The organism is Streptomyces sp. NPDC006140 (assembly GCF_040628815.1).
Lineage (GTDB): Bacteria > Actinomycetota > Actinomycetes > Streptomycetales > Streptomycetaceae > Streptomyces.
The window spans coordinates 272,903-330,573 of sequence record NZ_JBEXTS010000012.1 but is presented as its reverse complement, the minus strand read 5'-3'; the positions used below and the strand labels follow the sequence as shown (position 1 = coordinate 330,573).

Here is a 57,671-nt window from a genome sequence, read left to right as displayed (position 1 = left end):
TGGGGGCGCTGGGCGCGGGCTGCGGCGGGGCGGAAGTCAGCTCCGGCACGGTCTCGACAGAGGCCGAGTCGGGGTCGGGCTCGTCGGTGCGGTGCATCTCGACTTCCGGCGCGGGCACCTCGTCCACAGCCTGTGTGGGAGAGATCGGGTCAGCCGGGGTGTGGACCAGCAGGGTTCCGCCCAGGAAGGCCAGGGCGGGCCAGCCGGCGACGAGGATGCGTAGCCAGGCGGGCACGTGCTCCAGGTTGAGGAGTCCGGCGGTGGCGATGTTCGCGCCGAGCGAGGCGGTCAGGGCGATGACGAACCAGGTCCAGGCGGAGCGGTCGCGGCGGGCTGTGCGCAGTCGGCGCCAGGCGGCGACCAGCAGCAGATCAACCGAGACCGGGTAGGCCCAGGCTTTCCAGCCGGTCTGTCCGGCCGCTTCGGCCAAGTCGTGCAGGTGGGCGAAGGACAGCGCACCGGCGATAACGGCCTGAACGAGGACGGCATCCGGGCGGATCGAGCGGGGCATGAGGGCACCTCCCTTCGGGGGTTGGGCCAGGGGCGGGCGGGGAGCGGTGTCCGGCCGCCCGGCCCGGCGGGTCAGTCGGGTGCCTGGCCGGAGCCGAGGCAGTTGAGGCAGAGGCCGGACTGTTCGCCGACGACACGGCGTTTGCGGCCCACGCGGACGGTGCGGGTGACTTCACCGGTGCCGTGGCAGACCGGGCAGTCGTTCGCTTCGGTCTCGCGGGTGTCGGTGTCGGTGGCCATCGGTGGTGCCCTCCTTCCGGCTTTTCGGCATGGCGGGGGTAGGGACCTGGCGCGATGCGGTCGCGCCGACCGTGGCGGTACGGGTGTTACTCGGTGACCGGTCGGGGCTTGACGAGCGATGGACCGGCCGCCGGCGCCTCAGCAGGCACGTGCGGGCGGAACGGTTCGAGGAACGGCAGGTCCGGCACCAGGTGGGCGAAGTCCCGGCAGATGGCGACGACCTCTTCCCGCAAGGTGTCCGGGGTGCGGATCTTCGACCAGCCGCCGGAGGCGTCCGCCGCGACAGCCGTGCCGGGGCGGTTCATCGGGATCAGGCTCGCGGCCGGAACGGCGTCCGGGGCCACGTCCGCCAGGCCCATTTCGGCGGTCTGCTTGTCGTTGACGCGGTGCACCACACGGCCGGTGAGCTGAGCCCGCAGCATGGTGGCGCCCTTGCCCAGGTCCGAGCCGAAGCGCTGCCCGCAGATCTCCAGGTAGATGCCGATCGCCCGGGCCATCTGCGCCAGCCGGATCAGCGCGGTGACAATCCGTTCCCGGCGCTCCTCATCCTTCTTGGAGGAGATCAGGAACAGTTCCGCCACCTCGTCGACCAGGACCACGACCGGCACCGGCCGCGCGCCGGCGGGCAGTTCCCACAGATCGGAGACACCGTGCCGGCTGAGAAGGTCGAAGCGGTCTTCCATCTCCGCAACCAGGACACCGAGCAGCGAGGCGGCATCATCAGGGCTGGTGACCAGCGCCGACAGGCGAGGCGCGAACGCGGACTGTTCCACCCCGCGCTTGCAGTCGATGCCGACCAGGGCCACCGGCAGTTGCGCAAGCCCCTTGATCAGGTTGCGCTGATACATGGACTTGCCGGAGTGGTTGGCGCCCAGGGTGAGCGCCATGGGCGCCTTGCGGTAGTCCCGCTCGAACGCGGTCCCGTCTTCCCGCACGGCGACCGGCACCACCATGTCGTGCGGGCGGGCCTTGCGGGGCATCCGCACCCGGCGCAGCACGTCGTAGCCGGTCATCCGCAGCTCGACGAAACCGGGCTTCGTCTCCACCACGGTCACCGAGTGGACTCCCCAGGCGTGCCGCAGCCGTTCCGAGGAAGCCATCACGTCGGCGGGCTCCAGGCCGGCGGGAAGCCGCAGAGTCACCCGCAGCCCCGTCGACGTACCACGTATGCGGCGGATCTTCGGCGGGACCGGCTGCACCTCACGGCGGGCCACGTTGCGGGTCATGAACGCCCGCAGGCCCGACGGGTGCACCGTCAGCCCGCACACGTCCATCGTCGAGCGGTACGACAGGGTGAAGCGGCCCCAGGCCACCGGCATCCCCACCAGCGACCAGTACACGCGAGGGGCGCGTACCTTCGCGTAGCCGAGACCGCCGGCACCCGCTAAGGCTCCCGTGGCCTCCAGCCACATCGTCCAGTCGGTCATGGTCAGACCGCCGGGGTGATCGCGACCGCGCGGAACGAGATCCCGTGCCGCTTCTGGCCGTTGAACTCGTTCTCCCAGTCCCGCGCCTTCAGGCCGATGACCTTCACCGGCGTCCCCGGCACCAGCCCCTCCGGGAGACCCGTCTCCGGCACGGTCACCTGGTAGAGGTTCCCCTCTCCCTCGTCCGAGACCAGCAGGCCCACGGTCGACAGGCTCGCGTTGGTCTCCCGGTCCACGGCCCGCTCACCGGTCTTCTTGTTGACCATCTTCGGTTCCGGTGCGGTTGCCACGAACACAACAGCGGTCGACGTGTCGATCTTGAACGACGGCATGAAGACTCCTTGTGTCTCACAGCTTTGGAGCAGCCCAAAGAAGGCCTTCCTTCCCGCTGTCCTAGGACTGCGGTGGGCATGGCATGACTGTGGCACGCAGTCCCAGGACTGTCAACAGTCCTGGGACTGTGGTTGACTGGTTGTGTCGAGAGGAGTCAGGCAATGACGCCCAAGTGGCGGGAGCTGGCGGACAAGCTGGCTGAGCAGATCAAGAGGGGCGAGTACGCGCCCGGCCAGCAGCTCCCGCAGATCAGGGAGCTGGTCGCAGCAGGCGAGGGCTCGAAGTCCACGGTTCATCAGGCCTACAAGGCTCTTGAGGCCGAGGGACTGGTGACCTCATCTCGCGGTCACGGAACTGTGGTGCGGGAGCGAGTGCCTCTCAAGCGCCTCGGCATTGCCAGGTACGACAAGGCCAAGTGGCGGGACGGTGACGAGGTTGCCTTCATCGCGGACCGCGTGGCTTCCGGACGGGGATACCGCCGGAATGAGCAGACGCAGACGGTCAGTCGCGTCGTAGCGCCACCGGAGGTAGCAGCCGCACATGGCCTGCCGGAAGGCGCCGAGGTTTACGCCCGCGCGCGACTGGTCAAGGAAGGCGACCAGCCGACGCACACGCTGACCAGCTACTACCGACCCGAGCACGTTGAAGGCACCCGCCTCGTCGATCCCACGCCGGGACCCGCCGGCCGAGGCGGCGGATTTCGCGTGCTGTACGACGCGGGTTACGAGATCGATCACATGAAGGAGCGACTGTTTGCCCGTGCTGCCACACCGGACGAGGTGAAGCAGCTCCAGCTACCTCCCGGCGAACCGGTCGTCGAGTTGCATCGGACGACCTACACGGCCACAGGCACAGTTGTGGAATTCGCCATTGGGGTACACGCGGCGTCGCGCTTCGCGTGGGAGTACGACTTCAAGGTGCCCGACTCGGCGAAGGACAGGGAAGAGCCGCAGTGATCTCAGCACAGGATTGGGCAGACGCCCGACGCGTGTGGGACTACCACCAGATGGGTCACTCGGTCCGGCCGTGCTCGGTTGCCATCGGGCTTGGCAGCCACGACTTGGGCGTAGCCGATACGGCAGCGGACCTGTACAAGCGCGGTATGGCCCCCCTGCTCCTGTTCACCGGTGCCACCAGCCCCACGACACGGGAACGCATGCCCCGCGGTGAAGCCGTCCACTACCAGGAACGGGCACTGGAACTCGGTGTCCCTAGCACGGCCATTCTGGTGGAGCCACGCGCCCGCAACACGGGTGAGAACATCCGCTTCTCGCGAGAGCTGTTGGAAGAGGCCGGTATCGAGGTGTCCTCGGTGCTTCTGATCAGCAAGCCGTACGAGGAGCGGCGGGCGTACGCCACCGCGCGGAAGCTCTGGCCCGGAGTCGAGATTGTCAGCGCCTCCAGTCCGATGACGCTGGACGAGTACGTCGACTCCATCGGTGACGCCCGCTTGGTGATCGCCATGCTGGTCGGTGCGGTTCAGCGGCTGATGATCTACCCGGAGCAGGGATTCATGATCAGCCAGCCACTACCTGCTGACGTGCGTGAGGCGTACGAGCGCCTTTGCCAGGCCGGATTCACGAGCCGACTCCTGACCGCCGACACATCTTCATCCTGACCAGGCGGCAGCGAAGCTGTTACAGGTTTCTCTACCTCATCAAGCCCCGGCTGCGCTCCGCTCCGCCGGGCGCGCTTCCCGGCTCCGCTCCGGGCGCCGCTCCTGCCTTCGGCCCGCTCCGCCCGCGCTGCGCCGACGCGCGCCCACGCGTGGATTGGGCCGGTAGCCATGAGTCGATCACCGCACGCAACGCCTGCGGTTAGAACGATGCCTCCGGCGGGGGATCGGCCGGCACCGGGATGGAGGGGGCGCCGTTCCCGACTGCGGGCCCGTAGTGGCGTGCGCGGGAGGCTCCCATCCCGTACGCCATCGACCCAGGCAGAGCCGAGCAGACGCGGCCCATGGCGTCCAGGTCGTTCGTACAGTGGCGCGCTCCACCTGGACGCCATGAACCACGCCTGCTCCACGGTGTGTGGGTCGACGGCGTACGGGATGGGAGCTGGGGAGGCTGGTGGGTGAAGGAGGATGGTGAGCTGGACGGTCGAGCTGACATCCGCTGCTGACATCAACACCGGCGGACAATGGCAGACAGCTACGGCTCAGTACGACTATCGTCACTGGTCAGTGACCTGCCTCACCCGCACCTACGCCGCCGTTATGAGAATGGGATGATGTCGTTTATGAAGGGACGAGTCCTTGTCGTCGACGACGACACCGCACTGGCCGAGATGCTCGGCATTGTGCTGCGTGGTGAGGGTTTCGAGCCGTCTTTCGTTGCCGACGGCGACAAGGCGCTGGCCGCCTTCCGCGAGTCCAAGCCCGATCTGGTGCTGCTGGACCTGATGCTGCCCGGCCGGGACGGTATCGAGGTGTGCCGGCTGATCAGGGCGGAGTCCGGGGTGCCGATCGTGATGCTCACGGCGAAGAGCGACACCGTCGATGTCGTCGTGGGCCTGGAGTCGGGCGCGGACGACTACATCGTGAAGCCGTTCAAGCCGAAGGAGCTGGTGGCCCGGATCCGGGCGCGGCTCAGGAGGTCGGAGGAGCCCGCTCCGGAGCAGCTCGCCATCGGTGACCTGGTCATCGACGTGGCCGGGCACTCCGTGAAGCGGGACGGGCAGTCGATCGCGCTGACGCCGTTGGAGTTCGACCTGCTGGTCGCGCTCGCGCGCAAGCCGTGGCAGGTGTTCACGCGCGAGGTGCTGCTGGAGCAGGTGTGGGGTTACCGGCACGCGGCGGACACGCGGCTGGTGAACGTGCACGTGCAGCGGCTGCGCTCCAAGGTCGAGAAGGACCCGGAGAAGCCGGAGATCGTGGTGACGGTCCGTGGTGTCGGGTACAAGGCAGGGCCGAGCTGACATGTCCGGCGACAGTGCCGCTTCGGCGCCCGGCCGGTCCGGGGCCCGCCCGGGGCGGCCTGTCGGGCGGAGGAAACCCGGCTCGCGCTGGGCGCGGTTCCTGGAGAGCGGGCTGCTGCAGGGCGGGGTCCAGGGCAGTCCGGTCATCCGGCTGTTCATGCGGTGGGTGCGCCGGCCGTTGCTGCCCGTCATGCGGTTGTGGCGGCGCAACATCCAGCTCAAGGTCGTCGTCACCACGCTGCTGATGTCGTTGGGCGTGGTCCTGCTGCTGGGCTTCGTGGTCATCGGGCAGGTGCGCAACGGCCTGCTCGACGCCAAGGTGAAGGCGTCCCAGAGCCAGGCCACGGGCGGGTTCGCGGTGGCCAAGCAGCGGGCCGAAGAGGCGGGGAGCGGCGCCGGTGACGACATCGCCACGGCGGACGGGCGTCCCGCGCAGAACGTCAGCGAGTGGATGAGCGACCTCGTCTCCTCGCTGTCCAGCGGCGGCCAGGGCGCCTTCGACGTGGTGACGCTCCCTGCCTCCGACGCGGACGGCGCGGGCGGCCGTGGGCAGCGTGCCTCCGGCGAGGTGGACTGGAGCAGGAGCGTGCCCGCCGACCTGCGCGAGCGGATCGGCAGCAGCACGACGGCCGCGCAGAGCTACACCCGCATCACGTACAACAACCCGGCCAAGGACTCCCAGCCGGGCCTGATCGTCGGCCAGCAGGTGGACGACCCCAACGGCGACCCGTACCAGCTCTACTACCTCTTCCCGCTCACGCAGGAGGAGAAGTCGCTGAGCCTGGTCAAGGGCACGCTGGCGACGGCGGGGCTGTTCGTCGTCGTGCTGCTCGGGGCCATCGCCTGGCTCGTGGTGCGGCAGGTCGTCACGCCGGTGCGGATGGCGGCGGGGATCGCGGAGCGGCTGTCGGCCGGGCGGCTGCAGGAGCGGATGAAGGTCACCGGCGAGGACGACATCGCGCGGCTCGGCGAGGCCTTCAACAAGATGGCGCAGAACCTCCAGCTGAAGATCAGCCAGCTGGAGGACCTGTCGCGGATGCAGCGCCGGTTCGTGTCGGACGTGTCGCACGAGCTGCGTACGCCGCTGACGACCGTGCGGATGGCCGCGGACGTGATCCATGAGGCGCGGGAGGACTTCGACCCGGTGACCGCGCGGTCGGCGGAGCTGCTCGCGGACCAGCTGGACCGGTTCGAGTCGCTGCTCGCGGACCTGCTGGAGATCAGCCGTTTCGACGCGGGCGCCGCGGCACTGGAGGCGGAGCCGATAGACCTCAGGGACGTCGTACGGCGGGTGGTCAGCGGGGCCGAGCCGCTCGCGGAGCGCAAGGGCACGCGGATCCGCGTCCTCGGCGACCAGCAGCCCGTCGTCGCCGAGGCCGACGCCCGGCGCGTGGAGCGCGTGCTGCGCAACCTCGTGGTCAACGCCGTCGAGCACGGCGAGGGCAACGACGTGGTCGTCAAGCTCGCCGCGGCGGGCGGCGCGGTCGCGGTCGCGGTGCGGGACTACGGGGTCGGGCTCAAGCCGGGCGAGGCGACCCGGGTGTTCAGCCGCTTCTGGCGGGCCGACCCGGCACGCGCGCGTACCACGGGCGGTACGGGGCTGGGGCTGTCCATCGCCCTGGAGGACGCGCGGCTGCACGGTGGCTGGCTGCAGGCGTGGGGCGAGCCGGGCGGCGGTTCGCAGTTCCGGCTGACGCTGCCCAGGACCGCTGACGAGCCGCTGCGGGGCTCCCCGATACCGCTGGAGCCCAAGGACTCCCGGCGCAACAGAGGGCTCGACGACGCGGGGCTGCCGTGTGGCGGCGGGGACGGCGAGAAGCGGGCGACCGTGCCGGCGCAGCCGGCGAACGGGCCGGTGCCCCCGCGGGCCAAGCAGGACCCCATACCGCCGCGGGCGGCTGCCGCGGCGGCCGATCCGACGGCCCTGCCCGGCAACGGCGCGCGCGTGGTGCCACGGCCCGCCTCGGGGGCGCGACGGCAGGACGAAGCGGGATCAGCGGAGCCGTCGACGCGGGACAGCGATGTGAGTGGTCCGGCAGGGGCCACCGGTGTCGGCGAGGTAAGCGACCCGGCCGGTGCCGGACGGGGACCGGCCGTGAGCGACCCGGATGGTGCCGAACGGGGACCGGTCGTGAACGGGCCCCGGGAAGCGGACGGGGACGAGGGAGCCGCAGCCCCGGGCCGCGAGACCGAGGCGGGGGACGCGAAGAGGCAAGGGGAGGCATCTCGTGGGCGCTGACCGCGAAGGGCGCGGCAGGCGTACGCCCGCGCGCGTGATGGCGTACGCCGCCGGTGGCGTCCTGCTGCTGGCAGGGTGTGCCTCGATGCCCGACAGCGGGGACCTGCGGAGTGTGGAGTCCACACCGCGTCAGGAGAGCCAGGTGCGGGTGTTCGCCGTCCCGCCCGGTGAGGACGCGGCGCCCTCGGAGATCGTGCAGGGCTTCCTGGAGGCGCTGACCAGCGATGATCCGGACTACAAGACGGCACGCCAGTACCTGACCGGCGAGGCCGCGAAGACCTGGCGGCCGGAGCTGTCCACCACCGTGCTGACGGAGGGGCCGGGCGCCAAGCCCGAGGGGACGGGCGGCCGGGAGGACACCGGCGACATCACGTACCGGCTGACCGGCACCAAGGTCGCCACCGTGGACGCGCAGCAGGCGTATGCGCCCGCCACCGGGGAGTACGGCAGGACCGTGCACCTGACGCAGGACGACAAGAGCGGGCAGTGGCGGATCGACGTGCTGCCGCAGGGCGTCGTCATGGGCGAGTCGGACTTCCAGCGCAACTACATGTCCGTCAACAAGTACTACCTCGCTTCGAACACCGTGGCGGCCGGGGAGGACTCGCAGCCCACGGCGGTCGCCGATCCCGTCTATGTGCGGCGGCGCGTGGATCCCATGACGCAGACCGTGCGTTCCCTGCTCAACGGGCCCACGCGGTGGCTCGGGCCCGTGGTCCGGTCGAGCTTCCCGACCGGCACGGCGCTGGCGAAGGACGCGGGCGCGCTGACGCCCGACGACCGGAACAGGCTGACGGTCCCCCTCAACGACAAGGCCGCGGGCATCGGCACCAACCGGTGCCAGGAGATGGCGGCCCAGATGCTGTTCACGCTGCGGAACCTCAGCCCCGCGGTGGACGAGGTGGAGCTGCGGGCCGACGGTACGGAGCTGTGCGCGCTCTCGCAGGGGGCGGCCGAGGCGACGGCCTTCCGCAGCTCGGTGCGGCCACCCGACTACCTGTACTTCGTCGACGGCAAGGACCGGCTCGTACGGATCCCCGCGGGCAACACCGGCACCAAGCCGGACCCGGCGCCGGGGGCGCTCGGCGAGGGCGACACGGCGCTGCGCTCGGTCGCGGTCTCGCGCGACGAGCACACCGCGGCCGGCGTCAGCCTCGACGGCAGATCGCTGTACGTGGGGTCGCTGGTCTCGGGCGGTTCGCTGGGCGAGCCGGTGCTGCGCAGCCACGGCCGGACCGAGTCCGACCGGCTGACCACTCCCAGCTGGGACGCGGACGACGGCCTGTGGGTGGCCGACCGGGACCCGGACGACCCCCGGCTGCTCCTGCTGGAGGACGGCAAGGGCGAGCCGCTGGAGGTGCGCACGCCGCACCTGGACGGCCGGATCCAGGCCGTGCGGGTAGCCGCCGACGGGGTGCGGATCGCGCTCGTCGTGGAGAAGGGCGGCAAGAAGACGCTGCTCATCGGGTTGATCGAGCGGGATGAGAAGCCGGGCGGGAAGCCGGCCGTCAGGGTGGTCGAACTGCGCTCCGCGACTCCGGAGTTGGAGGAGGTCACGGCCATGTCGTGGGCCGGGGACAGCCGGCTCGTGGTGGTCGGACGCGAGCACGGGGGCGTGGAGCAGATGCGGTACGTCCAGGTCGACGGTTCCACGCCGGACGTACCGGCGCCCGCGGCCCTGACCGGCGTCAAGGAGGTCACGGCCGCCGAGGACGACCAGCTGCCGCTGGTGGCGTACTCGGTGGACGGGATCGTCCGGCTGCCGTCGGGTGAGCAGTGGCAGAAGGTGACGGAGGGGACGGCGCCGGTCTATCCGGGGTGAGGCGGGGGCGTCCGGTGCCCCGGATCGGCCTCCGCAGGGGGCTATCACTCGGCCATCACTCGTGTGAGGGACGAGCAGCTCGCCGAGCGGTGACTTGTCCACAGGTGGGTTTTCCACAGGGGTGGCCGGGGCGGGTCCGTGTCGGCAGAGTGGTGTCCATGCGGGGGTGGTGGCAGGACCTCACCGACCTGGTGCTGCCGGGCGAGTGCGGGGGCTGCGGGAGGCCTCGTGCGGTGCTCTGCGCGGAGTGCCGTGCGGTGCTGAGCGGAGCCGCGGTGTGTCGTGTGCGGCCGGTGCCGGAGCCGCCCGGGCTGCCCGTGGTCCACGCGGCGGCTCGGTACGCGGACGAGGTCCGGGCGACGCTGCTGGCCCACAAGGAGCGGGGTGCCCTGGCGCTCGCGGGCCCGCTCGGGGTGGCCCTGGCCGGAGCGGTGCGGGCGGGCCTTCAGGAGGCCTGGGCCTCGGAGGGGGCCGGGCTGGTGCGGTCGTGGGAGAGCGGGGCTCCCGTGCTGCTCGTGCCCGTGCCGTCCGGGCGGCGGGCCGTGCGGGCCCGGGGGCATGATCCCGCGCGGCGGATCGCGCTCGCCGCGGCGGGCCGGCTGCGGCGGAGCGGGATCCCGGCCCGGGTGCTCGGCGTGCTGCGGCAGAAGCGGGCCGTGGCCGACCAGTCACGGCTCAACTCCCGCCAGCGGCTGGGCAATCTCGCGGGCGCGCTCGCGGTGGCGCCCGGTGCTGCCCGGCTGCTCTCCGCGGGCCCGGTCGTCCTCGTGGACGACGTGATGACCACCGGGGCGTCCCTGGCGGAGGCCGCGCGGGCGGTGCGGGCGGCGGGGCCGGTTTCGAACGCTGGGGGGACCGCGGCCGTGTACGAGGGAGAGACCTGGGAAAGCAGAGAGGAACAGAACGTCGGATCAACGCGAGAGAGGACGGGCCGGCGGCCCGGCCGGCAGGGAATCGCGGGCGCGGGCGGCGCCGGCGGAGTCGTTGACGTGGTGTGCGCGGCAGTGGTCGCGGCGTCACCGGAAGCTTTCCAAATAAACCGGAACTGACTGAGATCTTGCGTCGTTGCAGGTAACGAGAGGGCTTATTCACCTGAACGGAGGTACGCCGCGGTAGAGGGTGACGACATCCGTCCGGGCGAGATATGTTCGGTTGAGAGGGAAAGCCGCAGGCCACACCTCTCAAATCCGATTGCCGTGCTGCGGGTTTTTCTTCATCACTCGCGCCGGTGGAGTGGAGATCTCGCCCCCGGGGGAGGAGGTGGAAGTCACCGAGTCCGAGGTTCCGGGGTTCACCGGAGCCTGGTGCAAAAAGGGAGATGCTCCGCAGCGAGGCGGAGCGATCCGGGAACGGAGTTCTGCGTGGACATCGTCGTCAAGGGCCGCAAGACCGAGGTGCCCGAGCGGTTCCGGAAGCACGTGGCCGAGAAGCTGAAGCTGGAGAAGATCCAGAAGCTCGATGGCAAGGTGATCAGCCTCGACGTCGAGGTGTCCAAGGAGCCCAATCCGCGGCAGGCCGACCGCTGTGACCGAGTGGAGATCACCCTCCGCTCCCGCGGTCCGGTGATCCGGGCGGAGGCAGCGGCGAGCGATCCCTACGCGGCGCTCGACCTGGCGGCGGAAAAGCTGGAAGCCCGGCTGCGCAGGCAGCACGACAAGCGGTTCTCGCGCCGTGGCGCGCGCCGGATCCCCGCCGCCGAGGTCGCCGACCACGTCCCGGGTGTGGCGACGCTCAACGGGAACGGCCTGGTGACGGCCTCCGAGGAGGAGCCGGAAGCCGTGCCCACGAAGAAGATCGGCTCGCTGGAAGTGCAGGGTGACGGCCCCATCGTCGTCCGCGAGAAGACCCACGTCGCAGCCCCCATGACCCTCGACCAGGCTCTCTACGAGATGGAGCTGGTCGGGCACGACTTCTACCTGTTCGTCGACTCCGAGACCAAGGAACCGAGTGTCGTCTACCGACGGCACGCCTATGACTACGGCGTGATCCACCTCAGCACGGACACGATGGTCACACAGGCGCACTCCCCCGACGCGGGTGGTGCGCTCGGCGGCTGACCGTGCCGGGTGACAGCGGAGCAGGTGCCCCTGGAGCGCGTGTGCGCCCCCAGGGGCACCCCTGTGCGACCGCTTCGCGCACCGCTCCGTCACCCCGGCGCCGCCCGGGCATGAAATCATGATGGCCACAGCCCAACCGGTGGGTCGTTGCTCTGGGTTGGCGATGGCTCAGGACCACAGGCCACAGCCTTCAGGGGGAGGAACGATGGCGGACAGCTTCGGACCGATGCGTGACGGGGATGCCGACGACGGCGTCGTCGGCATGGGCCCGGACACGGAGACTCCACGCAAGGAACCGATCAGAGTCCTCGTCGTGGACGACCACGCCCTCTTCCGCCGTGGCCTGGAGATCGTGCTCGCCGCCGAGGAGGACATCCAGGTCATCGGAGAGGCGGGCGACGGCGCCGAGGCGGTCGAGAAGGCCGCCGATCTGCTGCCCGACATCGTGCTGATGGACGTACGGATGCCGAAGCGGGGCGGTATCGAGGCGTGTACCTCCATCAAGGAGGTGGCACCCAGCGCCAAGATCATCATGCTGACGATCAGCGACGAGGAAGCCGATCTCTACGACGCCATCAAGGCGGGCGCGACCGGTTATCTCCTCAAGGAGATCTCCACGGACGAGGTGGCCACGGCCATTCGCGCCGTCGCCGACGGGCAGTCGCAGATCAGCCCGTCCATGGCGTCGAAACTGCTCACCGAGTTCAAGTCGATGATCCAGCGCACGGACGAGCGCCGGCTGGTGCCCGCGCCGCGTCTGACCGACCGCGAACTGGAAGTCCTCAAGCTCGTCGCCACGGGAATGAACAACCGTGACATCGCCAAGGAGTTGTTCATCTCCGAGAACACCGTGAAGAACCACGTGCGCAACATCCTGGAGAAGCTGCAGCTGCACTCCAGGATGGAGGCGGTGGTGTACGCGATGCGGGAGAAGATCCTCGAGATCCGCTAGGGCTCGCTCTCAGCCGAATCCGCTAGGGCTCGCTCTCAGCCGAGAATGCGGGCGAGTTCCTTGACCAGGGGTTCGCGCAGGTCCGGGGCGTCGACGCGTTCCACGCGTACGTCCGTGCAGTCGACCCAGGTCGCCGCCTCGGCCAGGGCCTGGGCGACGGACGGGACCGCCTTCGGGCCGTCGAGCGTGACCTGCTTGGCCACCAGCGTGCGGCCCTCACGGGCGGGATCCACCCGGCCGACGAGCCGTCCGCCGGCCAGGACCGGCATCGCGAAGTAGCCGTACACCCGCTTCTGCTTGGGGACGTAGGCCTCCAGGCGGTGGGTGAAGCCGAAGATCCGCTCCGTGCGCGCCCGCTCCCAGATCAGGGAGTCGAAAGGCGACAGCAGCGTCGTACGGTGACGGCCGCGCGGGGGTGTCTCCAGGGCCGCGGGATCGGCCCAGGCCGGCTTGGACCAGCCCTCGACCGTGACCGGCACCAGGCCCGAGTCGGCGATCACCGCGTCGACCTGCTCGCCCTTGAGGCGGTGGTAGTCGGCGATGTCCGCGCGGGTGCCGACGCCGAGGGACTGGCCCGCCAGCCGGACCAGGCGGCGCAGGCACTCGGTGTCGTCCAGCTCGTCGTGGAGCAGGGCGTCCGGGATCGCGCGCTCGGCGAGGTCGTAGATCCGCTTCCAGCCGCGGCGCTCCACGCACACCACCTCGCCGTACATCAGGGCGCGTTCGACGGCGACCTTGGAGCCGGACCAGTCCCACCAGTCGTTCGTCTTCTTCGCGCCGCCCAACTCGGTGGCCGTCAGGGGGCCTTCGGAGCGGAGCTGCTCGATGACCTTGTCGTAGGCGCCGTCCGGGAGTTCGTGGTTCCAGTGCGGGCGGTTGCGGTAGGCGCGGCGGCGGAAGGCGAAGTGGGGCCACTCCTCGATGGGGAGGATGCAGGCCGCGTGGGACCAGTACTCGAAGGAGTGCGTGTCCTTCCAGTAGGCGTTCTCCACCGTCTTCCGGCCTACCGCGCCCAGGCGGGCGTACGGGACGAGTTCGTGGGAGCGGGCCAGGACCGAGATCGTGTCGAGCTGTATCGCGCCCAGGTGGCGGAGGACGCCGCGGACGCCGGAGCGGCGGTCGGGGGCGCCGAGGAAGCCTTGGGCGCGGAGCGCGATCCTGCGGGCGTCGTCTGCGGAGAGCTCTGTTGCGGGGCGCGGGGTGGTCATGGTCGGCACGATAGGGGGTGGGACTGACAGTGGGGGTGCCTGCGGGGTTGGGGTCATGGTGCTGGGCGTGACGGCTGGGGCGGGTGGGTCCGCAACCCGACGGAGCGGGGTGCCTCCCCCAAGCTCTCGGCTTCGCTCGAGCAGGGGGACCCCCACCGCCCACCCGTGCCGCCCCAGCGGCACGACTGCCCGCAGCTGAGCAGCTAGGGAGCGGGCAAGTACGGGGCCGTCGACGGGAGGTTCAAGTCCGACGGGAGCAAGGAGCCGATCCAGGTGTCGTGGCGTACGCCCTTGTTGTTGGTCGCCGAGCGCAGCGTGCCCTCGATCGTGAAGCCGGCTCGTTCCGCCACCGCGCGCGAGGCCCGGTTGCCCACCGTCGCGCGCCATTCGATGCGGTCGATCGCCGCGTGGACGAAGGCCCAGCGGCAGGCGGTGAGGGCGGCTTCCGTGATGTAGCCGTGGGATCGGTGCCGCTTCGCCGTCCAGAAGCCGATCTCGCCCATGCCCAGGGCACGCATGGTGATGCCGAGCATGCCCGCCAGTTCTCCGGAGTGGAGAAAGACGCCGAAGGTGAACATGGAGCCGTCCGCCCAGCCGTCGGGAGCCAGCTGCTCCGTGAAGCTCTGGGCGTGCTCGCGCAGATAGGGCGAGGGGATCGTCGTCCAGCGCTGGATGTCGGGGTCCTGACAGGCCTCGTACACCGCGTCGGTGTCCTGGGGGCCGACCGTGCGCAGCAGGAGGCGGTCCGTGGTGAGGGTGACGGGGTCCATCGGCCGATTCTGCTCGGAGGCGGCCGGTGGTGCCATCTGTTTGCCCTAGGTGAGCGAGTGATCACGCCTGGTGCAATTCGATGGGGGAATGCGGCACTATCCGTGGGGCCGGGGCGTTGTCCCCTTTGAAGCACACGTGAATCAGAATTGAAGCAGCGGACGGTCGCCGTCACGGCAGGCCCTCCCGGCGCGGTGGGGTCCTCGCATACGATGGCCGTTGCTCAGTAAGTCAAGTGGTAACCGACCGTCCCAGGCCCGACCGGCAAGGAGACCAACCCCCGTGTCCGTCCTCTCGAAGATCATGCGTGCAGGCGAAGGCAAGATCCTGCGCAAGCTGCACCGCATCGCGGACCAGGTCAACTCCATCGAAGAGGACTTCGTCGACCTCTCCGACGCCGAGCTGCGGGCCCTCACCGATGAGTACAAGCAGCGGTACGCCGACGGTGAGAGCCTGGACGACCTGCTGCCCGAGGCCTTCGCCACCGTCCGCGAGGCCGCCAAGCGCGTCCTGGGCCAGCGGCACTACGACGTGCAGATGATGGGCGGCGCCGCCCTGCACATGGGGTACGTGGCCGAGATGAAGACCGGTGAGGGCAAGACCCTCGTCGGTACGCTGCCGGCGTACCTGAACGCGCTGTCCGGCGAGGGCGTCCACATCATCACGGTCAACGACTACCTGGCCGAGCGCGACTCCGAAATGATGGGCCGCGTCCACCGCTTCCTGGGCCTGAGCGTCGGCTGCATCCTCGCCAACATGACGCCGGCTCAGCGCCGCGAGCAGTACGCCTGCGACATCACCTACGGCACGAACAACGAGTTCGGCTTCGACTACCTGCGCGACAACATGGCGTGGTCCAAGGACGAGCTCGTCCAGCGCGGCCACAACTTCGCCATCGTCGACGAGGTCGACTCCATCCTCATCGACGAGGCCCGTACGCCGCTGATCATCTCCGGGCCGGCCGACCAGGCCACCAAGTGGTACGGGGACTTCGCCAAGCTGGTGAAGCGCCTCAAGCGCGGCGAGGCCGGCCAGCCCCTCAAGGGCATCGAGGAGACCGGCGACTACGACGTCGACGAGAAGAAGCGCACGGTCGCCATCCACGAGTCCGGTGTCGCCAAGGTCGAGGACTGGCTGGGCATCGACAACCTCTACGAGTCGGTGAACACCCCGCTCGTGGGCTATCTGAACAACGCCATCAAGGCGAAGGAACTGTTCAAGAAGGACAAGGACTACGTCATCATCGACGACGAGGTCATGATCGTCGACGAGCACACCGGACGTATCCTCGCCGGCCGCCGTTACAACGAGGGCATGCACCAGGCGATCGAGGCGAAGGAAGGGGTGCCGATCAAGGACGAGAACCAGACGCTCGCCACGATCACCCTCCAGAACTTCTTCCGCCTGTACAAGCGCCACGACCACAACGGCAAGGAACAGCCCGGTCTGTGCGGCATGACCGGTACGGCCATGACCGAGGCCGCCGAGTTCCACCAGATCTACAAGCTCGGTGTGGTGCCGATCCCGACCAACCGGCCGATGATCCGCAAGGACCAGTCCGACCTGATCTACCGGACCGAGGTCGCCAAGTTCGAGGCCGTCGTCGACGACATCGAGGAGAAGCACCGCAAGGGGCAGCCGATCCTCGTCGGCACCACCTCCGTCGAGAAGTCCGAGTACCTCTCGCAGCAGCTGAGCAAGCGCGGCATCCAGCACGAGGTGCTCAACGCCAAGCAGCACGACCGGGAGGCGACGATCGTCGCCCAGGCCGGCCGCAAGGGCGCGGTCACGGTGGCCACGAACATGGCCGGCCGTGGTACGGACATCAAGCTCGGCGGCAACCCCGAGGACCTCGCCGAGGCCGAGCTGCGCCAGCGCGGTCTCGACCCCGAGGAGCACATCGAGGAGTGGGCGCACGCCCTGCCCGAGGCGCTGGAGCGGGCCGAGAAGGCCGTCAAGGCCGAGAAGGAAGAGGTCGAGAAGCTCGGCGGGCTCTACGTGCTGGGCACCGAGCGGCACGAGTCGCGGCGCATCGACAACCAGCTGCGCGGTCGTTCCGGCCGTCAGGGCGACCCGGGCGAGTCCCGCTTCTACCTCTCCCTCGGTGACGACCTGATGCGGCTGTTCAAGGCCCAGATGGTCGAGCGCGTGATGTCCATGGCGAACGTGCCGGACGACGTGCCGATCGAGAACAAGATGGTCACGCGCGCGATCGCCTCCGCCCAGTCGCAGGTCGAGCAGCAGAACTTCGAGACCCGTAAGAACGTCCTGAAGTACGACGAGGTCCTCAACCGCCAGCGCGAGGTCATCTACGGCGAGCGGCGCCGCGTCCTGGAGGGCGAGGACCTGCACGAGCAGATCCAGCACTTCATGGACGACACCATCGACGCCTACGTCCAGGCCGAGACCGCCGAGGGCTTCCCGGAGGACTGGGACCTCGACCGCCTGTGGGGCGCCTTCAAGCAGCTCTACCCGTGCAACGTCACGGTCGAGGAGCTGGAGGAGGCGGCCGGTGACCGGGCCGGGCTGACCGCCGAGTTCATCGGCGACTCCATCAAGGACGACATCCACGAGCAGTACCAGGCCCGTGAGGCGCAGCTCGGCTCCGAGATCATGCGTGAGCTGGAGCGCCGGGTCGTGCTGTCGGTCCTCGACCGCAAGTGGCGCGAGCACCTCTACGAGATGGACTACCTCCAGGAGGGCATCGGCCTGCGCGCGATGGCGCAGAAGGACCCGCTGGTCGAGTACCAGCGCGAGGGCTTCGACATGTTCACCGCCATGATGGAGGGCATCAAGGAGGAGTCCGTCGGCTACCTGTTCAACCTGGAGGTCCAGGTCGAGCAGCAGGTCGAGGAGGTCCCCGTCGAGGACGCCAAGCCCGTGGCCGACCTGGAGAAGCAGGACTCGGTGCCGGCGCAGGCGGGTGCCCGGCCGGAGATCCGCGCCAAGGGCCTCGACGTCCCGCAGCGGCGCAACCTCCACTTCTCCGCGCCGACGGTCGACGGCGAGGGCGGCACCATCGAGGGCGACTTCACCGAGGACGGCGAGCCGGTGCGTTCCGAGGCCGACGGCCTCACGCGCGCGGAGCGCCGCAAGCAGGCGAAGAGCCGGGGGCGCCGCAAGAAGTGAGTGACGGTGGCTGAGGCACCGTAGCGGCTTGAAGGGCCGGACACCCGAGGGTGTCCGGCCCTTCGGCGTGAGGGGGCCCGGGCGGCGACCCCCGGGGCGGGCCGGAGGGTCAGTCGGCCTCGGCGCGGGGTGGACGGGGGCCGCCCAGTTCCACCGCCGTGCAGCGCCAGCGGAGGTCCTGGCCGAGTTCCAGGCGGAATGCCATGGCGCGCAGTTGGTCGCCGGCGCCGATGCGCGCGAAGGCCTCGATGGCGCCGGGACGGGGTTCGAAGTAGCCGATGTCCCGGACGACGGGGCGGGCGCCGCGTGTGCGCAGGGGGCCGCGCTCGGCCAGCCAGGCCAGTTCGTCGTAGGCGCGGCCGCGGGTGTGGCGGAGCATCGAGTGGACGGGGCGGTGGCCGCTCAGGACGGCGAGGAGGAGGTCGGCGAACAGGTCGGTGGGCAGGGGGTGGGGGATCGCGGCGGTTCGGCGGGCGCCGTGGGTGGGGCGGCCGGGGGTGGGCTCTGAGGTGACCGGGGTGGCAGGGGCGGCCGGGGTGGTGGCTGTGGTGGGCGCCGGAGCGGTGCCTGTCGCCGGCCTGCGGGGTGCCGTGCGGGAGCGCGTGAGGGTCGGTGGGCGGGTGTCGGCGGGGCGGGTGTGAGGGCGCTGGGACCGGGCGGTCGCCGGGGGCCGACCGCCGGCAGCGGCCCGGGAGCGGCCGGGGCCGTCGCCGGGGGTGCGGGGCGGGGCGGCGCTGCCGGAGGTTCGGGGCCGGGGGCTGCCTGCCGGGGCCAGCGGGGTGGTGGGACGTGGGCTTGTGCTTCCGGCGGCTCGGAGCGCGGTGCGGCCGCCGTCTGGCGCGGGTGCGGTGGTGGTACGCGGGGTGGGCGGTGCGGTGGTGTGTGGGTTCGTGCTTCCGGCGGTCCGGGGTGAGGTGTGGCCGTCCGGGGCCGCTGGGGTGGTCGTCCGCGGGGAGGCGTTTCCGGCGGCTTGCGGTGGGGTGGTGCCGGTGCCGGTGCCGGTGCCTCGTGGGCTGGGGGTGCCAGGGGTGTGCTGGTCTCGGCGGGACGGCGGGCGGGTGGTCGGGCGGTGCTGTGCCCTGGTCATGACCTTGTGCATGGGGGGGTCCCCGTTCCGTGGGCCCGGTTGATACCGGGGAGTAACTTCGGGTTGCTGATCTTGTACGGGGCCGACGGGGGCAGGGGCAAGGAAGCGGGCCGCGGGTCCTGGGCGCCGGAATGTTCACCTATCCGGGTGGTATAGGGGCCGTGGGCCCTGTCAGTGCCGGGGTGCGCCGGGTGAATTCCGGGCCTGAGGTGGACGCGTTCGGCGTCACCGGCCGGGACTCGAAAGGGGACGCGCCGCACGTATCCTGAAGGCCGTCCGGAGCTCTTGACCATGGATACCGACCAAGCAGTCCGACCTTGAAACCGACCACGAAAGCGGCCAGCCATGCGTGTCTACGTGCCCCTGACCCTCCCCGCTCTCGCCGAGGCGTACAAGACGGGTGAGCTGGGAGCCGGGCCGTTCGTCGCGTACGCCGTGACGCCCGGGCTGCGGGAGTGGTACCTCTCCGACGACATCGAGGAACTCGAGTACGCGGCGCTGAGCCGGGCCGCACTGGCCTCGCTGCGGCTGCTGGCGGCCGACCCGGGGGCGCCGCGGCGCCGGGTCGTGGTCGCCGTCGACGTCGCCGACCGGGCCGCGAGCACCGACCCCGACCGGGGGCTCGACCCGGCGGCGCTCGGGGAGGTGCGGGTCGCGGGTGCGGTGCCGCTCGCCAAGGCGGCGTCGGTGCACGTCGACGCGGCGGACGCGGAGGCCGATGTGACGGCGGCCGCGGACGCGCTGCCGGCGGCGGACGGCGGGGACGACGACGCGCAGTTCGTCGTGGACGGCGCGGAGGACCACGAGCTGCTGTGGTTCGCCACCCAGGAGATTCCGAATCTGGTGGGGCGCGGGGACTGAGCGGCGCTCCTGGCGGGGGGCGCGTGGAGGTGCCGTTCTCTTGATTGTCAGTGGGGGCGGGTACGTTTTCGGGCATGGGGATGAAGACGGGCGCGCACATTGTCTGGGACTGGAACGGCACGCTGTTCCATGACATCGACGCGATCATCGGGGCGACGAACGCGGCATTCGGCGAGCTGGGGCTGGAGCCGCTGACGCTGGAGCAGTACCGGGAGCTGTACTGCGTGCCGGTGCCCAAGTTCTACGAGCGGCTGATGGGCAGACTGCCCACCGAGGCCGAGTGGGAGCTGATGGACGGCATCTTCCACCGGTACTACGCGGAGCACCGGGTGACGTGCGGGCTGACGGTGGGGGCCGAGGACCTGCTGGCCGGGTGGCGGTCGGCGGGGCGCAGTCAGTCGATCCTGAGCATGTACGTGCACGAGGAGCTCGTGCCGTTGGTGCGGGGGTTCGGGATCGAGCGGCACTTCATACGGGTGGACGGGCGCACCGGGCCGTCGGGCGGCAGCAAGGCCGAGCACATGGTGCGGCATCTCGGGTCGCTGAGTGGAGTGGATCCTGAGCGCACGGTGGTGATCGGGGACGCCGCGGACGATGCGGTGGCCGCGCTGCATGTGGGGGCGCGGGCTGTGCTGTACACCGGGGGATCGCACAGTCGGGCGAGTCTTGAGGCGGTGGGGGTGCCGGTCGTGGACACGCTGGAGGAAGCGGTCGAGGAGGCGGAGCGGCTCGCGGCCTGACCGGAACTGTTCGTTTCGGGGCACTCGGCGTTCTTGCTGAGGCCAGGGCGGTGCGCAGCTCGGCGCGACGAGGTACCTCCCCCAAGCTCTCGGCTTCGCTCGAGCAGGGGGACCCCCACGCCCACCCGTGCCGCCCTTGGCGGCGCGACTGCCCGCAGTTCGATGCGCGCACTGTGCAGAACGTCAAACTTGCAGGGCTGGTTTTGTACACATACGGCTCATGACGGGGGCCCTGTAAGGAGCGATAGCCTTGGTGGCGTGATCAGCGCGATAGTTCGCGGGGACGCCGATGTCCCTGCCCTGCGCCCGGAGAGCACGGACGACATCCGTGTCCGGGCGGCGGTCGCTGGTCTTCGCGGGCGGGACGGGGCATCGAGGACTCCCGGGACGCCGAGCACCACCCGGACCCAGGCGTCGCAGAGAGCAGCGTCACACCGGTGGAGCAGCTCAAGAATGGCTCAGACACCCCCGCTCATCTCGCCTTGCGGCATAGCGTCGGAACAGACCGGATACCCCGTGTCACGACGTGACGTCGCAAGCGCAGAGGCCGTACTTCCTTCTACGTCACGCAACGGCGCGCGACAGGAGCCAGAGGACAATGCAGACCAAGCTGGACGAAGCCAAGGCCGAGTTGCTCGAGAGGGCCGCTCGGGTAGCTGAGAACAGCCCGGTCGGGGGGCACCTACCGACCGGGTCGACGGGCGAGGAGACCCCAGACGCCCAGGAAGCTCCGGACCGCGAGTCCCTGCTCACGTTCCTCCAGCGTTACTACCTGCACACGGCCCCGGAGGACCTCACCGACCGCGACCCGGTCGACGTCTTCGGAGCCGCCGTATCGCACTACCGGCTGGCCGAGAACCGCCCCCAGGGCACGGCCAACGTGCGGGTGCACACGCCCACCGTGGAGGAGAACGGGTGGACGTGCAGCCACTCCGTCGTGGAGGTCGTCACCGACGACATGCCCTTCCTCGTCGACTCCGTCACCAATGAACTGACGCGGCAGGGGCGTGGCATCCACGTCGTCATCCACCCGCAGTTCGTCGTCCGGCGCGACGTGACCGGCAAGCTCATCGAGGTGCTGCCCACGCCCGCGACCGGCGCCGGGAGCCTCCCGCACGACGCGCACGTCGAGTCCTGGATCCACGTCGAGATCGACCGCGAGACCGACCGGGCCGATCTGAAGCAGATCACCGCCGACCTGCTGCGCGTGCTGTCCGACGCCCGCGAGGCCGTCGAGGACTGGGGCAAGATGCGGGACGCGGCCATCCGGCTGGCGGAGGGGCTGCCGGACGAGTCCATCCCCGGCGACCTGCCCGGACCGCAGGTCGAGGAGGCCCGCGAGCTGCTGCGCTGGCTGGCCGACGACCACTTCACCTTCCTCGGTTACCGCGAGTATCAGCTGCGCGACGACGACTCGCTGGCCGCTGTGCCCGGCACCGGCCTCGGCATCCTGCGCGCCGACCCGCACCACGCCGCCGAGGAGAGCCACCCGGTCAGCCCGTCCTTCGAGCGGCTGCCCGCCGACGCCCGCGCCAAGGCACGCGAGCACAAGCTGCTCGTCCTGACCAAGGCGAACAGCCGGGCGACCGTGCACCGGCCGTCGTACCTGGACTACATCGGCGTGAAGAAGTTCGACGCCGAGGGCAACGTCGTGGGCGAGCGGCGGTTCCTCGGGCTGTTCTCGTCCGCCGCGTACACCGAGTCCGTGCGGCGCGTCCCCGTCATCCGGCGCAAGGTCGAGGAGGTCCTCGAACAGGCCGGGTTCTCGCCCAACAGCCACGACGGGCGCGACCTGCTGCAGATCCTGGAGACGTACCCGCGCGACGAGCTGTTCCAGACCCCGGCCGACGAGCTGCGGTCCATCGTCACGTCCGTCCTCTACCTCCAGGAACGCCGGCGCCTGCGCCTCTACCTGCGCCAGGACGAGTACGGGCGCTACTACTCCGCCCTCGTCTACCTCCCGCGCGACCGCTACACCACGGCCGTCCGCCTGCGGATCATCGAGATCCTCAAGGAGGAGCTCGGCGGCATCAGCGTCGACTTCACGGCCTGGAACACCGAGTCGATCCTCTCCCGGCTGCACTTCGTGGTCCGCGTCCCGCAGGGCACCGAGCTGCCGGAGCTGTCCGACGCCGACAAGGAGCGCATCGAGGCCCGGCTGGTGGAGGCCGCCCGCTCCTGGGAGGACGCCTTCGCCGAGGCGCTCAACGCCGAACTCGGCGAGGAGCGCGCGGCCGAACTGATGCGCCGCTACGCGCACGCCTTCCCCGAGGGCTACAAGGCCGACCACAACCCGCGCGCCGCGGTCGCCGACCTCATCCACCTGGAGCAGCTGAACGCCGAGGAGGGCAAGGACTTCGCGCTCAGCCTCTACGAGCCGGTGGGCGCCGCCCCCGAGGAGCGCCGCTTCAAGATCTACCGCACGGGCGACGCGATCTCCCTGTCGGCGGTGCTGCCGGTCCTCAACCGGCTCGGCGTCGAGGTCGTCGACGAACGGCCGTACGAGCTGCGCTGCTCGGACCGCAGTGTGGCCTGGATCTACGACTTCGGGCTGCGCATGCCCCGCGCCAAGGGCGGCGGCGTGGACTACCTGGGCGACGACGCCCGCGAGCGGTTCCAGGACGCCTTCGCGGCCACCTGGACGGGCAAGGCGGAGAACGACGGCTTCAACGCCCTGGTGCTGAGCGCCGGGCTGAGCTGGCGGCAGGCGATGGTGCTGCGGGCGTACGCGAAGTACCTGCGCCAGGCGGCGTCGACGTTCAGCCAGGACTACATGGAGGACACCCTCCGCAACAACGTCCACACCACCCGGCTGCTCGTCTCCCTGTTCGAGGCGCGGATGTCGCCGGACCGGCAGCGCGCGGGACACGAGATCGTGGACGCGCTGCTGGAGGAGGTCGACGCGGCCCTCGACCAGGTGGCCTCGCTCGACGAGGACCGGATCCTCAGGTCGTTCCTCACGGTCATCAAGGCGACCCTGCGGACGAACTTCTTCCAGGAGGCCGCGGGCGGCAAGCCGCACGAGTACGTCTCCATGAAGTTCGACCCGCAGGCCATCCCGGACCTGCCCGCGCCGCGCCCCGCGTTCGAGATCTGGGTGTACTCGCCCCGGGTCGAGGGTGTGCACCTGCGCTTCGGCAAGGTCGCACGCGGCGGCCTGCGCTGGTCCGACCGGCGGGAGGACTTCCGCACGGAGATCCTCGGCCTGGTCAAGGCGCAGATGGTGAAGAACACCGTCATCGTGCCGGTCGGCGCGAAGGGCGGCTTCGTCGCCAAGCAGCTGCCGGACCCGAGCGTCGACCGCGACGCGTGGATGGCCGAGGGCATCGCCAGCTACAAGACGTTCATCTCGGCGCTGCTCGACATCACCGACAACATGGTCGCGGGCGAGGTCGTGCCCCCGGCCGACGTCGTCCGGCACGACGAGGACGACACCTACCTCGTCGTCGCCGCCGACAAGGGCACCGCGACCTTCTCCGACATCGCCAACGGGGTCGCCGAGAAGTACAACTTCTGGCTCGGCGACGCCTTCGCCTCCGGCGGCTCCGCCGGCTACGACCACAAGGGCATGGGCATCACCGCCCGCGGCGCCTGGGAGTCCGTCAAGCGGCACTTCCGGGAGCTGGGCGTGGACACCCAGACCGAGGACTTCACGGTCGTCGGCATCGGCGACATGTCCGGTGACGTGTTCGGCAACGGCATGCTGCTCTCCGAGCACATCCGCCTGGTCGCCGCCTTCGACCACCGGCACATCTTCATCGACCCGAACCCGGACGCCGCCACCTCCTACGCCGAGCGCCGCCGCCTCTTCGAGCTGCCCCGCTCCAGCTGGGAGGACTACAACAAGGAGCTGCTGTCCGCCGGCGGCGGGATCTTCCCGCGCACGGCCAAGGCGATCCCCGTCAACGCGCACATCCGCGAGGCCCTCGGCATCGAGGCCAAGGTCACCAAGCTGACCCCGGCCGACCTGATGAAGGCCATCCTCCAGGCGCCGGTGGACCTGCTGTGGAACGGCGGCATCGGCACGTACGTCAAGTCCTCGGCCGAGTCCAACGCGGACGTCGGCGACAAGGCCAACGACGCCATCCGCGTCGACGGCCAGGACCTGCGCGTCAAGGTCGTCGGCGAGGGCGGCAACCTCGGCCTCACCCAGCTCGGCCGGATCGAGTTCGCGCTGCACGGCGGCCGGATCAACACCGACGCCATCGACAACAGCGCGGGCGTGGACACCTCCGACCACGAGGTGAACATCAAGATCCTGCTCAACGGCCTGGTCACCGACGGCGACATGACCGTCAAGCAGCGCAACAAGCTGCTCGCCGACATGACCGACGAGGTCGGCCACCTGGTGCTGCGCAACAACTACGCGCAGAACACGGCGATCGCCAACGCCCTCGCCCAGTCCAAGGACATGCTCCACGCCCAGCAGCGCTTCATGAAGCACCTGGTCAGGGAGGGCCACCTCGACCGGGCGCTGGAGTTCCTGCCCACCGACCGGCAGATCCGCGAGCGGCTCAGCAACGGGCAGGGCCTGACCGGGCCCGAGACGGCCGTCCTGCTGGCGTACACGAAGATCACGGTCGCCGAGGAGTTGCTGCACACCTCGCTGCCGGACGACCCGTACCTCAAGGGCCTGCTGCACGCGTACTTCCCGACCGAGCTGCGCGAGCAGTTCCCGGACCGGCTCGACGGCCACCCGCTGCGCCGTGAGATCACCACGACGGTGCTGGTCAACGACACGGTCAACACGGGCGGTACGACGTATCTGCACCGGCTGCGCGAGGAGACGGGCGCGTCGCTGGAGGAGATCGTGCGGGCGCAGACCGCGGCCCGGGCGATCTTCCGCCAGTCCCCGGTGTGGGACGGGGTCGAGGCGCTCGACAACAAGGTCGAGGCCGAGGTCCAGACCCGCATCCGGCTGCACTCCCGGCGTCTGGTGGAGCGCGGCACGCGCTGGCTGCTCAACAACCGGCCGCAGCCGCTGGAGCTCGCCGAGACGGTCGACTTCTTCGCCGACCGGGTCGAGCAGGTCTGGGGGGAGCTGCCGAAGCTGCTGCGCGGCGCCGACCTGGAGTGGTACCAGAAGATCCACGACGAGCTGACGGGCGCCGGCGTGCCGGACGAGCTCGCCACCCGGGTGGCCGGGTTCTCCTCCGCCTTCCCGACGCTCGACATCGTCTCGGTCGCGGACCGCATGGGCCGGGAGCCGCTGGACGTCGCGGAGGTCTACTACGACCTGGCCGACCGGCTGCGCATCACCCAGCTGATGGACCGCATCATCGAGCTGCCCCGCGCGGACCGCTGGCAGTCCATGGCCCGCGCGGCGATCCGCGAGGACCTGTACGCGGCGCACGCGGCGCTGACCGCCGACGTGCTGGCGGTGGGCAACGGCACCTCGACGCCCGAGCAGCGCTACCAGGCGTGGGAGCAGAAGAACGCGGCGATCCTCGGCCGGGCCCGGACGACGCTGGAGGAGATCCAGAGCTCGGACGCGTTCGACCTCGCCAACCTGTCGGTGGCGATGCGCACGATGAGGACGCTGCTGCGGACGCATTCGTAGGGCGTACGGCGTGGCGAGCGCCCCGGGCCGGCCACCGGCCCGGGGCGCTCGTTCTTGGCCCGCCTTAGGGCGATTCGAGTGGAGGACTTACCGAATCCGGCTAAGGCTTGTGGCGTGACTGTGAACCTGTCCGAGGAGCGAGCGGCCGCTCCCGCCCTCCCCGTCAAGCGCGTCGTCCTCGAAGTGGTGAACTTCGCGGTGGTCGGCGGCAGCGGCGTCGCGGTGAACTTCCTGGTGTTCAACGTGCTCCTGCACGGGCTGCACTGGGCCGCCATGGTGGCGACCGTGCTGGCCAGCCTGGTCGCCATGGGCACCAACTACCTCGGTTTCCGGTACTTCACCTACCGCGACAGGGCGTCGCGGACGAGGCGCCAGATCGCGCTGTTCTTCGTCTTCAGCGGCATCGGCGTCGCCATGGAGAGCGGACTGTTCTTCGCCGGGTACCACGGGCTGGGGCTGGCCGGGCCCGTCGAGTCGAACCTGGTCAAGGCCGTTTCCATCGTTCTGGCGTCGGCCTTCCGGTTCCTCGTCTACCGCACCTGGGTGTTCCAGCACGATGCGCGCCGCGCCTAGGGCCCTTCTGATGGAACTCCGCGGCGTCGCGACGCCCGGCACGCCCGCTCGCCGCACGGAGCGGAGGGCCAGGTGGCTCCGCCACATGACCCTCCGCCCCGCACGCCGATCGCACGCACCGAACGCCGCTCCTTCTCCCACGGAGATCCATCAGAAGGGCCCTGGACCGGCGGTCGTCGCCGCGCAGGCCGCCGCCGCGGTGGCCGTCCTGCTGCTGCTCCTCGTGATCGTCCGGCTGCCGTGGGCCGGGGACCTCGGGATGCACGCGGCGACCGTGCAGCGGCTGCGGCACGACCTCGTCGAACCGGGCAATCCGCTCGTCGACGCGGACACGCCGAGTCCGTACTACTCGCCGTGGATGCTGGTGCTGGGGTGCGTCGCGCGGGTGAGCCGGCTGTCGGTCTTCGTGGTGCTGCGGCTCGGGGCGCTGGCCGGGCTCGGGCTGCTGGTGAGCGGGGTGTGGCGGTACGTGCGGACCCTCGACGGCCATCGGGCCGCGCCTGCCCTGGCCCTGCTGAGCCTGCTCTTCCTGTGGGGGACGGCCCTGTTCAACTGGAGCGGCTTCTACGGGCTCAACTCGCTCGCGCTGACGGTGTCGTACCCGAGTGTTTTCGCGCTGGGCCTGGCGTTCCACCTCTGGGCGTGGCTGGGGCGGGCGGTGCGCCGGGACGCCGGGTGGGGGACATGGCTGGGGCTGGGGGCGCTGTGGGCGGTGATTCTGCTGTGTCACCAGTTCTCGGGCGTGGTGGCCTCGCTGGGGGCGGCCGCGACGCTGCTCGCCGCGCGGCCCGGGCGGGGCACGTGGCTGCGGCTCGGGGGCGGGGCCGCGGTGGGGCTTGGCGTGCTGCTGCTCTGGCCGTACTACGACTTCTTCGCCCTGTCCGGGGCGGGGGACGGGCTGGAGGCGGTGCACCGGCCGCTGTACGCGGACCTGCTCGGGCGGTACTGGCTGGTGCTGCTCGGGGTGGTGGCCCTCGGGGTGCGGTGGCGGCGGGACCGGTGGGATCCGCTGGTGCTGTTCTTCGGGCTGGGGGTGGTCGTCGTCGCAGCGGGCGGGCTGAGCGGGCACTACTCGTGGGGCCGGGCGTTGCCGGCGGCGCTGATCCCGGCGCAGCTCGCGGCGGCGCTGGAGGCGGTGGCGGCCGGGCGGCGGGCGGTGCGGGCGGGGTGGGCGTGCGCGCTGGGCGCGGCGCTGACGGTGGGGGCGTGGACGCAGGCCGGGACGGTCGGGTACGTGGTGCCGCGGGGGGATCTGCCGGAGGCAGTCGCGGAGAAGTACCGGCAGCCGTGGGCGGGGTACCACTGGATCACGCCGTGGGTGAAGTACGGGGACGTGGTGATGGCCCGGGCGGGGCGGCCGGCTCGGCAGATCCCGGCGTACGGGGCGTACACCGTGGCGCCCGGGTATCCCGACTTCTTCCTGCCGGACGAGGGGCGGCGGGAGGAGGCTGTGCGGCGGTACTTCGCGGAGGGGGCGTCGGGGAGGGAGCGGGGGGAGATTCTGCGGGCGTATGGGGTGCGGTGGGTTGTGGCGGGGGAGTGGGCGGGGGCACGGGGTGGCGGGTTGCGGGAGGTGGCTCGGGGGCCTGGGGGGCAGGTGCTCTATGCGGTGGTGGGGTGACTGGTGCGGTGGGGTTGTTGGGTTGAGGTTGGGGCTGGGGGCGGTGTTCTCATCCGGGGGAGGAGCCGGGCGCGTCTGTGCTGGGGGCGGGTGGGTCCGCAGCCCGGCGGAGCGGGGTGCCGCTGCGCCCACCCGTACCGCCTGGGGGTCCCCCTGCTCGAAGAGCTTGGGGGAGGCACGATTGCCCGCAACTCAGCTGATCTCACGGGGGCGCAGCTCGGCAGGCCTTCGCGCCGGGCTACTTGAGCGCGCTCGCCAGCAAGCGGGCTGCCCGCTTCACCCGAGGTCGGGCCAGGCGGCGTACCGCCGGGTGGAGCAGAGTCGCCGTCACACCCGTCGGTTCCCAGCGGGCCTGGAGGCGGCCGGGGCCATGGCCCTCGGGTTCCAGGGTGAGGCGGTGGTGGGGGATGCCCGTGGTCAGGGTGGGGAACGTCAGGGGGGCCAGGAGGAGGCCCGTGTTGGTCAGGCCCTGGTGGTGCAGGCGGAGCAGGGGGTGACGGACTCCGGTGAAGCCCTGGAGGGGGAGGGAGACGGCCGCCAGGTCCAGGTGGGCGTGGCCCTCGAAGATGCCCGGGCGGACGGGGTCAAGGCGGAAGTCGACGCGGAGGCGGCGGCCGCCCGGGGCGATGAGGAGCGTCGCCCGCTGAGGGCCGACGGGGAGGCGCAGGGCCGGGTCGTACGTGCGGATGGTGAGGTCGACCGAGGCGCCGGGGCCTCGGGTGATCTCCGTGATCTCGTGGCGGAACTGGGCGCTCGGGAAGGGCCGGGTCTCCAGTTCCAGGTCCGAGATGTCCAGTTCGCGGCGGGACCAGGCGGAGGAGGGGATCCGGTCGCCCCAGTAGGCGCGGCCCTCCGCGTCCGTCGTCACCCGCCTCGGCGCGACTCCGTGGCCCAGACCCCGGGCGGCCAGCCGGGCTTCGCGCAGGCGGCGGTCGCGGATCAGCTGGATCACCACGCGCTCGGCGCGCGGGAGGCGGGTGAACGCGCCCGGGGTGAGCGTGTCGAGGTAGGGGGTGACGATGTCCGCGAAGGACGTCAGCCAGGCGTCGTCCCGGTAGGGCAGGTCACCGGCGTACATCCGGAAGTCGTGCTTGAGGAACTTGTGGTCCTTGTCCTCGCGCAGCGACTCGTGCCCGCTCTCGGCGAGGAACGTGTCGATGAGGTGCTGGACGTGGATCCGGTCCCGGACGTTGGCGAGTTTGTGCCGCTGGTTGGATATCGAGGCCGCGTCGGAGGCCGCGTAGGGGGCCACGTACCAGCGGTACACCGGCTCCGGGATGATCGTGAAGCGCTTGGCCAGGCAGTATGCCTGCGCCGAGAACAGCTGGTCCTCGTAGTGGATGCCCTCGGGGAAGCGCAGGCCGTGCCGGTCGAGGAAGGCGCGGGCGTACATCTTGCTCGTCGACAGGTGCTCGAAGAGCAGGCGTGGGTCGGCCTCGATGCCGTCGAGGGTGCGGCGCTCGGCGACCAGGTGCGGCATCCACGTCGAGCGGCGGCCGCTGTCCGCCCGGATCCGCTGCACGGCGCCCATCGCGAAGTCGATCTCGCGCTCGCGGTGCGCGGCGAGCAGCAGTTCGACGGCGTCGTCGGGGAGTTCGTCGTCGCTGTCGAGGAACATCAGGTACGGCGCCCGGGCGATCTCCAGGGCGCGGTTGCGCGGGGCGCTGCAGCCGCCGCTGTTGCGCTCCAGGCGGAGGTGGCGGATACGGGGGTCCTCGGCCGCCAGCCGCTGGGCCACCGCCGGGGTGGCGTCCGTGGAGTGGTCGTCGCTGATGATGATCTCGATGTTCGCGTGGGTCTGCCGGCGCACCGAGGCGACCGCGCGCGTGAGGCGTTCGGCGTCGTTGTAGACGATGACCGTCACGGTGACGTCGGGGGTGCTCATGCGGTCGCCTCCTGCGGGGTCGGGGCCGGGGTGCGCTCCTCGATCGGCAGGACCGGCGGCAGTTCGCTCTCGTCCTGGCCGAGGAAGACCCGGCGGACGACGCGCTCGGCGGCGCGGCCGTCGTCGTACTCGCAGAACCGGCGCCGGAAGACGGCCCGGGCCTTCGCCGCGCCCTCGTCGCGCCAGGCGTCGGTGGTGAGGATCTCCGTCAGCTCCTCCTGGGTGCGGGCCACCGGGCCCGGGGCCTCGGCCATCAGGTCGAAGTAGACGCCGCGGGTGGTGCGGTACGTCTCCCAGTCGTCGGCGTGGATCACGAGCGGCCGGTCGAGGTTGGCGTAGTCGAACATGATCGAGGAGTAGTCCGTGACCAGGGCGTCCGCCGCCAGGCACAGCTCCTCGACCGGGTCGTAGGAGGAGACGTCGATGATCCGGCCCGTGCGGCGCAGGTTGGTGAGCGGGGAGGCGGCGCCGCCGTAGAAGTAGTGGCCGCGGACGAGGAGGACCGTTTCCTCGCCGAGCCGGTCGGCGAGGGCGGCGAGGTCCAGGCGCGGGGTCCAGCCGGCCTCGTAGTCGCGGTGGGTGGGCGCGTAGAGGACGGCCCGGCGGCCGGGGGCGATGCCGAGGCGGTCGCGGATCGCGCGGATGTCGGCGGCGCCGGCCGTGTAGTACACGTCGTTGCGCGGATAGCCGTGGTCCAGGGAGACGTAGCGCGAGGGGTAGGCGCGCTCCCACATGCGGGTGGTGTGGCTGTTGGCGGAGACGCTGAAGTCCCACTTGTCGATGCGCTCCAGCAGGGCCTGGAAGTCCAGGCCCTGCGCGGCCGCCGGGTAGGCCAGCTGGTCGATGCCCATGCGCTTCAGCGGTGTGCCGTGGTGGGTCTGGACGTGGACCGCGTCGGGGCGCTTGACCACCGCGTTGGGGAAGTTGACGTTGTTGACCAGGTACTTGGCGGTCGCCAGCACCTCCCAGTAGCGGCGGCTGCCGGGCACGACGTGGTCGGTGCCGGGCGGCAGCAGGGCCGCGTTCTCCTCGGTCACCACCCACACGGCGTGGATCTGCGGGGCGAGTTCGGCGAGCTTCGCGGCGATCGCGGCCGGATTGCAGGCGACCCCGCGGTTCCAGTACGCCGAGAACACCGCCAGGTTGGGGTTGACCGGGCGGCCGAGCGCCCTGCGGTACTGGTGGTCGCGGAGCTTGGCGCCGACCTGGCGCTTGCGGGTCCGTACGGCCGACCTGGCGGTGCGGCGCGTGCGGTTGACGGCCTGGAAGGCCCGGTACTTGGCGTACGCGCCCTCTTCGAGCAGGGAGCGGCGGACGCCTTCGAGGCCGGCCGGGCGCCGGTAGCCCTCGGGGCGGCGGCGCAGGGCGGCCAGGGACGCCCGGCGGAAGAACTCCCGCGCGACCTCGTCCGGCATGCCGCCCCGGGCGAAGGTGCGCAGGCAGTCGCGGACCATGACGTCGTAGAGGACGGTGTGGGCGGCGCGGCGGTCGCGGGCGAGGTCGAGGAGGGACTCGTAGCGCTCGACGAGGCCGTAGCGCTGCTCGGGCGTGACCGGGGGCAGGCTGGCGGGGCGCAGCCTGCGGTCCTCGTAGGCGACGTGTGGCAGGCAGGCGACGCGGTCGGCGAGCAGCAGGGCGGCCAGGGCGGCGTACGGCTCGTCGTCGGTGGTGAGCCGCGGCTCGTGCGCCCGCCAGAAGTCCGCGCGCAGGACGCGGGTGCCGAGCAGCGGGGTCAGCCGCAGCAGGGGCGCGCAGTCGTCCAGGGCGACGTCGGCCCGGCCCGCGCGGGCGAGCAGCGAGCCGTCCGGGGAGGGCATGCCGGAGGTGTGCCAGGTGCTGCGCACATGGTCGAGGAGGAGGACGTTCACCTCGCCCGGCAGCTCCGCCACCCGCTCGGCGACCGTGCGCGGGGCGCCGGCGGGCAGGCCGTCCTTGGCGTGGACGAAGTGCAGCCACCGGCCGGAGGCCCGGGCCGCGCCCGCCGCCCGGGCGGCGGCGTCGCCCGTGCCGTCCGGCAGCGGCAGGACCTGGACGTCCGGGGTGTGCCGCTCGGCGGTCTCCCGGGCCCAGTCGCCGACCGCGGCCACGATCACCTCGGCGTCCGGGAGGGGGTGGGCGGCGAGGGAGTCGAGGAGTTCCGTCAGGTGGTCCTGCACGTTCGGCCCGTGGACGACGACGCTGAGCTCGGTCATCACGGGGACTCCTTCTCGCGGCTGCACCTATGCGGTCATGGTGCCATCAATGAGACAAAAGGGCCGACCGAGTGCGCCTCACGAGGGAACCGCCGCCTTGGGCTTGGGCTTCGGCGACTTGTCGCCGGTGAACGCCTCGTACTCCTTCAGGACGTCCTCCGTCGGCCCGTCCATGCGCAGCTCCCCGCGCTCCAGCCACAGCACGCGGTCGCAGGTGTCGCGGATCGACTTGTTGTTGTGGCTGACCAGGAAGACCGTGCCCGCGTGCTTGCGCAGCTCGCGGATGCGGTCCTCGGAGCGCTTCTGGAAGGAGCGGTCGCCGGTGGCCAGCGCCTCGTCGATCAGCAGGACGTCGTGGTCCTTGGCGGCGGCGATGGAGAACCGCAGCCGGGCCGCCATGCCGGAGGAGTACGTGCGCATCGGCAGCGTGATGAAGTCGCCCTTCTCGTTGATGCCCGAGAAGTCGACGATCTCCTGGTAGCGCTCCCTGATCTGCTCCCGGGACATGCCCATGGCGAGACCGCCGAGGTGGACGTTGCGCTCGCCGGTGAGGTCGTTCATCAGGGCGGCGTTGACGCCGAGGAGGGAGGGCTGGCCGTCGGTGTAGATGTGGCCGTTCTCCACGGGGAGGAGCCCCGCGACGGCTTTCAGCAGGGTCGACTTGCCGGAGCCGTTCGTGCCGATCAGGCCGATCGCCTCGCCCCGGTAGGCGACGAAGGACACGTTCTTCACGGCGTGCACCCGGCGCACGCCCGCCGCCTTCTCGGTCTGCTTGCGGCGCACGATGCGGTTGAGGGCGGCGGTCGCGGAGCCGCGTCCGGCGCCGGTGCCGTTGACGCGGTAGACGATGTCGACGCCGTCGGCGACGACGGTGGGGATCTTCTCGCTCGGGTGCTCAGCCACGGCCGTACGTCTCCTCAGCCTTCCAGAAGTAGATGAAGCCGCCGACGCCTGCGAGCAGCGCCCAGCCGGCCGCGATCGCCCACACGTGGGCGGGCAACTGGCTCGCGTGGAAGCTGTCGATCAGGGCGAAGCGCATCAGGTCGATGTAGACGGCGGCCGGGTTGGTCGCCAGCGCGACCTTCACCACGTGGGGCAGGCCGTCCTTCTGCGCCAGCTTGTCGATGCTCCACATGACACCCGAGACATACATCCAGGTGCGCAGCACGAACGGCATCAGCTGGGCGATGTCGGGGGTCTTGGCACCCATCCGGGCCATGACCATGGAGACGCCCGCGTTGAACGTGAACTGCAGGAACAGCGCCGGCACCGCCAGCAGCCAGGACGCGCGGACCGGCACCCCGAAGCAGAGCAGGATGACGACCAGGGCGCCCATCGAGAACAGCAGCTGCTGGAGCTGCTGGAGGCAGAACGACAGCGGCAGCGCGGCGCGCGGGAAGTGCAGGGCGCGGACCAGGCCGAGGTTGCCGGAGATGGCGCGGGTGCCCGCCATGATCGAGCTCTGCGTGAACGTCCAGATGAACACGCCCGTGACCAGGAACGGGATGTAGTCCGGCACGCCGTGCTTGGTGCCGAGCAGCACGCCGAAGATGAAGTAGTAGACCGCCGCGTTCAGCAGCGGGGTCATCACCTGCCACACCTGGCCGAGCTTCGCCTGGCTGTACTGGGCGGTGAGCTTGGCGGTGGCGAACGCGGTGATGAAGTGGCGGCGGGCCCACAGCTGGCGGACGTACTCGGGCAGGGAGGGGCGGGCGCCGCTGACGGACAGGCCGTGCCGGGCGGCGAGGGCCGCGAGGTCGTGTCCGGCCGGGGTGGGGGCCGGGGCCGGGGTCTGGGGCGGTGTGTGGAGGACCTGGCTCACATCCGCTGCTTTCGCTCGGGGGGAGGGGGGACCTGAGGGCCGCGAAGGGTCGTGAGGGGTGCTTCTTACCGGACTCTTCACGAGTTTTTACGTCGGGACGGGACCGTATCGTCGTAACGGGAGCGTACGTCGGGCGAGCGTCGGAACGCAACCGTTTCGTCGTGACGCCCTATGCTGTCCGGCATGACGACGAAGCCCGACGAGCCCCAGCAGCCCCCGCGCCGCCGGGCCCCCGCGGGGGCGGCCGTACTGCGGGAGGACGTGACGGAAGCCATCCGGGCGGCCGTCTTCGAGGAACTCGCGGCCGTCGGCTACGCGCGGATGTCCATCGAGGGGATCGCGCGCCGGGCGGGCGTCGGGAAGACGGCGGTCTACCGCCGCTGGCGCTCGAAGCTGCACCTGGTCCTGGACATCGTCTCGGCGCTCGCCGTGCAGGGCCTGCCCGCGCCGGACACCGGCTCCCTGGAGGGCGACCTGCGGCTGCTCTACGAGGTGACGTCCCGTGCCCTGCGCCACCCCGTCGCCTCGCAGATCATCCCCGACCTCCAGGCCGAGGCGGCCCGCAACCCCGACATCGCCGAGGCCCTGCAGAAGGCCCTGCGCGAGGGGCAGGACGGCGTCGCCACCGGCATCGTCACGGCGGCGGAGCGCCGCGGCGAACTCCGCGAGGGCCTCGACCGCGACCTGGCCCTCGACCTGATCTCGGGCCCGCTGTACTGGCGCTCGGTGGTGATCCGCAGCCCGAAGCTGCCCAAGGGCTACCTGGCTTCCCTGGCCCGGACCACGGCGGCGGCGTTGCGGGCGCTGTAGGAACCGCCGCCGACGGGCGTCGCAGCCGCGGGGCGTCTGCCGTCGGAGGGGAGATCAGGCGGGTCGGCCGCGGCTGCGGGGCGTCAATGGCCAGGAGTGAGGCAGCGGCCGCCCGGGCGGGGCGCCGGCCGCGGCTGCGGGGCGTCGGTCTCACGGGTCTGGCGGTCTTGGGCCGCAACATCGCCCGGCCAGGGCCCGTACCACCGGCGCATCCCGGCGCCGAGGGTCGCTCGGCGCCGGGGCGGTCCCGACTCGTCAGCCCCGGCTCGCCTCCGGGTGCAGCCGCAGCCACCCCTCCCACGCCGAGGTGATCATGTCCTGGACGTCGTGCCGGGCCTTCCAGCCGAGGTCGGCGGCGGCGCGGTCGGCGGAGGCGACGACGCGGGCCGGGTCGCCCGGGCGGCGGGGCGCGACCGTGGGCGGCCGGTCGTGGCCGGTGACCGCGTTGATGCGGTCGATCATCTCGCGGACGGAGACGCCCTCGCCCCGGCCGATGTTGACGGTGAGGTCACGGCCGGGGGAGGAGCGCAGGGCCCGGGCCGCCGCGACATGGGCCTCGGCCAGGTCGACGACGTGGATGTAGTCGCGTACGCAGGTGCCGTCCGGGGTCGGGTAGTCGTCACCGAAGATCCGCGGCGGCGCGTTCTCCGTGAGCTTCTCGAAGACCATCGGGACGAGGTTGAAGACGCCGACGTCCGCCAGCTCCGGGCTCGCCGCCCCCGCCACGTTGAAGTAGCGCAGGGACGCGGTCGACAGCCCGGTCGCCCGGCCCGTCGCGCGGACCAGCCACTCGCCGGCGAGCTTCGTCTCGCCGTAGGGCGACATCGGCACGCAGGGCGTCTCCTCGGTGACCAGGTCCACGTCCGGCATGCCGTACACCGCCGCCGAGGAGGAGAAGACGAAGGACGGCACCTCGGCCGCCGTCACGGCCTCCAGGAGGATCCGCAGGCCCTCGACGTTCTCCCGGTAGTAGTGCAGTGGCTGCTCGACGGACTCGCCCACCTGCTTCTTCGCGGCGAGGTGGACGACACCGGTGACCGCGTGGTCCGCGAGGGTGTGCGCGAGCCGCTCCCCGTCCAGGGTCGAGCCCACCACCAGCGGCACCCCGTCGGGCACGCGTTCGGCGATGCCGGTGGACAGGTCGTCGTACACCACCGCCTGTTCCCCCGCCGCGGTCATCGCCCGTACGACGTGCGCTCCGATGTAGCCGGCGCCGCCGGTGATCAACCAGGTCATGTGCGGCCGTCCCCTCGTCAGTTGACCCAAGGTGGTGGTGCTCTGTGCCGATACGTCGTGCTCTCAGTGAAGCAGGCGGCGCAGTCTCCCGCGTGCGACCGACAGCACACCGCGTACGCCGGGGGCCACCCGCAGCGCCAGCGCGCCGGAGTGGGTGGTGTACGGCTGTACGAGTACCACGCCGTGCCGGGCGCTCGGGACGGCGCGGCGGCGCAGCAGACCGGCGCTCGTGAGCGCGTGCGCCGTGACCTCGCGGCTCACGCCGTCGCGGAAGCGCAGCCGGAGGCGCAGGTCCCAGGTGCCCGCGCCGGGCGCGGCCAGGGCGGCGAGGTCGACGGCCGTCTCCGCCGACCAGGAGCCCGCGGACGGCACGAGCGCAGTCGTACGGCGTGCGACGACGGTCCCGTCGTCCCGGTGCCGCCACTCCACCTCCACCGTCTCCGGCTCCGCCCGCGCCACCCGCCCGTACAGCTCGTGCAGGCGCAGCCGCAGCCGGGTGCCCCGCGCGCGGGGCCGCAGCGCCGCGTCGACGGCCAGGGGCAGCTCCCGCACCGGCCGGGTCAGCAGGGGCTCCAGGGAGATCTGCGGGAGGTCCTCCGACCAGATGGGCGTGCCGTCGGCGGCCCGGGCGTACGGCGGGCGGAGCCGGGCCGGGCGGGCCGCCAGCTCCCGCAGCCGGGGCAGGTCGCGCGGCTCCGGGCAAGCCAGGACGACCCGCCCGGCCAGCCGGCCGGGAGCGGCCGGGTCGCGCGCCCAGTCGTCCGCGTCGTACTCCGCGAGATACGCCCGCGTGAGCTCCCACCACGCGCGCTGGTAGGGGGCGTCACGCAACCCCAGTTCACGTAGGTACATCCGCAGGTCGTGGTCGAGGAACTTGGCGCGCGCGGCCCGCGCGAGTTCCTTCTGCCCGGCGCCCAGCAGGATCTCGTACGCCTGCCGGCACGCCTCCGTACGGGCCCGCCAGTTGGCGACACCGGCCCGGTCCAGCGAGATCGACAGCCGCTCGGCGGACCGCCGCACGTGCCAGACGTACACCCGGTCCGGGACCAGGGCGATCCGCGGGTCCGCGGCCAGCACGCGGGCGGTGAAGACGACGTCCTCGTACGGGAAGCGGCCCTCGGGGAAGCGGATGCCGTGCTCGCGCAGGAAGCCGGTGCGGTAGAGCTTGTTGACGCAGAGCGTGTCGTGGACCATGCGCGGTCGCCGCGCCGGGTGCGGTACCACGGCGTGCAGCGCGTAGAGGCGCGGCTGCCAGGGCACTTCGCGCCCCGAGGGCAGTTCCCGGCGCACGCACAGACCGCTCGCGACCTCCGCGCCTGCCCCTTGGGCCGCCGCGAGCAGCGCGTCGACCGCGCCCGGCGGCAGGACGTCGTCGCTGTCCAGGAACATCACGTAGGGCGAGGTCACCGCGTCGAGCCCGGTGTTGCGCGGGGTGCCGCAGCCGCCGCTGTTGACGCGGCGTCGGATGACCTTCAGCCGGGGCTCCGACGCGGCGAGCCGGTCGAGCAGACCGGCGCTGCCGTCCGCCGAGCCGTCGTCGACGGCCACGACCTCGCGCACGGCCGGGCCCTGGGCGAGCGCCGAGCGCACGGCGTCCGCCACATGGGCGGCGTCGTCGTAGCCGATGACCACGACGGCGACCTGGGAGTCCCGCATCACGGCATTCATCGCGGCATGCATCACGGCCGATCGTAAGCCGGGCGAATGACGTGAAAGTGATAACACACCATCAAACGACCCTAACGCCTTCGAGGCGGCACAAAATCGGTCCGTGACGATCCGACGTTCGGCGGGCACCGGCCCGGTGCCCGTGGCGGTGCCCATGGCGGCGATGCTCGGGATCGGGCTGTGGGGCCTGGACCGCGGCGGCATGTGGGGCGACGAGAGCGTCACCTTCCAGGTCGCGCGGCGCACGGTCCCGCAGATCTGGCGGCTGCTGCACGACGTGGACGCGGTGCACGGCCTGTACTACCTGGTCATGCACGCCGTCCTGGCCGTCCACCCGGGCGAGGTCGTCCTGCGCCTGCCGTCGGTGTGCGCGGCGACCGTGACCGCCGGCCTGGTCGCGGCCCTGGGCGTACGGCTGGCCGGGCCGCGGGTCGGCCTGTGGGCCGGTCTCCTCTACGCGATCACGCCGATGACCGGCCACTACGCCCAGGAGGGCCGGTCCTACGCGCTGGTCGCGGCGGGCGTGGCCGGGGCGACGCTGCTGCTCCTGAGAGCCGTGGACGCGGCGACGGGGCGGGCCTGGTGGCCGTACGGCACGGTCGTCGCCCTGACCTGCCTGCTGCACGAGCTGGCGGTTCTGGTCCTCTGCGCACACGCCGTGACGCTGGCCCTGACGCGGGTGCCGAAGCGGGTGTGGTGCGGCTGGGGGTGCGCGGCGGCGGCCGTGGTGCTGCTCCTGCTGCCGCTGGTGTGGGTGTCCCAGGGGCAGGCCGGGCAGGTGGCGTGGCTGGTGCCGCCGGGGTGGGACCGGGTGGAGAGGCTGGCGCGGAACTTCTCTCCCGGCCCGGCCGGGCCGGTCTTCTGGGCGTCACTGCTGCTGATGGCCCTGGGGCTCCGGGAGCGGCGGCTCGCGGCGGTCGCGCTGCCGCTGCTGCTCGTGCCGCCGGGGATCCTGATGGCGGTCTCGCAGGTCCGGCCGCTCTACCACGACCGGTACGTGCTCTACGCGCTGGCGGGCGGGTCGCTGCTGATGGCGGCCGGGGCCGGGCGGGTGGCCGGGGCGCTGGGGCGGGTGCGGTTCGACGGGCGGCGCCTGCGGATCCGCGGGCGGCAGGTGCACGCCCTGCTGGGCGTCGCCGGGGTCCTCGTCCTCGCCGTCACCTTCCTGCACCACCTCCCGGTGCACCGCCAGGACCGCTCGGCCGCCCAGCGGCCCGACAACCTCGCCGTCGTCTCCGCGCTGGCCGTCCGGCAGATGCGCCCGGGCGACCCGGTGCTGTTCGTGCCGTCGGTCGGCCGGCTCGCCGCGCTGGCCTACCCGAAGGGGTTCCGGCAGGTGCGGGACATCGCGCTGCGGGAGCCGGCGCCCCGGTCCGGGACGCTGTGGGGCCGCGAGGCGACCCCCGGGGAACTGCGGCAGCGGCTCGCCTCGGTGGACCGCGTCTGGGTCGTCGCCGAGCGGGACGCGCTGGACCCGCGCCGGCCCCCGCGCGACCCGGTGGAGCGCACCAAGCTCGCCGTGCTGGCGGAGGAGTTCACCGTCGGCGAGGAGCACGTCCGGGACGGGGTGGTTCTGCGCCGCTACGTCCGGCGGCAGCCCGCCGCGGAACCGCCGCCCAACGAGTCGGACCTGCCGTCCGATGTGTCGGACGTGCCGTCCCACGAGTCGGCCCTGCCGCCCGATGCGTCGGTTGTGCCGCCCGGCACCCCTACGACCGCTCGTCTGCCGGAGAGCCGCCCGGCGTCTGAGACAGCGCGGCCGCGTCCAGCGCGCTGGTGAGGTCGTCGAGGCGGGCGCGCAGGGCGCGGATCTCGTCGGGTCCGAAGCCGGTCGAGGCGGAGATCCGGCGCGGCACCTGAAGCGCCCGCCGCCGCAGCGCGGTGCCCTCCTCGGTGAGCCGCACCTGGACCGACCGCTCGTCGCGGACACTGCGCTCCCGGGTCACGAGACCGGCCGCCTCCAGCCGCTTGAGCAGCGGCGACAGCGTGCCGGAGTCGAGCCGCAGATGCTCCCCGAGCTTCTTCACGGGCAGCTCGCCGTGCTCCCACAGCACCAGCATCACCAGGTACTGCGGATAGGTGAGCCCCAGGTCCTTGAGGAGCACGCGGTAGACGCCGTTGAAGGCGCGTGAGGCCGCGTGCAGGGAGAAGCAGATCTGCTGGTCCAGGCGGAGCCAGTCGTCGTCGGGCGTGTCCATGGTTCCAGGGTAGCTCGTGCCCGCCATTCAATTGCGCACAACTTAATTGTGTGCTCTACTTCTGGGTGTCAGGCGGCCCGGAAGCGGGCCGCCGAACGATGACGTGAGAGGGAAGGACTTCCATGGACGCGCTCTACACCGCTGTCGCCACCGCCACCCACGGCCGCGAGGGCCGGGCCGTCAGCTCCGACGGCGTACTGGACCTGGCGCTGGGCATGCCGCAGGCACTGGGCGGCAACGGCCAGGGCACCAACCCCGAGCAGCTCTTCGCCGCCGGTTACGCCGCCTGCTTCGGCAGCGCCCTCGGCCTGGTCGGCCGCCAGGCCAAGGTCGACGTCAGCGACGCCGCCGTCACCGCCGAGGTCTCCATAGGCAAGCAGGGCGAGGGCTTCGGACTCGCCGTCACCCTCCGCGTGGAGCTCCCCGACAGCGTGGACGAGGCGACCGGCCGCAAGCTGGTCGAGCAGGCCCACCAGGTCTGCCCGTACTCCAACGCCACCCGCGGCAACATCGACGTCGACCTCGTCATCGAGTAGTCACCCGCCGCGCGTCACCCCCCGACCCGCGCCAGCACCTCCCCCGTCCGTCTGCTCCACGCCACCACCACGGCCTCCTCGGGCACCGGGTGCCAGCGCGTCAGCAGCAGCCAGCGCACGTGGTAGCGGCGGACGACGGCGGCCCGCTCGGCGCGGGTCGCGTCAGGGGCGAGGTAGGCGCGCACGTCGGCCGCCCGGCGTTTGCGCTCCGTCTCCGCCAGGGCCGGGTCGGGCCAGATGGGCGCGGCGAGGTTCGGCCCGTACCCGGCGATGGCGTGACTGGCGAAGTACCCGTCGGTGATCACCACCTCGCCCGGCCCGATGTGCCGCGCCGCCCAGTCGTACGACGGCCAGCGCGTCGGCTGCGTGAACCCCACCGGGTCGACCGAGCGCGGCACGACCGCCCCGGCGTGCACGGTGACGAACCCGACGCACACCCCGACCGCCGCCGCCCCGCCCAGCACCCGCCGGACCCGCCCCCAGGGCCGGGCCGCCGCCAGCTCCACCGCCAGGGCGAACTGCGGCGGCACGAGCACGGCCCACAGCGCCCGGGCGTACGTGTAGTGCCCGCTGAGCCAGCCGTACGCCACCAGCAGGCACTCCAGCAGGAACAGCAGCACCAGCGGGTCGCGCGCCGAGCGGCGGGCCCGCAGCCACAGCGCGGGCAGGCCGAGCAATGCCAGCCAGGAGTTGGCGAGCATCCGCTCGTACAACTGCCGGTGCATCGCGTCCATGCCGGTGTCGCCCACCAGCGCCAGCACGTCGTAGTACGGCCAGCTCACGGCGACCGTCGCGCAGGCCGCCCCGGCGAGCGCCCAGCGCGCCACGACCGGCCGGCGCCAGCCGCGCTGCCGGGACGCCACGATCGCCACCGCCCCGGTGAGCGCCGAGGCGGCCGTGACCGGATGCGTGAGCAGGATCAGCCCGTACAGGGCGCCGATCCCGGCGTACCCCGACCAGCCGCCGAGCCCGCTCGGGCCGACGAACCGCACGGCCGGGGCGTCCTCCCGCGCGCGCGTGCCCGTCCAGGCCCACGCCCAGAACGTCAGGCCGATCGCCAGCGCCGACGGATACCCCAGGTTCGTCGTCATCGACATCAGCCCGAGGTAGCCGCTCCACAGGATCCGCGCCGTGCCCCACAGCAGCGTCATGAACAGCAGGGCCAGCACCGGCGCCCAGGGGCGTGCGGTGAGCGTCCTGACGAAACGGCCGACCCCGGTCAGCAGCACCAGCAGGTGCACCGGCCCGGCGAGCTTCACGACCTCCCAGCCGGACAGCCCCGTAAGCCGCGCCAGCACGCCCTGCGCGACGGCGTAGGGACCGTAGTAGGGGCTGCCCTCGCCCGGCAGGTCGGCCATGGTGTGGGCCGGGTGCAGCAGGTCGTCCTTGAGGCGCTCGACGACCGCGGCGTGCTGTCCGGCGTCGCAGCACAGCGGCACGCGCCAGAACGCCAGCGTCATCACCAGCCAGAACAGGGCGCCGTAGAACTGGTACGGAGTGGGCCGCCCCACCCGGCCGCCGCGCAGCGCCGTCGCACCGCGCACGGCCCGCCGGACGAGGACCGGGGCGCTCACAGGAGGGGGAGGAGGGTCTGGGGCATGCGCCGAATGTTCCCGGCCGCCCGCCCGCCCTGACCCCGGGTCACTTCATCGGGTGAGGCGGCTACACCCACCTGCCGTCAGGTCAGTCGCACAGCGCCTGCTCCGCCGCCGCCGGCCAGCGCGCGAACCGGAACCGGGTCCGTTCGAAGGCCCCGGTGAGGTTGTGCCAGAACCGCTCTGCGGTGAGCGGCGCGCGCACCGACTCCTTCAGTTCGGCGAGCTGCCCGCAGCCCAGCGCCGCCCGGGCCGCCTCGACCGCCTCCCGCGTGGCCCCGGCCCGCAGCAGGTCGCGGTACGGCGGGTGGCGCACGGCCCACTCGGCGAAGACCCAGTGGTTGCGCAGGAACTTCTCGTGCCCGGGCCAGCTCCACCGCTCCAGCGCGAGATGCGCGCCGATCGGACTGGCCAGCCCCCAGGCGTCGTTGACGTACGCGTCGAGCGGTGCCGCCGCGCCCGTGACGCCGAGATGACGGCCCACGATGACCACGTGGTACGGGGAGTCCGCGCGCATCGGCGTGGCGTGCAGCCGCCGTGCGGCGTCGAAGTACAGCAGCGTCGGACGGGGCGAACGGACCGCCTCGGCCAGCATGCGGCGCCCCTCCGGCAGGGCGGGCCAGTTGTCCACCCAGGTGGCCGTGCGCACCGGGTTGTGGTCGCCGAGGCCCTCCACGTCGGAGCTGCGCACATTGAACGAGCCGGGCGTGCTGCGCACGTCGAACGGCGTCCGCAGCGGGCTGACCGCCGCGCACAGCCACACCACCAGCAGGGCGCTCGCCGCACCGGTGACCCGGTTCGCGGGCACGACCAGCACGGGCAGGAGCAGCAGCAGGAGCGCGGGCAGGATCATGCGGGCGTGCATGTAGTCGCCGCCGACGCGGACGACGTACCCGGCGAGCAGCGCACCGGCCGCGAGGGGCGCCAGCAGCACCGCGAGCGCCGCCCGGCCCGGGGCCCTCTGTACCCGCTGCCGTCGGGTGCGGCGCACCAGCAGCACGGCCAGCGCGCCCAGCACGGGCACGACCGGCCACAGCCAGTACGGCCCGAGCGTCTCCTGCACGTACCCGGCGCCCCGGCCCCAGTCGCTGGCGCTCGCCTCCTTGGCGATGGCCGGCAGCGGCACCAGGATCCCGTAGTACCCGGCCCGGAACACCTCGTACGCCAGCGGCACGGCGCCCGCCGACGCCAGCAGCGCCGCCACGCCCCGCCGGGACGGCCGCAGCACCCACCACTGCGCCGCCAGGAAGCACGCCGTGACCACCGCCAGATCGGGCCTAACCAGCGGCCCCAGCCCGAACACGAACGCCGCCAGGTACGTCTCCCGGGCCTCCTGACCCCGCCGGACCCGCGTCAGCAGCCACCACGACAGGCCGGTCCAGCACGCGCCGAGCCCGCTCTCCAGACCCGAGGTCATGTACGACCAGAACGGCGGCACGGCCAGCAGCACGAACACCCCGGCCGGCAGCAGCAGCCCCGCGCTCCGGTGCAGCCGGCAGGTGGCCAGCAGAGCGAGCGTGAACCCGGCGGTGCTCAGCAGCAGTCCCAGCCCGACCGCGAGGAACGCCGGGTCCTCGCCGGTGACCCACGTGGCGAGCGCGAGCAGCCACTGCCACAGGGTGCCGGTCGAACTCTCCGCCCGCTCCCCGACGTTGAACACCGGCCCGTTGCCCGCCAGGATCTGCCGCACCGGGCGCAGGTAGATCAGCCCGTCGTCGCAGATCCAGCGGCGCCGGTAGCCCAGCACGAACAGGGCCGCGGTGGGCACGGCGACCAGGGCCGCGTGCCACCAGTGCACCGGCCGCGGCCGCTCGGCGGGCGCCGGGGGCCGTGCGGAGGAGGCCCGCTGGCCGGGCAGGGAGGGGACGGCCTCGGGGCCGGCGGGGGTTCTCATCGCTCGACCAGCGCCCCGGACCGGTCGCGGACGCCCTCGGTCCGGCGGGCCGCGGGCAGCAGCGCACCACCCCGCTCGCCCAGCATCAGCAGCCGCACGACCCGCTCGGCGGCCCGCCCGTCCTCGAACTCGCAGTACCGCTCCCGGAAACCGGACCGCAGCCGCGCCGCCTCCTGGTCCTGCCAGGTGCCGGACGCGAACAGCCAGGCCAGCTCCCGGTACGAGCGCGACACATGGCCGGGCGCGTCGGCCGTGATGTCGAAGTACGCGCCCCGGCTGGCCGCGAACGCGCCCCAGTCGTCCGCGTGCACCACGACCGGCCGGTCCAGCAGGACGTAGTCGAACATCAGGGCGGAGTAGTCGGTGACCAGGGCGTCCGAGGCCAGCAGCACGTCCTCGACGTGCGGCTCGTCCGTCGCGTCCACCAGAACGCCCCGCCGGTGCAGGTCGGACAGGCCGAGACCGCGCGCCACACCCGACGCCAGGGACGGGTGCAGCCGGACGACCAGGGTGTGCCCGGGGCCGAGGTCCGCCGCGAACCGGGCCGGGTCGAACCGGTCGACATGGCCGCCCTTGCGGTAGTCCCGGCGGGTCGGCGCGTACAGCACCACCGTGTGGTCCGCGGGGATGCCGAGCCGCTCGCGCACCGCCCGGCCCCGCTCTGGACCGGCCCCGACCAGCACGTCGTTGCGCGGGCTGCCGGTGCGCAGCGAGGTGAAGTGGCACGGGTACGCCCGCTCCCAGGCCCGCTCCGCGTGCCGCCCCGCGACCAGGCTGTAGTCCCAGCGGTCGGCCCGGCGCAGCGACTGCGGCACGTCGAAGCCGTGCCGGGCGCCCGGCTTGGTCAGCAGGTCCGCGCCCATGTACTTCAGTGGCGTGCCCTGGTGGGTGTGGATGTGGACGCTGCCGGGCCGCTTGGCCAGGGTGCCGGGCCAGTTGACGTTGTTCACCCAGTACGTGGCCCGGGCCATGACCTCGTGGTAGCGGCGCGAGCCCGGCGTCACATGGTCGATGCCGGGCGGCAGCGCGTCCACCGCGTCCTCCCGCACCACCCACACGCCCCGGATGTGCGGGGCGATCTCGCGCGCCTTCTCGTAGATCGCGGCCGGGTCGCCGCTCACCCCGCGGTGGTGGGTCGCCGAGTAGACGGCGAGGTGCGGATCGAGCGGGCGCTTCGACTGGACCGCGTACCAGCCGCGCAGGGCGGTCTCCGACGCCTTCCGGGCCACCCGCCGCTGTCCGCCCAGGGCCGCCGCGCGCAGGTCCCGCAGCGTCCGCGCCACGGCGTACGACGCGTAGGGCGCCGACGCCAGCAGCCGCATCTCCACCCCGCGCCAGCCGTCCGGCTCCGGGAAGCCGCCCTCGGGGAGGTGACGGCGGTGGAAGGAGCGGATCTCGCGGTAGAAGTCGCCCCGGTCCGCGGGCCGCACCCGGTCCTCGCGGGCCAGCACGAACAGCATGTGGTCCAGGGCCCGCTCCAGCAGCAGCGGCCGCGCCCAGTCGAGGTCGGGCCGCTGCTCCAGGAACGCGAACAGGCCCTCGTACTGCGGGAAGATCTCGAAGTGCCGCCGGCCCGGCGTCTTGGTGATCGCGCCCTGCCTGCGCTGCCGGTACTCCACGCCGATCCGGTCCAGGCAGGCGATCCGCTCGGCCAGCACCATCGACCGGTAGGTGACCGGCGCGTCCTCGTACAGCCCCGGCGCGTACTGAAGGCCGTGCCCCTGGAAGAAGGCCCGCCGGTACGCCTTGTTCCAGGCGACCAGGAACAGGTTCAGGTACTGCGGGCTCTCCCGGACGGAGAACGTCTCCAGGCCCGCCGCGGCCAGCAGGTCCGCCGCCTCGCTGCGCCCGCCCCGGCCCCACCAGTGGGTGCGCACATGGTCGAAGACCAGGATGTCCGGGTCGCCGGTCGTCTCCAGGCGCGCGGCGACGGCCGCCAGCAGGCCCGGCGTGTAGTGGTCGTCGCTGTCGAGGAACAGGACGTAGTCGCCGGCCGCCTCGGCGAGTCCGGCGTTGCGAGCCCGGCCCAGGCCGACGTTCTCCGGCAGATGCAGCACCCGCACCCGGGCATCGCGGGCCGCGTACTCGTCGAGGATCGCGCCGCTGCCGTCCGGCGAGCGGTCGTCCACGGCGATCACCTCGAAGTCGCCGTAGGACTGGCCGAGCACCGAGTCGAGGCACTCGCGCAGGAAGCCCTGCACCTTGTAGACGGGGACGATGATGCTGAAGCGGGGCACTTCTTCGGTCAGCTCCTTACGAGGGTGGCGGCCGCGGGGGCCGGGACGCGCCCCGCGAGCGGGGTCACGGGCGGGATCGACTCGGGCGGCTCGCCCAGCAGCACCCGGCGCACGACACGCTCGGCGGCCCGGCCGTCGTCGAACTGACAGAAGCGCTCCCGGAACGCGGCGCGCAGGGCCGCGGCGGACTCGTCGGCCCAGCCGCCGTCGCGGAAGACGGCCGCCAGCTCCTCCGGCGTACGGGCCACCCGGCCGGGCGGGCACTTCATCAGGTCGAAGTAGACGCCCCGGGTCTCCCGGTAGACCTCCCAGTCGTCCGCGTACACGACGATCGGCCGGTCCAGGTTGGCGTAGTCGAACATGATCGACGAGTAGTCGGTGATCAGCGCGTCCGCCGCCAGGCACACGTCCTCCGAGGAGCGGTGCCCCGTGACATCGATGATCCGGCCGCCGCCGCGGGAGGAGCCCTGGTCGTAGAAGTAGTGGGCGCGCAGCAGGACCACGTAGTCGTCGCCGATCGCCTCGCAGAACTCGGCCAGGTCCAGGCCCGAGGCGAAGCCGGTGGCGTAGTCGCGGTGGGTGGGGGCGTAGAGCAGGGCCTTCTTGCCGTCGGGGACGCCCAGTTCCTTGCGGACGCGGGCGATGTCCTCGGCGGACGCCGTGTAGTAGACGTCGTTGCGCGGATAGCCGTACTCCAGCGTCGCGTGCGCGCCGGGGAACGCCCGCTCCCACATCTGCGTGGAGTGCCGGTTCGAGGTGAGGTTGAAGTCCCAGCGGTCCACCCGGGCCAGCAGCCTGGTGAAGCTCCCGGTCGCCGCGGCCACCACGGGGTACGTCGCCTGGTCGGCGCCCATCGTCTTCAGCGGCGTGCCGTGCTGCGTCTGCAGGTGCACGCTGCCGCGGCGCTTGACGACGGCGTCCGCGAAGTTGGCGTTGTTCACGAGGTACTTGGCGCGGGCCAGCACCCGCCAGTACTTCCGGCTGCCGATCACCGCGTACTCCACCCCCGGCGGCATGCTGCCCACCGCGTCCGGCTCCACCAGGAACACCGCCCGCAGGTGCGGGGCGAGTTCGCGGGCCGCGGCGTGGATCGCGGCCGGGTTGCAGGCGTAGCCGCGGCCCCAGTACGCGCAGTACACGACCAGGTTCCGGTCGAGCGGGAGGCGCAGCTGTGCCGCGTAGCGCAGCCGGGTGCGCAGCCCGCGCGGGCGGGGGAGCAGCGCGGCGGCCCGCAGTGCTCCCCGGTTCGCGGCGCGCAGGGCGCGGAACGCCGCGTACGAGCCGGACGCCAGCAGCCGGTGCTGGACGCCGAGGCTGCCGCCGGGCGCCTGGTAGCCGGCGGGGCGGTGCCGCCGGTAGAGCGCGCTCGCCCGCCGGAAGAAGGCGCGCCGCCCGGACGGCAGCCGCCGGGGGTGCGCGGCCGTCTTCAGCACGGTGGCGAAGAGCTGCTCGAACAGCGGCCGCAGCCGCTCCACCGGCAGCTCCCCCTCAGCCGCCCGCGTCAGCACCAGCTCGGTCTGGTCGAGCAGCTCGGTGTGGTGCCCGCCCGGCAGGTTCAGCCGGTTGCCCTGCCGGCGCAGCAGATGCCGGACGACGACCGTGCGCAGCGCCGCCACGCGCTCCGCCCGCAGGGCGACGAGACCGCCGAACCCGACGTCGGTGAAGTGGTCCCCGGGGAAGGTGATGTCCCGCTCGGTGAGGAAGGCCCGGCGGTAGGCCGCGCTCCACGCCGGGAGCGCCACGCCCGTCAGCTGCGGGGCCTCACCGGGGGCGAAGGCCCGGTCCGGTGTCCTGGCCAGCAGCGGGGCCGCCGGGTTGGTCGGCTCGCCCTCCCACCAGGGGGTGCGCTCGTGCCCGAAGTACAGGACGTCCACGTCGCCGGTCTCGCCCAGCCGGGCGTCCAGCGCGGCCAGCGCCCCCGGGGCCAGGACGTCGTCGCCGTCGAGGAACAGCACGTGGCCGCCGACCGCCGACCGCAGCCCGGTGTTGCGCGCCCCGGCCAGACCGGCCGACGGCGGGGAGTGCACCGGCGTCACCCGGGAGTCCCGCTCGGCGTACCCGGCGACGACGTCCGCCGCCGGTGCGTCGGGTGCGTCGCACACCGGGATCAGCTCGAAGTCGCCGAACGACTGGGCGAGGACCGAGTCCAGCGCCTGGGACAGCCGGCCCGCGACCCCATGGGACGGGACGACGATGCTGAAGCGGGGCATTCTGCTCTTTCTGTCGAGGGCCTTCAGGAGACTGCGGGCCGCCTCAGGCCGCGCGCGGGCGGCCCGGGCGCCCGGACGGGCGCCAGGAGGGCGGCCGGCTGGGTGTCGGCCGCGACGGGCTGGAGGGCATGGGACTCCCCGGAGTGAGAACCGAGTTCAGAGGCGGTCGGTGACGGCCGCGGAACCGGCCGGCTGCGGCACCGTGGCGAGCGGCTCGCGGACCATCGAGGCCGCCGCCGACGGCACCGGCCGGCGCTCGGCCAGCGGGACGACCGGCGGCAGGTCCGACTCGCCGAGGACGACCCGGCGCACGACCCGCTCGGCGGCCCGGCCGTCGTCGTAGGTGCAGAACCGCTCGCGGAACGCCGCCCGCAGCTGCGCCGACCGGGAGCCGCGCCAGTGGCCGGTGGCGAAGATGTCGATCAGTTCGTCCTCGCCCCGCGCGATCGCGCCGGGCGGGAAGGAACGCAGGTCGAAGTAGGTGCCGCGGGCCGCCTCGTACGCCTCCCAGTCGTCGGCGTGGATCACGATCGGCCGGTCCAGGTTGGCGTAGTCGAACATCAGCGACGAGTAGTCCGTGACCAGGGCGTCCGAGGCCAGGCAGAGCGACTCCACGCTCGGGTGGTCGCTGACGTCGACGACCCGGCCGCAGGTCGTGGTCAGCGGGCCGCCGTAGGCGTGGTGGGCGCGGGCCAGGACGACGAAGCGCGGGCCCAGGCGGCGCACGATCCGCTGCAGGTCGAGGGTGTGGCGCGGGGAGCGGCGGTAGTCGCGGCGGGTCGGCGCGTACAGGATCGCCACCGCGCCCTCGGGGACCCCGAGCGAGGCGCGCAGCCGGGCCACGTCCGCCGGGGTCGCCGTGCGGAACACGTCGTTGCGGGGGTAGCCGTACTCCAGCGTGGTGTAGCGGCCGGGGTGGACGCGCTCGTGGGTCAGGGTCGTGTGGCGGTTCGCGGACAGCACGTAGTCCCACTGCTCGACGCCCTTGAGGAGCCGGGCGAAGTCCCGGCCGCGGGCCGCCGCCGGGCGCTCCTGGAGGTCGAGCCCGAGGTGCCCCAGCGGGGTGCCGTGCCCGGTCTGGATCAGGACCTGGCCCCGGCGCTTGACCAGGCGGTCGTCGAAGTCGGTGTTGCTGACCAGGTACCGGGAGCGGGCGAGCGCCGTCCAGTAGGCGGCCGTGCCGGGGACGAGGCGGCGCGGGCCGGGCGGGATCGTGTGGTGGTGCTCGGGACGGGCGATCCACGCCGTGCGGATGTGCGGGGCGAGGTCGCGGAACGCGGCCTCCAGCGCGCCCGGGTTGCAGCTGTGGCCGCGGCCGTCGTACGCGGTGAAGACGGCACGGTCGGCGCGCAGCGGGAGGCAGCGCTGCACCCGGTAGTGGGCCCGCAGCGCGGCGGACCGCAGCCCCCGCCCGAGCCCGCCGGTGATCCGGGCGGCGGAGCGGTGCGCGGCCGACGCCAGCTTCAGGGCCCGGTAGGTGCGGTGCAGGCCGAAGCGGATCAGCGTGTGGTGTACCCGGGCGCGCAGGGGACCGGGCGTCCCGGGCGTGCGGTAGCGGCGGTAGTGGGCGCGGGCCCGGCGCAGGAAGGCCGCGCGCGAGCCCCGGGGCAGCCGGTCCCGCCGGGAGTACACGATCGCCAGGTGGTGCACCATGCGGCGGAACAACACCGGCCGCCACTGCGCCAGTTCGGGCCGCTCGTCGAGGAACGCGAACACCCGGTCGTACTGCTCGAAGACGTCGAAGTGCCGTTCGCTGGTGGTGCGCAGGATGCTGCCCTGCCGCCGCTGCCGGTAGTGCACGCAGACCCGGTCGAGCGTCGCGATCGACTCCGCGGTCATCAGCACCGGGTACGTCCACGGCGTGTCCTCGTACCAGCCGGGCGGGAAGGCGAACCCCTTCTCCTCGACGAACTCCCGCCGGTACGCCTTGTTCCACGCGACCATCAGCAGCCGCAGCAGCCCCGGCCGGTCCTCCAGGCGGAACGGGGCCGGGCCCTCCTCGGTGAGCTGCAGCGCCGCCTGGTTGCGGACCGCCTCGCCCGTCCAGTAGGTGCGCGCGTAGTCGAAGACCAGGACGTCCGGATCGCCCGTCTCCTTCAGCCGGTCGGCGATGGAGCGCAACGCGTCGGGCGTGAGCGTGTCGTCGCTGTCGAGGAACAGCAGGTAGTCGCCGCTCGCGTGGGCCACGCCGGCGTTGCGGGCGCGGCCCAGGCCGACGTTCTGCGGCAGGTGGACGGGGTGGACGCGCGCGTCGCGGGCGGCGAACTCGTCGATGATCGCGCCGCACGCGTCCGGCGAGCAGTCGTCGACGACGATCAGTTCCAGATCGGGACAGGACTGGGAGAGCACCGATTCGAGGCACTCGTGCAGGTACGCCTGAACCTGGTACGCGGGGACAATGACACTGAACCTGGGCAAGAGGCCATCCATCGGTCGGCGCGGGCGTTCGGCCCGGGAACGGCCGGTGGGCCGGGTTGGTTACGGCGGCTACGGCATCCGGGGGAACGCCGAAGGGGCGGACCGCTCCCGGCCCGCCCCTCCAACTGCATTGTCCTGAGCGCTACTTCACCGCGCCCGCCATCACGCCGGACACGAACTGCCGCTGGAACGCGAAGAAGACGGCCAGCGGGACCACCATCGAGATGAACGCGCCGGGCGCCAGCACGTCGATGTTGTTGCCGAACTGCCGTACCTGCGTCTGGAGTGCGACCGTGATCGGCTGGCTCCCGGAGTCCGAGAAGATCAGCGCCACCAGCATGTCGTTCCACACCCACAGGAACTGGAAGATGCCGAGCGAGGCGATCGCCGGAGCGCCCAGCGGCATCACGACCCGGAAGAACAGGCGCAGTTCGCCCGCCCCGTCCAGCCGCGCGGCCTCCAGCAGCTCCCTCGGGATCTCCGCGAAGAAGTTCCGCAGCAGGAACACCGCGAACGGCAGACCGAAGCCGACGTGGAAGAGGACCACGCCGGTCACCGAGCCGAAGATGCCGATGGTGCCGAAGAGTTCGGCGATCGGGATCAGCGCGACCTGCACGGGCACGACCAACAGGCCGACCACGCCCAGGAACCACCAGTCCCGGCCCGGGAACTCCATCCAGGCGAAGGCGTAGCCCGCCAGCGAGCCGATGATCACCACCAGCAGGGTCGCCGGGACGGTGATCCACACCGTGTTGACCAGGCTGCTGGTGATGTCCTCGTTCTCCAGCAGTTTCGAGTAGCTGTCGAAGGTCATCTGCGACGGTTCGGTGAACACCTTCCACCAGCCGCTCGCCGCGATGTCCTCCGGCGAGCGGAGACTGGCCAGCAGGAGACCGATCGTCGGCACCAGCCAGAACAGACCGACCACGATGAGGAACACCCGCACGAGCCCGCCGCTGACCCCCTCGACCAGCCGGGACCCCAGCGACTGCCTCGCCTTCACCGAGCCGGTGGGCCGCGCCGCCTTGCCGGGCAGACTGCCCGTGTCCGCGGTCATCGCCTGACCTCCCGCCGCAGCCGCCGTACGTTGAACCACATCACCGGGATCACGAGCAGCAGCAGGAACACCGAGATGGCGCTGGCGATGCCCGGCTGGTCCTCGGAGAAGCCCTTGCGGTACAGCTCCAGGGCGAGCACGTTCGCGTCGTCCTGGGCGGAGCCGGGGGCGATGATGAAGACCAGGTCGAAGATCTTCAGCACGTTGATCATCAGGGTGACGGTGACGACCGCGAGGACCGGCGCCAGCAGCGGCACCGTGACCCGTCGGAACACCTGCCACTCACTCGCCCCGTCGACCCGGGCGGCCTCCAGCAGCTCCCGGGGCACGCCCGCGAGTCCGGCCGCGATCAGCACCATCGCGAAGCCCGCCCACATCCAGATGTACGCGCCGATGATGGACGGCGTGACCAGGGACGGGCCGAGCCAGTCCAGGCCGTTGTACGGCTCCTTGAAGTTGCTGTCCGGGAGCCGCAGTTGTGCCCCGTCGGCCGAGGCCGGCAGCGTGAAGGTGCCGTCGCCGCCGGCCGTGGTGGAGGCCACGACCCGGCCGTCCTTCACGGCCTCGATGCGCATCCCGGCGTAGCCCAGTTCGGACGCGTCGACGCTGTTGAGCTTGCCGACGCCCTTGCCGCGCGTGAAGTCCTGCCAGGTCGTGCCGGTGACCTTGTCCGGCTCGGGCTTCGGCGCCGCCGCCGGCTTCGCGCCGTCCGGCATCAGGTCCGGCGCGACGCCCACCATCGGCAGCGAGACCGCCTCGCCGACGCGGACGGGCGACTTCGTGATGAACGCGCCGCCGCCCGCCGCCTCCAGCGGCGACTCCCGGCCCGGGTGGGCCTTCGGGAACGCCGACGCCTGGGCGAACGTGTCGTGCACGCCCACCCACACCGCGTTCGCCACGCCCTTGTCCGGGTCCTGGTCGTACACCAGGCGGAAGATGATGCCCGCCGCCAGCATCGAGATCGCCATCGGCATGAAGACGACCAGCTTGAAGGCCGTGCCCCAGCGCACCCGTTCGGTCAGCACCGCGAAGATCAGGCCGAGGGCCGTGGCGACCGTCGGCGCGAACACCACCCAGAAGATGTTGTTCTTCAGCGCGGTGCGGATGCCCTCGTCGGTGAAGAGGGCCTTGTAGTTGTCGATTCCGGCGAAGCCGTCGCCGGACTGGTCGTAGAAGCTGCGGACCACCGAGTACCCGATCGGGTACACCACGAGCGCGCCGAGCAGGACGAGCGCGGGCAGCAGGAACAGCGCCGCGACCATCCTGCGGGTGCCGGTCACACTCTTGCGCGACTTGGGAGCGGCAGGGGGCTTGACGCCCCCTGCCGCCGTGGCCGACGTCATGCCGTCAGCCTCCGTAGGCCGCGGCCGCTTCGGCCTCCAGCTTCTGCTGCGTACCCGCCACGTCCTTCGGGTTCTTCAGGAAGTCCTGGAGGATCTTCCACTCACCCTTGCCGGGCGTGCCGCCGAAGGCCTGCGGGGCCTGGTCGGACATGTCGAAGCGGAAGTCGTCACCGGCGTCGATGAGCGACTTGGCGATCCGCTGCTGCACCGCGTTGGGGTACGCGGAGTTCGGCACGTTCTTGTTCGGCGACAGGTAGCCGCCGAGCTTCGCCTGGATCTGTGCCGCGTCCGGCGAGGCCAGCCAGGTGGCCAGGGCCTGCGCCCCCTTCGAGTCCTCCAGGATCACGGCCGCGTCACCGGCCGAGACCACCGGACCGCTGTCACCGACCGCCGGGAACGGGAACACCTTCGCGTCCGTGCCCACCTTCATGTTCTGCGGGATGTTGACCTGCGCGAAGTCGCCCGCCGCGACCATGGCCGCCTTGGGCTGGTCCCCGCCGGTGAAGACCTGCGTGACGGAGGCCGGGAAGTCGGTCTGCAACGCCCCGGTCGCGATGTAGTCGGTCTTGCCCCAGACCTGCGCGAGGGTGGTCAGCGCGTCCTTCACGGACGGGTCCGTCCACTTGATCTCGTGCTTGGCCAGCTGGTCGTACTTCTCCGGCCCGGCCTGGGAGAGGTAGACGTTCTCGAACCAGTCGGTCAGCGTCCAGCCCTCGGCGCCGCCGACGGAGAACGGGGTGACGCCGGAGTCGTAGACCGTCTGTGCCGTCTTCAGCAGGTCCGGCCAGGTCTCGGGCTCGCTCGCCCCGGCGTTCTCGAAGACCTGGTTGTTGTACCAGATCAGGGACTTGTTGGCGGCCTTGTAGTAGACGCCGTACTGCTTGCCGCCGACCTTGCCGATGTCCTGCCAGCCCTGCGAGTAGTTCTCGCCGAGCTCCTTGAGGGCGTCGGCGCCGAGCGGCTTGGCCCAGCCGCGGTCCACGGCCTGCTTGATGGCGCCCGGCTGTGGCAGCATCGCGATGTCCGGCGGCTGCCCGCCGGCCACCTTCGAACCGATGAAGTTGATGATCGGGTCCTGGGCGGGGATGAACGTGACCTTGGCGCCCGTGCGCTTCTCGAACTCCGAAAGGACCTTCTTGAAGTTGGCCTGTTCGGCGCCGGTCCACACGGCGGCGATCTCCAGGCTCGTCCCGTCCAGCTTGGGAAGGGTGACGTTGTCGGTGGTCTCCTCGGTGTTGCCCTGGGGTTCACTGTTCCCGTCGTCGGCGCCTCCGCAGGCGGTGAGCGAGAGCGCGAGCGCTCCCGCGGCGACGGCTGCCGCGGCCTTGGCGGCTCTGCGGTGCTTGGGGGTCGCCTTGTCCCGCTCGGGCGACCAGCGTTTCCGGATGGTGCTGCTCGTCATGCGCATGACTGCCCCGTTCTTCGTTCCTCGTCGAACGTCGAGCGCGCTCCCGTGCGATCTGGTCTACGCCCGGGTGTACGGGGGCGGCAAGATGGCGTCGGCTGTCAAGCGGGGGATCGTGACACCCTCGTGACCAGGGGCGCGGCCCTCCCCGTGCCGCCGGGTGCGGTTGGGGCCGTCCCGAGTCACAGAAGGGACGGCACCTTCGCCGCCGCGACCTCCCGCGCCGCCCTTTCCAGCGCGCTGGCCAACAGTGCCAGGTCGGTCGGGCCGTTTCCGAGCTCCCGCACCGGACGCCGGGCCGGAGGGTCACCCATGCGGTGCCATTCCAGCGGTACGACCGTGGGGCGCAGCGTCGCCGTCCGGGGGATCCGGCCGGTGACCCGGCCGCCCTGGAACGGGGTCGCCCGCCCGTCCGCGCCCGTGAGGCTTCCCCGGCCGGGCGCCGGCTCGTCCGGGCCGGGGGCCGGGGTGTCGAGCGTGACGCGCAGGGTGGCCCGGCGCGCCGGTTCCGTCTCCGCCGTGCGGGCGCACGGCCCGGTGGCCGCCACCAGGTGCACGCCGAGCCGCTCGCCGTCCCGGGCCACGGCCTCCAGCGCACGCATCACCGACCCGGCCGCGGGGCGGCCGGTCGAGCCCAGCGCGGGGGAGACCAGCGCGTCCAGGTCGTCGACGACCACGACGAGCCGGGGGAGCGGGGGCGCCGCCGCCTCCGGCTGCCGCCGGGCCCCGCCGGGCCGCAGCCGCATCGTGGAACTGGGCGGGCTGTCGAGGTCGCCGGCCCCGGCCTCGGCCGGCGCCCCGCCCCGGGCCGTGGCCGTGCGCTGGGCGACCATACGGCCCGACAGCTCGCGCCCGGTGTGCCACTCGGCGAAGTCGGACCGCCCCAGCAGCTCGGCGCGCCGCTTCAGCTCGGCGGTCAGGGACTGCGCGAACTCGCGCATCCGCACCGGGTCGTGCGCCGTGAGGTGCGTGGTGACATGCGGTACGTCCGTACAGACCCGCAGTCCCTCGCCGTGCCCGCCGCCCGCGCCCGGGCCGCCCCGGCCGTCGACCAGCACGATGCCCAGGCGGTCCGGCCGCTCGGCGGCGGCCAGCGAGGCGACGACCGCCCGCAGCAGCTCCGTACGGCCGCTGCCCGGCGGGCCCTCGATCAGCAGGTGCGGCCCCTGGGCCGCGAGGTCCGCGCAGACCGGGCCGCGCGGTCCGGCGCCCAGCACCGCGCGCACCCGTCCGCCCAGCGCGTCGGTGTCGTCGGCGGCGTCCGCCCAGCGCGCCATCAGCGAGGCCGGGGTGGCCCGGGCGAGGCCCAGCTCGTCCAGCAGCCGGGCCGCCTGGGGCAGCGGTGCGGAGACGCGCGGCTGGGGCTCGCTCGCCGTGCCGTCCGGGCGCAGCGGCGCCAGCGCCCGCGCGAACCGCTCGGCCCACGCCGGGGAGACGGCGTCGACGGTGGCGATGGTGCCGTGGCCGACGGGGCCGGCCGGTGAGCCGTCGCCGCCGACCCGGGCCACGCGCATCAGCCGCAGGGCCGTCGCCACGTCCCCGCTGAGCAGCGCGACGGCACCGCACTGCCGGAACGCGGGCGCCACCGAGCAGGCCGCCTCGTAGGTCTCCGTCACGGGCGAGGCCGGGGAGGCGGCGGCGGTCTCGGCCAGGCAGACGACGTGGATCCCGGCCCGGGGGCCCTCCAGCGCCAGCCGCGCGACGGCGTCCCGCAGGCCGGCCCCGCCCGGGTCGCCGTCCACGACGAGGACGGTGTAGGGCCCCGGGAACGCGGTGGCCGGGTCCGGGGCGTCGTCCCGGACGGCCCAGGAGGGCCGGTTCGCGCGCGGAGGGACAGGGCTGTCGCCCCCACGGGAGCCGGACGCGGGGGCGCTCGGTGCGGCGCCCGGGGCACCGGCGACCGGGCTGCCGCTCCCCGCGACCGGGCTGCCGCTCCCCGCGACCGGGCGGTCGGGCCGCGCGACCGGGCTGTCGGTCCCCGCGACCAGGCGGTCGGGCCGCGCGACCGGGCTGTCGGTCCCCGAGACCGGGCTGTCGGTCCCCGCTCCCGAATCGGCCAGGTGGTCCTCCAGGCGGCGCAGCAGCTCGTCGGTGCGGGCCGCGGCCTGTTCGCGGTCGTGGGCGAGGAGCAGCCGGCAGTCCTGGCCGTGCCCCGGGCGGACGTGCGGGAGCCAGCCCAGCCAGGACCACTCGGCGGTGCGCTCCTCCAGGGGACGGGAGCGGTCCGCGGCGATCAGGACGATCTCCAGCGTGTCGGGGGAGTGCAGCGCGGCGAGCTGCGCCAGCACGGCACGAGCCAGCCCGGCGAGCCGCGTCCGCGGCCCGGCCAGCCCCAGCGCGCCGACCTCGCGCAGCCCGGTTGTCACCGGCACGGCGGGCAGCAGGCCCGAGCCGTCCGGGGCCGCCCGGTCGGCCGTGCCGAGCCGCACGGCGAGCGCCTCGGGGTGCCCCGGACCGCGCTCCCACAGCCGGGGGCCCGGGCCCAGCGCCGTCAGCAGCAGCGCGGCCGGGTCCGGCCAGGTCTCCGGCACCGCCGGCGTGAGGACCGGGCGCTCGGCGACCACGTCGGCCGGTTCGTCCCCGTACGCCTCGCGCCCGGCCGCCGTCTGCTCACCACGCCCGCCGGCCCATCGCCGGGCCCAGGCCCCGAGCCCGCCGCGCTTACGCGTCCCCGACGGTATGTCGGTACCCCGGAGAGGAGTGCCCTTGCGCCCGCGACCGGCGCGCCCGTCAGGCGCCTCCGCCGACTCACCGACGCCGGCCCGACCGGCTGCCTCCCGAGCGGCAGACCCGGGGGTGCGGTTGTGGTCGCGTCCGGTGGGGTGGTCCGGGTGGCTGGGGTTGTTGGTGCCGGTGGGAGGAGTTGTGTGAGGCGCGGCCTGCCCGTGGGTGTGGTCGTGGTCGCGTCCGGTGGGCTGGTCCGGGCCGGTGGGAAGGCCCCGCGTGTGCGGGGTGGCCTGCCCGTGGGCGCCGTCGTGTCCGCGCCCGGTGCGTTCGTCCGGGTGGATCTGGTTGTCGGTTCCGGTGGGGGAGGGCGCGTGCGGGGTAGCCGACCCGTCCGCGGTTCCAGTGCGGGGGCGCCCGGTGTCGTACGTCGTCTCGTTACGCGCACCACCGCCGTC

40 protein-coding genes (2 of these 40 running past the window's edge) are annotated in these 57,671 nt (G+C 72.3%); 17 read left to right on the top strand and 23 right to left on the bottom strand.

What is annotated here, in order from left to right; translation table 11 throughout:
* The 4 genes from ABZ386_RS29445 to ABZ386_RS29430 all read right to left on the bottom strand — a co-directional run.
* A protein-coding gene (locus ABZ386_RS29445) for a DUF2637 domain-containing protein (RefSeq protein ID WP_358966573.1) crosses the window boundary here: on the bottom strand, nucleotides 1-511 show its 5' portion. 155 nt of this gene lie to the left of the window's left edge; only the first 511 of its 666 coding nucleotides appear in the window; its start codon is at nucleotides 509-511; its stop codon lies off the left edge, out of view.
* A 71-nt stretch (nucleotides 512-582) separates the two neighbouring features.
* Nucleotides 583-750, bottom strand: a complete 168-nt coding sequence (locus ABZ386_RS29440) for a hypothetical protein (protein ID WP_358966570.1) — start codon at nucleotides 748-750, stop codon at nucleotides 583-585.
* Between the two features lie 86 nt (nucleotides 751-836).
* Complete coding sequence (locus tag ABZ386_RS29435; protein WP_358966567.1) at nucleotides 837-2,177, bottom strand: FtsK/SpoIIIE domain-containing protein; 1,341 nt, start codon at nucleotides 2,175-2,177, stop codon at nucleotides 837-839.
* A 2-nt stretch (nucleotides 2,178-2,179) separates the two neighbouring features.
* Complete coding sequence (locus tag ABZ386_RS29430) at nucleotides 2,180-2,509, bottom strand: hypothetical protein (protein ID WP_358840356.1); 330 nt, start codon at nucleotides 2,507-2,509, stop codon at nucleotides 2,180-2,182.
* A gap of 162 nt (nucleotides 2,510-2,671) precedes the next feature.
* Here ABZ386_RS29430 and ABZ386_RS29425 point away from each other — a divergent pair, with 162 nt between their 5' ends.
* The 8 genes from ABZ386_RS29425 to ABZ386_RS29390 all read left to right on the top strand — a co-directional run bounded on the left by ABZ386_RS29425 (nucleotide 2,672) and on the right by ABZ386_RS29390 (nucleotide 12,496).
* Entirely contained in the window at nucleotides 2,672-3,466 is a 795-nt protein-coding gene (locus tag ABZ386_RS29425) for a GntR family transcriptional regulator (RefSeq protein ID WP_358966565.1), read from the top strand.
* Nucleotides 3,463-4,128, top strand: coding sequence for a YdcF family protein (locus ABZ386_RS29420; protein ID WP_358966562.1), 666 nt, complete (start codon nucleotides 3,463-3,465; stop codon nucleotides 4,126-4,128). The genes ABZ386_RS29425 and ABZ386_RS29420 overlap by 4 nt, the downstream gene beginning before the upstream one ends.
* Before the next feature lie 608 nt (nucleotides 4,129-4,736).
* Nucleotides 4,737-5,426, top strand: coding sequence for a two-component system response regulator MtrA (gene mtrA / locus ABZ386_RS29415; RefSeq protein WP_003990656.1), 690 nt, complete (start codon nucleotides 4,737-4,739; stop codon nucleotides 5,424-5,426).
* A 1-nt stretch (nucleotide 5,427) separates the two neighbouring features.
* Entirely contained in the window at nucleotides 5,428-7,665 is a 2,238-nt protein-coding gene (gene mtrB, locus ABZ386_RS29410) for an MtrAB system histidine kinase MtrB (RefSeq protein WP_358966559.1), read from the top strand.
* Nucleotides 7,655-9,487 carry an LpqB family beta-propeller domain-containing protein gene (locus ABZ386_RS29405; protein ID WP_356506479.1) on the top strand — a complete coding sequence of 611 codons (1,833 nt, stop codon included), beginning with the start codon at nucleotides 7,655-7,657 and terminating at the stop codon, nucleotides 9,485-9,487. The genes mtrB and ABZ386_RS29405 overlap by 11 nt, the downstream gene beginning before the upstream one ends.
* Before the next feature lie 158 nt (nucleotides 9,488-9,645).
* Nucleotides 9,646-10,536, top strand: a complete 891-nt coding sequence (locus ABZ386_RS29400) for a ComF family protein (protein WP_358966556.1) — start codon at nucleotides 9,646-9,648, stop codon at nucleotides 10,534-10,536.
* Nucleotides 10,537-10,848: 312 nt separating this feature from the next.
* Nucleotides 10,849-11,544 (top strand): ribosome-associated translation inhibitor RaiA, encoded by a 696-nt coding sequence (gene raiA / locus ABZ386_RS29395; protein ID WP_351342142.1) that lies wholly within the window; start codon nucleotides 10,849-10,851, stop codon nucleotides 11,542-11,544.
* Between the two features lie 205 nt (nucleotides 11,545-11,749).
* Nucleotides 11,750-12,496, top strand: coding sequence for a response regulator transcription factor (locus tag ABZ386_RS29390; protein ID WP_114253230.1), 747 nt, complete (start codon nucleotides 11,750-11,752; stop codon nucleotides 12,494-12,496).
* 35 nt (nucleotides 12,497-12,531) lie between these two features.
* Here the strand turns inward: ABZ386_RS29390 and ABZ386_RS29385 are convergent, their stop codons facing one another.
* Nucleotides 12,532-13,704, bottom strand: a complete 1,173-nt coding sequence (locus ABZ386_RS29385; protein ID WP_351342140.1) for a crosslink repair DNA glycosylase YcaQ family protein — start codon at nucleotides 13,702-13,704, stop codon at nucleotides 12,532-12,534.
* A 203-nt stretch (nucleotides 13,705-13,907) separates the two neighbouring features.
* Entirely contained in the window at nucleotides 13,908-14,474 is a 567-nt protein-coding gene (locus tag ABZ386_RS29380) for a GNAT family N-acetyltransferase (protein WP_351342138.1), read from the bottom strand.
* A gap of 280 nt (nucleotides 14,475-14,754) precedes the next feature.
* Between ABZ386_RS29380 and secA the strand changes: the two genes are divergently transcribed.
* Entirely contained in the window at nucleotides 14,755-17,601 is a 2,847-nt protein-coding gene (secA, locus tag ABZ386_RS29375) for a preprotein translocase subunit SecA (RefSeq protein WP_351342136.1), read from the top strand.
* A 109-nt stretch (nucleotides 17,602-17,710) separates the two neighbouring features.
* Here secA and ABZ386_RS29370 read toward each other — a convergent pair whose 3' ends face one another.
* A complete protein-coding gene (locus tag ABZ386_RS29370) occupies nucleotides 17,711-18,376 on the bottom strand; it encodes an Rv3235 family protein (protein ID WP_356501172.1) in 666 nt (221 codons plus the stop codon).
* A 657-nt stretch (nucleotides 18,377-19,033) separates the two neighbouring features.
* Here ABZ386_RS29370 and ABZ386_RS29365 point away from each other — a divergent pair.
* The 5 genes from ABZ386_RS29365 to ABZ386_RS29345 all read left to right on the top strand — a co-directional run bounded on the left by ABZ386_RS29365 (nucleotide 19,034) and on the right by ABZ386_RS29345 (nucleotide 28,043).
* Nucleotides 19,034-19,549 carry a hypothetical protein gene (locus tag ABZ386_RS29365; protein ID WP_358966553.1) on the top strand — a complete coding sequence of 172 codons (516 nt, stop codon included), beginning with the start codon at nucleotides 19,034-19,036 and terminating at the stop codon, nucleotides 19,547-19,549.
* A gap of 74 nt (nucleotides 19,550-19,623) precedes the next feature.
* Entirely contained in the window at nucleotides 19,624-20,289 is a 666-nt protein-coding gene (locus ABZ386_RS29360; RefSeq protein ID WP_351342132.1) for an HAD hydrolase-like protein, read from the top strand.
* Nucleotides 20,290-20,887: 598 nt separating this feature from the next.
* Entirely contained in the window at nucleotides 20,888-25,849 is a 4,962-nt protein-coding gene (locus ABZ386_RS29355; RefSeq protein WP_355724483.1) for an NAD-glutamate dehydrogenase, read from the top strand.
* 114 nt (nucleotides 25,850-25,963) lie between these two features.
* Nucleotides 25,964-26,422, top strand: a complete 459-nt coding sequence (locus ABZ386_RS29350) for a GtrA family protein (protein ID WP_351342128.1) — start codon at nucleotides 25,964-25,966, stop codon at nucleotides 26,420-26,422.
* 85 nt (nucleotides 26,423-26,507) lie between these two features.
* Complete coding sequence (locus ABZ386_RS29345; RefSeq protein WP_358966550.1) at nucleotides 26,508-28,043, top strand: hypothetical protein; 1,536 nt, start codon at nucleotides 26,508-26,510, stop codon at nucleotides 28,041-28,043.
* A gap of 238 nt (nucleotides 28,044-28,281) precedes the next feature.
* Here ABZ386_RS29345 and ABZ386_RS29340 read toward each other — a convergent pair whose 3' ends face one another.
* The 4 genes from ABZ386_RS29340 to ABZ386_RS29325 all read right to left on the bottom strand — a co-directional run bounded on the left by ABZ386_RS29340 (nucleotide 28,282) and on the right by ABZ386_RS29325 (nucleotide 33,942).
* A complete protein-coding gene (locus ABZ386_RS29340) occupies nucleotides 28,282-29,928 on the bottom strand; it encodes a glycosyltransferase family 2 protein (protein ID WP_356501134.1) in 1,647 nt (548 codons plus the stop codon).
* The gene (locus ABZ386_RS29335; RefSeq protein ID WP_358966547.1) at nucleotides 29,925-32,120 is read right to left on the bottom strand and encodes a CDP-glycerol glycerophosphotransferase family protein; all 2,196 of its coding nucleotides are present in this window, start codon (nucleotides 32,118-32,120) and stop codon (nucleotides 29,925-29,927) included. Before ABZ386_RS29335 ends, ABZ386_RS29340 begins: the two co-directional genes overlap by 4 nt.
* A 78-nt stretch (nucleotides 32,121-32,198) precedes the next feature.
* Nucleotides 32,199-33,023, bottom strand: coding sequence for an ABC transporter ATP-binding protein (locus tag ABZ386_RS29330; protein ID WP_351342120.1), 825 nt, complete (start codon nucleotides 33,021-33,023; stop codon nucleotides 32,199-32,201).
* On the bottom strand, nucleotides 33,016-33,942 hold the full coding sequence (locus tag ABZ386_RS29325) for an ABC transporter permease (protein ID WP_351342118.1): 927 nt from the start codon (nucleotides 33,940-33,942) through the stop codon (nucleotides 33,016-33,018). Before ABZ386_RS29325 ends, ABZ386_RS29330 begins: the two co-directional genes overlap by 8 nt.
* 183 nt (nucleotides 33,943-34,125) lie before the next feature.
* On the opposite strand from ABZ386_RS29325, the gene ABZ386_RS29320 reads away from it, so the two are divergent.
* The gene (locus tag ABZ386_RS29320; protein ID WP_351342116.1) at nucleotides 34,126-34,752 is read left to right on the top strand and encodes a TetR/AcrR family transcriptional regulator; all 627 of its coding nucleotides are present in this window, start codon (nucleotides 34,126-34,128) and stop codon (nucleotides 34,750-34,752) included.
* A 255-nt stretch (nucleotides 34,753-35,007) separates the two neighbouring features.
* Here ABZ386_RS29320 and galE read toward each other — a convergent pair whose 3' ends face one another.
* Together galE and ABZ386_RS29310 are read right to left on the bottom strand one after the other, a co-directional pair.
* The gene (gene galE / locus ABZ386_RS29315) at nucleotides 35,008-35,988 is read right to left on the bottom strand and encodes a UDP-glucose 4-epimerase GalE (RefSeq protein WP_358966544.1); all 981 of its coding nucleotides are present in this window, start codon (nucleotides 35,986-35,988) and stop codon (nucleotides 35,008-35,010) included.
* Between the two features lie 63 nt (nucleotides 35,989-36,051).
* Nucleotides 36,052-37,668 carry a glycosyltransferase family 2 protein gene (locus ABZ386_RS29310; RefSeq protein WP_358966541.1) on the bottom strand — a complete coding sequence of 539 codons (1,617 nt, stop codon included), beginning with the start codon at nucleotides 37,666-37,668 and terminating at the stop codon, nucleotides 36,052-36,054.
* Nucleotides 37,669-37,810: 142 nt separating this feature from the next.
* Here ABZ386_RS29310 and ABZ386_RS29305 point away from each other — a divergent pair, with 142 nt between their 5' ends.
* A complete protein-coding gene (locus ABZ386_RS29305) occupies nucleotides 37,811-39,436 on the top strand; it encodes a glycosyltransferase family 39 protein (protein WP_358966623.1) in 1,626 nt (541 codons plus the stop codon).
* Here the strand turns inward: ABZ386_RS29305 and ABZ386_RS29300 are convergent.
* Nucleotides 39,366-39,854 carry a MarR family transcriptional regulator gene (locus ABZ386_RS29300; RefSeq protein ID WP_351342110.1) on the bottom strand — a complete coding sequence of 163 codons (489 nt, stop codon included), beginning with the start codon at nucleotides 39,852-39,854 and terminating at the stop codon, nucleotides 39,366-39,368. The genes ABZ386_RS29305 and ABZ386_RS29300 overlap by 71 nt on opposite strands.
* Before the next feature lie 122 nt (nucleotides 39,855-39,976).
* Here ABZ386_RS29300 and ABZ386_RS29295 point away from each other — a divergent pair, with 122 nt between their 5' ends.
* On the top strand, nucleotides 39,977-40,390 hold the full coding sequence (locus ABZ386_RS29295) for an organic hydroperoxide resistance protein (protein ID WP_351342108.1): 414 nt from the start codon (nucleotides 39,977-39,979) through the stop codon (nucleotides 40,388-40,390).
* A 14-nt stretch (nucleotides 40,391-40,404) separates the two neighbouring features.
* Here the strand turns inward: ABZ386_RS29295 and ABZ386_RS29290 are convergent, their stop codons facing one another.
* From ABZ386_RS29290 to ABZ386_RS29250, 9 genes are all read right to left on the bottom strand, one after another.
* A complete protein-coding gene (locus ABZ386_RS29290) occupies nucleotides 40,405-41,964 on the bottom strand; it encodes a hypothetical protein (RefSeq protein WP_351342106.1) in 1,560 nt (519 codons plus the stop codon).
* A 109-nt stretch (nucleotides 41,965-42,073) separates the two neighbouring features.
* Entirely contained in the window at nucleotides 42,074-43,879 is a 1,806-nt protein-coding gene (locus ABZ386_RS29285) for a hypothetical protein (protein WP_356501128.1), read from the bottom strand.
* Nucleotides 43,876-46,116, bottom strand: a complete 2,241-nt coding sequence (locus ABZ386_RS29280; protein WP_355714251.1) for a bifunctional glycosyltransferase family 2 protein/CDP-glycerol:glycerophosphate glycerophosphotransferase — start codon at nucleotides 46,114-46,116, stop codon at nucleotides 43,876-43,878. Before ABZ386_RS29280 ends, ABZ386_RS29285 begins: the two co-directional genes overlap by 4 nt.
* 8 nt (nucleotides 46,117-46,124) lie before the next feature.
* Nucleotides 46,125-48,326: a CDP-glycerol glycerophosphotransferase family protein gene (locus ABZ386_RS29275; protein ID WP_358966537.1), complete on the bottom strand. Its 2,202-nt coding sequence runs from the start codon at nucleotides 48,324-48,326 to the stop codon at nucleotides 46,125-46,127.
* A 156-nt stretch (nucleotides 48,327-48,482) separates the two neighbouring features.
* Nucleotides 48,483-50,744, bottom strand: a complete 2,262-nt coding sequence (locus ABZ386_RS29270) for a bifunctional glycosyltransferase family 2 protein/CDP-glycerol:glycerophosphate glycerophosphotransferase (RefSeq protein ID WP_356501122.1) — start codon at nucleotides 50,742-50,744, stop codon at nucleotides 48,483-48,485.
* A gap of 142 nt (nucleotides 50,745-50,886) precedes the next feature.
* Nucleotides 50,887-51,801: a carbohydrate ABC transporter permease gene (locus ABZ386_RS29265; RefSeq protein WP_351342096.1), complete on the bottom strand. Its 915-nt coding sequence runs from the start codon at nucleotides 51,799-51,801 to the stop codon at nucleotides 50,887-50,889.
* Nucleotides 51,798-53,081 (bottom strand): sugar ABC transporter permease, encoded by a 1,284-nt coding sequence (locus tag ABZ386_RS29260; protein WP_355725226.1) that lies wholly within the window; start codon nucleotides 53,079-53,081, stop codon nucleotides 51,798-51,800. Before ABZ386_RS29260 ends, ABZ386_RS29265 begins: the two co-directional genes overlap by 4 nt.
* 67 nt (nucleotides 53,082-53,148) lie before the next feature.
* Complete coding sequence (locus ABZ386_RS29255) at nucleotides 53,149-54,552, bottom strand: ABC transporter substrate-binding protein (protein ID WP_351342094.1); 1,404 nt, start codon at nucleotides 54,550-54,552, stop codon at nucleotides 53,149-53,151.
* Nucleotides 54,553-54,731: 179 nt separating this feature from the next.
* A protein-coding gene (locus tag ABZ386_RS29250) for an FHA domain-containing protein (protein ID WP_358966620.1) crosses the window boundary here: on the bottom strand, nucleotides 54,732-57,671 show its 3' portion. 1,698 nt of this gene lie beyond the right edge of the window; 2,940 of the gene's 4,638 nt are visible here — the last part of the coding sequence; its start codon lies off the right edge, out of view — the gene reads right to left on this strand; the stop codon is at nucleotides 54,732-54,734.

Coding starts and splice junctions, on each gene's coding strand:
- ABZ386_RS29255 (WP_351342094.1), bottom strand. CDS start 54,552: ATGCGCATGACGAGCAGCACCATCCGGAAACGCTGGTCGCCCGAGCGG.
- ABZ386_RS29430 (WP_358840356.1), bottom strand. CDS start 2,509: ATGCCGTCGTTCAAGATCGACACGTCGACCGCTGTTGTGTTCGTGGCA.
- ABZ386_RS29355 (WP_355724483.1), top strand. CDS start 20,888: ATGCAGACCAAGCTGGACGAAGCCAAGGCCGAGTTGCTCGAGAGGGCC.
- ABZ386_RS29335 (WP_358966547.1), bottom strand. CDS start 32,120: ATGACCGAGCTCAGCGTCGTCGTCCACGGGCCGAACGTGCAGGACCAC.
- ABZ386_RS29340 (WP_356501134.1), bottom strand. CDS start 29,928: ATGAGCACCCCCGACGTCACCGTGACGGTCATCGTCTACAACGACGCC.
- galE (WP_358966544.1), bottom strand. CDS start 35,988: ATGACCTGGTTGATCACCGGCGGCGCCGGCTACATCGGAGCGCACGTC.
- ABZ386_RS29425 (WP_358966565.1), top strand. CDS start 2,672: ATGACGCCCAAGTGGCGGGAGCTGGCGGACAAGCTGGCTGAGCAGATC.
- ABZ386_RS29275 (WP_358966537.1), bottom strand. CDS start 48,326: ATGCCCCGCTTCAGCATCGTCGTCCCGTCCCATGGGGTCGCGGGCCGG.
- ABZ386_RS29365 (WP_358966553.1), top strand. CDS start 19,034: ATGCGTGTCTACGTGCCCCTGACCCTCCCCGCTCTCGCCGAGGCGTAC.
- mtrB (WP_358966559.1), top strand. CDS start 5,428: ATGTCCGGCGACAGTGCCGCTTCGGCGCCCGGCCGGTCCGGGGCCCGC.
- ABZ386_RS29440 (WP_358966570.1), bottom strand. CDS start 750: ATGGCCACCGACACCGACACCCGCGAGACCGAAGCGAACGACTGCCCG.
- ABZ386_RS29380 (WP_351342138.1), bottom strand. CDS start 14,474: ATGGACCCCGTCACCCTCACCACGGACCGCCTCCTGCTGCGCACGGTC.
- ABZ386_RS29305 (WP_358966623.1), top strand. CDS start 37,811: ATGGCGGCGATGCTCGGGATCGGGCTGTGGGGCCTGGACCGCGGCGGC.
- ABZ386_RS29435 (WP_358966567.1), bottom strand. CDS start 2,177: ATGACCGACTGGACGATGTGGCTGGAGGCCACGGGAGCCTTAGCGGGT.
- ABZ386_RS29300 (WP_351342110.1), bottom strand. CDS start 39,854: ATGGACACGCCCGACGACGACTGGCTCCGCCTGGACCAGCAGATCTGC.
- ABZ386_RS29345 (WP_358966550.1), top strand. CDS start 26,508: ATGACCCTCCGCCCCGCACGCCGATCGCACGCACCGAACGCCGCTCCT.
- ABZ386_RS29295 (WP_351342108.1), top strand. CDS start 39,977: ATGGACGCGCTCTACACCGCTGTCGCCACCGCCACCCACGGCCGCGAG.
- ABZ386_RS29265 (WP_351342096.1), bottom strand. CDS start 51,801: ATGACCGCGGACACGGGCAGTCTGCCCGGCAAGGCGGCGCGGCCCACC.
- ABZ386_RS29390 (WP_114253230.1), top strand. CDS start 11,750: ATGGCGGACAGCTTCGGACCGATGCGTGACGGGGATGCCGACGACGGC.
- ABZ386_RS29285 (WP_356501128.1), bottom strand. CDS start 43,879: ATGAGAACCCCCGCCGGCCCCGAGGCCGTCCCCTCCCTGCCCGGCCAG.
- ABZ386_RS29360 (WP_351342132.1), top strand. CDS start 19,624: ATGGGGATGAAGACGGGCGCGCACATTGTCTGGGACTGGAACGGCACG.
- ABZ386_RS29310 (WP_358966541.1), bottom strand. CDS start 37,668: ATGCATGCCGCGATGAATGCCGTGATGCGGGACTCCCAGGTCGCCGTC.
- mtrA (WP_003990656.1), top strand. CDS start 4,737: ATGATGTCGTTTATGAAGGGACGAGTCCTTGTCGTCGACGACGACACC.
- ABZ386_RS29320 (WP_351342116.1), top strand. CDS start 34,126: ATGACGACGAAGCCCGACGAGCCCCAGCAGCCCCCGCGCCGCCGGGCC.
- ABZ386_RS29400 (WP_358966556.1), top strand. CDS start 9,646: ATGCGGGGGTGGTGGCAGGACCTCACCGACCTGGTGCTGCCGGGCGAG.
- ABZ386_RS29385 (WP_351342140.1), bottom strand. CDS start 13,704: ATGACCACCCCGCGCCCCGCAACAGAGCTCTCCGCAGACGACGCCCGC.